The sequence below is a fragment of the Pseudoalteromonas sp. NZS100_1 genome, from assembly GCF_015864285.1.
Classification (GTDB): domain Bacteria; phylum Pseudomonadota; class Gammaproteobacteria; order Enterobacterales; family Alteromonadaceae; genus Pseudoalteromonas; species Pseudoalteromonas arctica.
The window spans coordinates 57,672-115,342 of the sequence record NZ_JADYXN010000012.1; the positions used below are offsets into that span (position 1 = coordinate 57,672).

The following is a 57,671-nucleotide window of genomic DNA, read 5'->3' on the forward strand; positions in this document are numbered from 1 at the left end:
TATGGGGGGCGCGTATAGCTGTAAGGTTAATAGCAGTAATAGTGTGTTTAATGTTGCCATTTTATGTAGGTACATTGCTTAGTCATTCGGCCCTTGCTGATGTGGGGTTTGTTACTTTTATATGTGTAATTTACATTGCGTTTTGGACTTTGCTCAGTGTGTGGTGGGGCAAAAATGCCAACAGTGCGCCGCGTGTTGCTTCAACATTAATCGGTTTTTGGGTGTTAGTTGCCTTTATTATTCCTATTTTAGGCGATTTAGTTATAAACAAAACGGTTCACTCACCAAAAGGCGGGGACATTGTGCTTACTCAGCGTGAGGCGGTTAACGATGCATGGGATTTACCAAAGAAAACCACAATGGATGCTTTTGTAGCATCAAATCCACAGTGGAAAGATCATGTTGATATGCAAAGCGAGTTTGAGTGGAAATGGTATTACGCATTTCAGCAAGTTGGAGACGAAAAAGCAGGTGAACTTTCACATGCTTATCGTGATGCAGCGCACACAAAGTATCAACTAGCGGGGATTGTATCGTGGTTTTCACCACCACTTTTGCTACAACGCAGTTTTACCCGATTGGCGAGCACTGATGCTTTAGCTGCATTTAGATATGAATACCGTATGCGAGGATTTCATAAAAGTTTGAGGGAGTTTTACTACCCTTGGCTGTTTATAAAAGGCAACCCACCTAAAGCTGCGCTTAAGAGTATGCCTAGCTTTAAAAAAACAATGCTTAATGAAACGAATGAGCCTGACGTTACAGGCGTTAAGCTAAAAGAAAATTTATGAGTCAACTAATTAACAAGGTTTATAATGAATACCAATAAAAATGGGCTAAAGCTCAGCTATTTAAGCGCATGCTTAGTCAGTTTGTTTAGCAGCCACGCTATGTCTGCTGAACAAACCCCAAAGGATGACAGCGTAAATAATAGCCCTATAGAAAGATTGGCAGTGATTGGCTCGCGCCAAGCTTATCAAGGCAATTTTAGCCCTTTAGAAACTCCGCAATCAGAATTAAAAATAGATTTAGAAGCGCTTGAAAACGCAGGTGCTATAAATTTAAATCAAGCGCTTGATTTATCGGCATCGGTAGCGCGTCAAAATAACTTTGGCGGACTTTGGCGGACTTTGGAATAGCTTTGCGCTACGCGGCTTTGTAGGCGATGAAAACTTGCCAAGTAATTACCTTGTTAATGGGTTTAATGCCGGGCGTGGTTTTGGTGGCTCACGTGATTTGTCGGGTATTGAATCGGTTGAGGTGTTAAAAGGTCCACGTGCTGCTTTATTTGGCCGTGGTGAACCTGGCGGTACAGTAAATCTCGTTACTAAGCGCCCAACGTTTGATACAAGCGGCGAGCTAAAGCTAAGCGTTGGCAGCTTTGACACCTACCGCGCTGATGTAGATTACACCACGCCCCTTAGCGACGAAGTAGCAATTAGACTGGTTGGTTTTTATGAAGACGCAAAAAGCTTTCGCGATACGATAGAAACAACTAAACAAGGCTTTAGCCCATCAATAACATGGAATATTAATGATAATAGCCAGCTAATATATGAGCTTGAATACAGCGACCAAGAGGTCCCTTTTGATAGAGGCGTATTAGCCATAGATGGCGAACTTGGTTTAATACCACAGAGCCGCTTTTTAGGTGAGCCAGGTGATGGCCCAATAGAGGCTGACGTACTTGGCCATCAATTAGAGTTTATTCATGACTTTAATGATAATTGGAGCGTATTGCTGGGCGCTAACTACCGTGATACCTCGCTGGAAGGGTTTGCTACCGAAACCGGTTTTGATGGCGTGATTGATGGCGAAGTAAATCGCTTTAGGCGCTACCGTGATTACAATGCAAAATATCAGGTATTTAGAGCAGAGGTGACAGGTAATTTAGAGGCTGCAGGGTTGGATCACCGTTTAATAATTGGGGTTGATTCTGATAAGTTCGAAAATGATCAATTTGTTCTTCGTGTACGTGGCGATCAGTATATAAATGTTTTTAATCCTGTATATGGAGCATATGAGTTACCTACGCCAACGGCCAATACCGATAAGTTAGAAGTGCAAGAGTCGTTAGGTGTATTTATTCAAGACCAAATAAGCCTAACCGATAAGCTTGATGTACGTATTGGTATACGTTTTGATGACTACGAACAAACACTTAATAACCGCTTAGCTAATACTCAATCAAAACAAAATGAGTCACGTGTTAGCCCCCAACTAGGTGTTGTGTATGAGGCGAGCGAGTTTGTATCTGTTTATGCCGCTTATGGCGAAAACTTTAGGCCTTTATCTGGCACTGATACAAATGGCGATGGGTTTGAACCAAATCAATCTACTTCAACAGAGTTGGGAGTTAAATTTACTTTAAACGATTGCGCTTTATTTGGCACTATCGCGATGTTTAAAGTAGAGCAAGACAACATGCTGGTGGTTGACGATCCCACTGCATTTACTTTTGCTGCAATAGGCGAAGCACAAAGCAAAGGCATAGAGATTGATATAAACGGTGAGCTAACGCATGATGTGAGCCTATGGTTATCGTATGCGTATGTTGATGCAACTATTGAAAACTCATTTTTTGATGCTAACTTTGGCTATACCGTTGAAGCGGGTAGTTCTTTATTAAATATTCCTAAACATCAACTTAGTTTACAGCTTGTTAAATCAGCCGAGTTATATGGCAAAGCAATTAAGTTTGGCGCAGGTTTAGTTTATGTAGATTCTCGAAACGGCTTTTTTGGTACCGATTTTGAGCTACCAAGCTATACAACAGCGCGTACTTTTATAGATGTTGATGTAACTAAGGCAATTGGCTTGCGTGCAGAAGTAGATAACCTGTTTGATGAAACCTATTACACTAACTCATTTGCTGATGCCTGGGTTCAACCTGGCACACCCAGAAGTGTAAGGCTATCTGCAACGTATAAATTTTAAACGTAAACTAAAACGATACTAACGAAAAGGCTGCTTAAATTAAGCAGCCTTTTGTTTAGTTAAAAGCTTAGTTAAAAACTTAGTTAAAAACTCGATTAAAACGGTGCATAGCCGTCGTTCGTCTTTTTAGGGTTAATCCAGCGCTGTTTAGCATCAATAGGAATGCGTGGGGCACCTTGTGCTGGCAATCGCCCGCGTTCTCCATACAACCACAAAACAAAGTTAGTTCGCTCACCACTGGTAATAGGCTTTGCTGCGTGTGCAATATTGCCACGATGTAACATGGCAGTGCCGGGCTTAAACGTAAGTGATTTAATGTCGCCTGTGTACGGGTGATAAAAGTCAACTTCTGACCCTGTAAACTCTTCGCCTGGTAAGTTTAAGTTAATATTAAGCGTTACGGCCGATGCATCGGTATGTGGGCGAATTGACGAATCTGTGTTTGGCTCATAATAAATTGAAAAACCAAACGTTTGTGTATCAAACCCCGTAACCTCCGGGAACAGCATACGCGAAATAGGGCGCATGTAAGTGTTTAGTATTTCGTTATAAAACGCTTGAAAGCTTGGCGCTGCTAAATAACCTTCTGATCGTCTATCAAGCATTGCACCACGGCGATTTAACACTATGCCATATGGTGGGCGCATAGGAATTTGCGAATTCCATACTTGTTCTAAATACCCGCGTAATACGGCAAGGCGCTCTGGATCAAAAAATTGAAATTGAAATACATCAGGCGCTACTTTGTGTAATAACGCTTTTACGGCCAGCTCTTTTGATGGATCTTCCCATGCTTGCTTTACTGCTTCGCGTAGGTTTTTATCAAGTAGTGTATCGTCAAGCGTAAACGTTGAGCCATCTATTGATGTTGTTTCCCATTCGCTCCACGCGTTTGTAATTAGGTCGGTGTTACTATTCCAAAAGTGTTGTACTGCTGGTTCACGGTAAAGCATGGCTTGGCGTGTTGGTAACTCTAGAGCACGCGCTAGCTGTAATTGATTGGCAAACATTTTGTGTAACTCCAGTTGTTGAATTTGGTTTATATCAATCTAGGAGTGCAATTTATTGCATTTGATTTAGTAGATAAACAGCCTGCTTTAGGAAACAGAATATACTATTTATTGATAATGAAGGTTTGTATACTTTTTGAAGCAGAGAAAGCTAGCTTTGTAGATAAGCAAAAGGCTGCACAATACGCAGCCTTTTGTTGGTGTAATTTAAGTTGCTTAATAAATACTAGTGGGTTGCTCTGTCGCCCCAAATATCTTCTAGGCGGCTATCGCGACCACAACGCCAACGATAAGTGTTGTATCGGATTGGGTTGTTTTTGTAATAATCTTGGTGAAAGCTTTCCCTCCCTTTTATAGGGTAAAAGGTGCTTGCGTTTAGTATAGGTGTAACCACAGTTTGATTAGGAAACTCGGCTACCACAGCTGCTTTTGTTTTTTCGGCTAATTTACGTTGTTCGTCGTTTTCTACAAAAATAGCGCTTAAGTAACTCGGGCCTTTATCGCAAAACTGGCCTCTGGCATCAAAGGGATCAATATTTACCCAGTAATGATCAAGTATACCTTGATAGCTTACTATGGCTGGGTCGTAAGTAATTTCTACAGCCTCGTAATGGCCTTTATGATTACCATTGTATGTCGGGTTTTTAAGTTTGCCGCCAGTAAAGCCCGATATTACATCGGTTACGCCTTCTAGCTTTTCAAAGTCACTTTCCATACACCAAAAACAACCTCCAGCTAAAACGGCTTTTTCGGTTTTAGCTGCATGAGTAAATGTGCTAAACAATATTGCGGCAGATGTTAATGCGAGTGCGAGTGATTTTTTCATAAAATTATCCACCTGAAGTGTGAGTTTAAATACTTATAAAGTTAGACCCGCCAAGTGCTAATACTATTTCATTGTAGTGGCATAGTTTTAGCCGGTTAACTATATATGGTGCAAACTAATGTGCTTATGATGTTTTATAAACGTAAACCTGGTATTTAGATCACTTTTTAGTTAGCAGTATTGTTTAATTAGTTTAGCCAAATAAGCGTTATTTAATGGGGTGTTGAATTATGCTGGCTTGTTCATTAAAGTGACAACATTCGAGATATAAATTAGCAGGTGATAAATGAACCAGTTAACTGAAAAATCAATAAGCTGCCCTTATTGTGGAGAAAGTATAGAAGTATTACTTGATGCAGCAGATATTGATGAGCAATACATAGAAGACTGCCAAGTATGCTGTAAGCCTATTTCGTTTGTAGTATTTGAAGATGAGGACGAGTTAAACGTTAATGTTTACAGTGAAGACGAAGCATTTTAACTAGTTAATTAGATATTAGGCTGCAAAATTGCAGCCTTTTTATTGTGTATGTGTTTGGTTAGCTATTTTGCTCACGCGCTAATTGGTTAGGAAGAAGTTCTTCTACTATTTCGCGTGCTGGAAGTGTGTAGCGTGTGCCGTCAAACATTACTGAGGTAAACTCGTTAATATTAGTAATGCCTGTTAAGGTCCAGCCTTCGCCGCGCTTTGGGCAATATACTGTGGTAGTGGGTTGTATTACTTGAAAATCGTCACTCATTACGTTCTCTTACTCTTTTTGCTTTAAAGATAATGCTTGTTAATGGGGTATGGTAAGTTAATAATGCCTGCCCATAAAGAGCTAATTTAACTAACCACTTAAATAAAATGTTTAATACCACAAAGCTTGAACGCGTTACGCTGCGTTTAATTACCCACAAACACGCTGCGTGTTTATTTGATATTTTAAACCAACCTCAGGTTAGTAAATTTAACGACTACGAAACACCACTTAGCAAAACACAAATCAAACAATTAATTCAAGATGATATAAGCGCCTATTACGAAGGCGAAGTGGTTAGAGTTGCAATTGAACATAATATAACAGGGAAGTTAATGGGCACCTGTGGGCTCTATAAATTAACACCTTGTAAAAGTAGTGCCTTTATAGGTTTTGAGCTGCACCCCGACTTTTGGAATAAAGGCGTAATGTTTGAAGTAGTCACTGGTTTTATTGAAACGCTACTTGAGCATATTCCGCTTAAACATTTATCGGCTGAGGTGAGTGCACATAATGCACGTTCTCATAATTTACTTATTAAGTTAGGGTTTAGCTTGCAAGAGCATTCTATTTGGCATAAATCACTTTAACTAAAGACGGCAATTATAAGTGCTTATCTTTTTTCAATCCTGAAAGGTCAACACACTCCAAGTGTAAATAAAATACAAAAAATAACAGCTTTCTATTATAGTTAAGCGTAAGCAAATGAATTTGTTACCCGTGTTTAATTAAACATTAACGCTTAACAAGGATTTTATATGCTAGAAAAACTATCTCAAGATGCGCTTGTTATTTGGGCTACCATTGACCCAATAGGCACTATGGCGCTGTTTGCTGCGCTTACTACTCACTTAACTGATCAACAACGTCGTAAAACAGCCTTTAAAACCGTGCTATATGCGGGTGGCGTTCTATTGGGTTCTATTTTAATAGGGCAGCTAATACTTAATGCGATGGGGATTAGGCTGGTTTCGTTTCAGTTAGGAGGCGGAATTATATTGTTTTTGTTTGGCCTGCAAATGATATTTGGAAACGACTCTAATAAAGCTAAACAAGACCCCGAACACGATATTGCTGTGTTTCCGCTAGCTATACCAGCCACAGCTACTCCAGGCGCTATTTTGGCTGTAATACTCCTTACCGATAACCATATACACCCCATTACTACACAAATAGGCACAGCGCTTGTTACTATTGGAGTACTGGGTATTACATTAATACTGTTGCTGCTTTCGGGCAAAATAATTAAGTTGATTGGAACGGGCGGCGCGTCTATTTTAACGCGTGTGATGGGGATGATTTTAGCTGCGTTTTCAGTTGAGCTTATTATGACTGCGCTTGAAATAAAACAATGGGTTAAGCTCGATTAAGTAATTCTTAAAGTAAATATTTAAGGGGATGCCAAATGGCTATAAAAATAACAAAACTCTATCTTACAAATTTAGCTTTAGCGATAGTTATACTTGTTTTGGGAATATTGGCGATAAATTATTACAATCATTATGTATCGGCTTATACGGATGTAACTATTAACTCTAAAGTACTTAACGAATCACGTAAGGTTTTTATAAGATTACCGACTGATTACAATGCTAAAAAAGCGTACCCGTTAATTATTAAAACCGATGGTAATTTTAATTTAGATACATGGGATAAAGCACTTACAAAACAAGCTAAGAGCGAAAAAGGGGATAAGGCTATATTGGTGTCTATCCCTAATTTATTTTTTAAAGATACTCGTAATCGCGATTTAGTGCCTCCTTATGTCCGCCAAGATGTAAATACACAAGCGCGTTTAGAGCACGAAACACTACCTGAGCCAAACGGTGAAGCTGATAAGTTTTTAGCATTTATTGAAACTGAGTTACTTCCATATTTATCAACAAATTATAAGCTTAGTAATAATCGTGTATTAAGTGGTTTTTCGGCAGGTGGTAGCTTCGTACTTTATACACTGCATACAAAGCCTGAGTTATTTAATGGTTATTTTGCGTTTAGCCCAGCAGCTTGGTATGACGACATGACTGTAGTTAATAACGTAGATGCGTTTTTAACGGCTCAAGCAAATAAAGTGAAGTCACCTACTTATTTATATCTTTCGGTGGGTGGAGCAGAGCATCCGTTAATGTTAAAAGCGTTTAATAATTTAGAGTCTGCTTTAAAAGCAAACCCTAATAATAACCTTGCGTGGCAAAGCGCTATAAACGAAGGTGCTGAGCATTCAGATAATCCACCACTTAGTGTATCAAAGGCATTAGCTGGTTATAGTGCGTTTATTAAAAAGTAGGTTAGATAGGTTTAAATGGTAGCTGTATGTATATACAGCTACCGCTGTTTTATCTATTTATGATAACGAATCAGTTTTATAGCACTTTATTTAGTTTAATATTATTAACGACTTACAAAGGGAAGTTGGTTTAAGTTATTTTTGACAGGAAATATATTCACTGTGTTTATATACAGTGTGCAGCTATTGAGATAGAATCCAGTCAGTACCTATGAGCATATACACATCTATTTGTTACTGCTTTTAATCAGCCTTACGCCTTTGTGATCAGCAATAATCAGTGTAAGTACTTTGCAATTTCAATATAATTTCACCATCTTTTTACACTCTTAATGCAGTTAATATAAATTAGCTGGTGGCTTTACAGCAAAAGAACACATCATACTAAATGTTGTTATAATGCTAAACTTAGCAATAGAGTCAAATTAAAAAAAAGTAATCAGTAAAGTAGTGCAAATAATAAAGCGAGAGGTTTAGATAAAAAAAGAGCATTTATAAAAATGCTCTTTTGTAAGTTACGACTACTTTGCTTTGATCGGTTTAAAAAACAATACCAGTGCAATTATAAATGCTGAAACGCTACAAATTATAAATACGTTTTTTTCACCACCAGGTATGTACTGCATAAATGAGGTAAAAAACTGACCCGAAAATACAGTCATCGTAAAGTACGATAAATTACGGCCGCGTACTTTCACATCGCTGAGCTCTACCGTCATATGGTTTAAAAGCGGGATACTAAAACCAAATCCTATACCTATTAATATTGCGCCTAAAATTAAAAGTAGGGTGCTTACTTGTGTAAAACTAATATACGATAAACTAAACGCTAAAAAGGCAAATGCCAAAACCTTGGGCTCACCAAGCTTCTTTGTTATTTTAGGCATAAAGCCTGCGGTAACTACAGCCACTAAAGATATAAATGCGAGTAGTTGGCCTATTTGTGATTCGTTAAAGTTTTCCTCGTTCATTGTAATGGGCAGTAAAACAGTAGACGTAAAAAATATGGTCATCGCGAGTGTTGAAATTACATAAACGCTTTTTAACGAGAGGCCATTATTAGCTTTGTGGTGTAGATGTTCTGACACTTCATCGCTATTACTAGCCAGTGAGTTTTTACTTGGCACAAACAATAAAAGCATGGCCAAAAATACCCACGCTATTAAATAAAGTGAAAATGGCAGCGCCCAAAATTGCGACGCTAATAATCCGCCTAAAAATAAAAATATAACACCGCCTAACTCTATCGCCATGCCTTGTTTTGCAATCATGCCAAGGCGTGCTTCGCCTGTGTACCAAGCAGAAATTAAAACCGTACAACTTGCCATTACCACAGCAGTTATACCGCCGAGTAAAAATCGATTAGCAAATACAAGCGTTGGGCCTTTTAAAAAGTAAGCGCTGGCACCTGCAACCCCATATAAAAATAATCCAATTACTAAAAGTTTATAAGCTCCGTATTTATCTATTAATTTTCCTGCTAGCGGCGCAAAAACCACAGCGCCTAACGATGGCAACGTAATTAAAAGTACGGTGTTATCGGTTATACCTAATCCTTGTGAAATACTTACTAAACCTGGCGCAAGTAGGGTTCCCACCATAATAGTTAAGCTGGCGATACACAGTAATGTAAAGCTACCCGCTGTTTTTAACATACCCATTTTTACTCCTTAAGTTTTAAGCGATTACTTTTTAGCAAATGAATTAAAAATGCCACTTAGCAAAATAAATATAATGCTTACAGCAACAACGCCAGGCCATTGATAAAGTGCAAATGCTTTAACACCAACCATTGAGCCAACAGCGCCTCCAATGTAATAACCCAGCATGTAAATTCCATTTATGCGACTTTGCGCAGTGGGGTCAATACTAAAGACACGCACTTGGTTAGCCACTTGCGCACTAAATATGGCAAAGTCGATTAGAATAATGCCAATAACTAACGACGCTAAACTGCCATTAAACAAGCCTGTAATAGCAAAGCCGATTGCCGCAAGCGTAAGTGCAATCATAATTAGAGCTTTAGATCCCAGTTTGCTGACCCATTTACCCGATGACTTAGCCCCAATTACGCCAGCCAATGCTATTAAACCAAATAAACCAGCTTGTTGAGCGTTGTAGTTAAATGGCTCGTTACTTACATAAATTGCAAGTGTTGCCCAAAGCACATTAAATGATGCAAACCAAAATGCGCCCGAAAGTGTAAAATGCTGCAGTGATTTATGTTTAATAAACAACGCCAACATACTTTTAATGAGAGGCCAGTAACGCAAATTAGTGTGTGGCTTATTGCTAGGTAAAAACACGCGCAGTAATATACCAAATAATGCTGCGAGTACTGCCGACATTAAAAATACACTTCGCCAACCAAATTGCTCACCTACAAACCCACTTAACGTTCTTGAAAGTAAAATACCGATAGTTAAGCCCATCATTAATGTGCCTAACGTGGCACCTTTTTGCTCGCTCGATACAAGCGATGCTGCAAAGGGTATTAATTGCTGGGTTATATTGGCGCTTACACCAATTAAAAATACGGATATAAGTAATAAAGGTAAGTTGGGTGCAAGCATTGCTGCACTACAAGCAACTACTAATAAGCACGACAAAATAGTAATTAAATGCCTGCGAGCAATCGAGTCACCCAAAGGAGAAATAAATAATAACGCAAACGCGTAACCAATTTGTGTAAGCGCGGGAATACTCCCAAGCTGCGAATCAGTTAAATTAAATTCGTTCGCTATAAGCGGTAAAATAGGCTGGTTGTAGTACAAGTTTGCTGCTGTTGCTGCAATTGCAGTGGTCATTAGTAATAAAATAAATCGACTTAATGACTGATTTTGTTTGGGTTTGGTCATAGCTGTCTTGTGTTGTTAACATATAGCTATGGTATGAGTTCTTTACCTATAACAAAAATGATATTATTTTATAGAATCTATACAGATAATGTATTTAAGGTGCATGATGGATATTAAAACATTAAAAAGTTTTGTCAGCGTGGCTAAGCATCAGAGTTTTTCAGAAGCGGCCAAAGAGCTACACACCGTGCAACCTGCAATAAGTAGGCATATTGCACAGCTCGAAAGCGAGCTTGATGTTGTGCTGTTTATAAGAAACTCACGCGATGTTGCAATAACTCAAGCGGGTGAGCAGCTATTAAAAGATGCACGCGCTATTTTGGCTCTAGCTGACAAAGCTAAAACTCAGGTTAAACGTGCCCACAACGGGCAGGTAGGTACACTTAATATTGCGCACTTAAGCTCGGCATGTTTAACCTTTATGGCAGCACTGGTTCGAGAATATAAACAGCAATACCCAAGCGTGCACGTTACATTGTTTGAAATGACTGCAACTGAGCAGATACATGCGTTTAAAAATGATTTAATTGATGTGGGTTTTTCACGGCCTTTACCTGATTCAATTAATGATGAATTTGTAAGTCATACTATTTATGTAGATTCATTGGTGGCCATCGTTAATCAAAACCATGCGCTGGCAAATTATAAAAATATTGATTTAGCTAAGCTAAAAAATGAACCCTTTATTATTTTTAATAGAGAGGAAGCACTTGGTCTTTTTGATGAAACCATTTTGCAATGCAAACAAGCTCATTTTTCACCTAACATTATTAGCCAACCTAGGCATATGCAAACATTAGTTACTGAAGTGGCTGCTGGCCTTGGTGTGGCCATTGCGCCTTATTGCGTACGTAAATTATATAGTGAAGGGTGCCATTTTATAAAACTGAGCGACGTACTCACGCAAATTCCGGTGCTATTACAATTTAAAAAAGCCGATACCAACGCCGCTGTTAAGGCACTTGTTAAAATAGCTTTAAACGCAAAATCGAGTATTGAAAAAAGTATGGCAGAAAAAAAGCCCAGTTAAAAAAGTTAAAAGGGCTAAAAGGGTTGTGCTTAGGGAAGTTGTAGTCGTTTTTAACTTATATTTAGAGCTTATATTTAGAACTTATATCTAAAACCAAATGCTATACCGTCATCTTCCGACTGCTCCATTTGTGCTTGTTGATCGTCGTTATCACTTTCAAAGTCGCTAAAGTCTTTACGCGCTTCTACGTAGGCAATAGTGTCTTCGTCAATTAAGTAGTGAAGGCCAATAACAGCAAACTGACGCTTAAATATATCGTCTGGATCGGCGTTAAAGTTTGGCTGAATTACGTAGTCATCACCTGCATCAAACACGTTGTAGGCAATAAAAGGGCGAAAATCGTTATCAAAGCGGTAAGATGCAAATGTTTCTACACCTATTGCGTCATCAATTAAGCGACCAATATTATCGGTGTCGTGGTTTTTGTTTTTATTTATGTTGGCAGCAACGTAAAGGCCGGGCTTATCAATATTGCCCCACATAATGCCTGCACCGTAAATTAAATCTTCAACATTGTGAGTAGAACCATCGCCAAACGTTAAATCAAACTCGCCACGGTTAATACCCGCTGTAAGCGTGAGCATATCGGTAGGGGTATATGTTACAGATGCACCAAATGTGTAGTTAAATTCAACTTCTTGGGCTGCACTATCGCCAGAGTTCCATAGCGTTTCGCATTCTTCTTCTGAAATATCGCTTACGTCACAGGTATAAAATTCGCTGTTTTTAAGCTGCGCTTGTACTGCAAAACTAAAATCGTTATAGCTATTGCGGTACTGCACTAACTTATCGCCACGGCCAGTGCCATTTACAGCGCCATCGTCTTTGTTATAGGTGTAAACGCCAGCTGCATTACCATCCCATACAAAGCTATTATTTGTGCCATAAACTACGTCGTACCATGCACCCCATTGTTTACCAATGGTAAGTTGACCATACTTTTCGTGTGAAAGGCCTGCGTAACCTAAACGGTTATACAAAAACTCGTCCTGAATTGATTCAAAACGATTGTTATAAATTATATCGCTACTGCCTACAGGGTTTACACCCCATTCTACGAGTGCAAGGGCAGTCCAGTCTTTCTTGAGCTTTCGGGTAAAGCCAAAGTTAATGCGCGAAGTACCGTTAACAACTTCGGTTTCGTTTTGTGTGTTAATTACACGCACATCAAGATATCCACCTACTTTTAGAGTGTTTTTATCATCTTTGTATAACTCTACCGCCGAAACAGCGGGTGCTAATACAATACTTGCGCTAATCAGTGTCGCTAATTTTTTGCTCATCTTGTGTGTTGCCCTGTGTAAATTTCAGTGTTTTTACGTAGGTAAAAATTCAGGTTCGAAGATTAACAAAGCAATAAACGGCTCAAAAGTGAAAAAAAATCAACAAAATTGGACGGCAAACTTAATTGACATTCACTCGAGGTTAATTTTGTTTTTCAGGTGTTGCTGAGGTTTGTTTTTTTAGTTGTTTTGTAGGTAAAAAGGATTGGTAATAAGTGGTGTGTTAAAATTCTAATTTGAATTAATTTCATCTTGGTTAAAAAATAGCGACTAGTGCAAAAGCTCTAAAAGTGCTTTATTTTCATAAATATAACTTTTTATTGTTATAGGTTGTACAAAAATGAGTTAAGTAAACACACAAACACGTTAAAAGTGTTTTTACTCTAGGGTCTGTTGATCTTTGCGGATTGAAATTTGTTCAAACTAGGGGCTATTTAATTGCGGCGCGAAGTTTGTAACCTAGTGGGCTAAGTAAAAACCGAGCAAAGCTTCCGCGTCCTGCTCACGCCCCTTACCTACATCCATGTAGGCAACAAAGAGTAAATAGCCCCTAGGAAGAACCCTTTGGGCAGCGCCTGTTTGGCATTAATGCTACGTTATCGCCCATTTATGGGGAATAACCACACTGTATAGGCTCTGCCTTGCCTAAATACCAAACAGACTGCTGGAAATTCAACCTTAAAAGATCAACAGACCCTATTTATATACCAAATTCTAAACGCTCATATTGGTTTATTATGAATTTTAATTTATCTAAGTTGAATAACAATTTGCAAAAACACTAAATCTAATTTGTTATTTTAATTACGAGTAGCTCAGTGATAATAATTGCCTTAAACGACGAGGTTTGCCTTTAAACTTTCATAGAAAAACAGGCCATTTTGGTTTAAACTGCGCGCAATTTAAATACATCATTACTCCTTTGGAGGGTAGCGCTATTATTAGTACAGCTAATGTCACCATGCAATTTGGTGCTAAACCATTATTTGAAAATATCTCAGCAAAATTTGGCGACGGAAACCGTTACGGTTTAATCGGTGCAAATGGTTGTGGTAAATCAACATTTATGAAGATTCTAAGTGGTGAGCTCGAAGCGTCTTCAGGTAATGTAAGTACTGATCCAAATGAACGTGTTGCTAAACTAAACCAAGACCAGTTTGCCTACGAAGAATACTCAGTAATTGATACTGTGATCATGGGTCACAAAGAGCTGTGGAAAATAAAACAAGAACGCGACCGCATTTACTCTTTACCAGAAATGAGTGAAGACGACGGTATGAAAGTAGCCGATCTTGAAACTGAGTTTGCTGAAATGGATGGTTACTCTGCTGAATCTAAAGCAGGCGAGCTTCTATTAGGCGTAGGTATTGGCACAGACCAACACTTTGGCCCAATGTCAGAAATTGCACCTGGTTTTAAACTACGTGTGCTACTTGCACAGGTGTTGTTTTCAGACCCAGATATAATGCTACTTGATGAGCCTACCAATAACTTGGATATTTACACCATCAAGTGGTTAGAAGACGTGTTAAACCAACGCGACTGTACCATGATAATCATCTCGCATGACCGTCACTTTTTAAACTCTGTGTGTACTCACATGGCCGACATTGACTACGGTGAGCTACGTATTTACTCAGGTAACTACGACGAATACATGTTTGCAGCAACGCAAGCACGTGAGCAACTACTTAGCGAAAACGCGAAGAAGAAAAACCAAATTGCTGAACTTCAACAGTTTGTATCACGTTTCTCTGCTAACGCATCTAAAGCTAAGCAGGCAACATCGCGCGCTAAACGTATCGACAAAATTCAGTTAGACGAAGTTAAAGCGTCTTCACGCCAAACGCCGTTTATTCGCTTCGACCAAGAAAAGCAGTTATTCAGAAACGCGCTTGAAATGAATAACTTAACGCAAGGTTTTGAGGACAATACGTTGTTTTCTGGACTTGAAGGTTTAGTAGAAGTTGGCGAACGTATTGCTATTATTGGTGAAAATGGTGTTGGTAAAACAACATTACTTAATACATTAGCAGGGCGCTTAGCTCCTAAAGCCGGTGAGTTTAAGTTCTCAGAAAATGCAAATATTGGTTACTACGCGCAAGATCACGCAGATGAGTTTGCAACCGACATGAACTTGTTTCAGTGGATGGAGCAATGGCAACAAGAAGGCGACGACGAGCAAGTGGTTCGTAGCTTCTTAGGTCGTATGTTGTTCTCTCAAAACGATATTAAAAAGTCAGTTAAAGTAATTTCAGGTGGTGAGCAAGGCCGCATGCTGTTTGGTAAAATTATGATGCATAAACCAAACATATTGCTAATGGATGAGCCAACCAACCACATGGATATGGAATCTATTGAAGCGCTTAACTTAGCACTTGAAGCCTACGAAGGTACATTAATGTTTGTATCGCACGATCGTCAATTTGTATCATCGGTAGCTACCCGAATTTGGGAAGTTAAAGATGGTAAAATCATTGACTTTAGAGGCAACTACGCAGAATACCTAGCGAGTAAAGAAGCTTAATTAGCTATTTACACGTTAACTCTAAAAAGCCATGTTTAAACATGGCTTTTTTTGTTTTTGTGGCTTTGTATTAGTCGCAATTAATATGGCTTTGGGTATAATACCCGGCTTAAACAGGACATAAGTCCGCTATTTTAAAAATACATTACTGAGGAGTATTTATGACTGTTGGCATTATTATGGGTTCTAAATCAGATTGGCCAACCATGGAACATGCAGCACTTATGCTTGAGCATTTTGGCATTAAGTACGAAACTAAAGTCGTGTCTGCACACCGCACTCCTCAATTACTTGCTGATTACGCAAGTTCAGCCGCAGAACGCGGTATTAAAGTTATTATTGCTGGCGCTGGCGGCGCGGCTCATTTACCAGGTATGGCTGCTGCTTTTACGTCGCTTCCTGTACTGGGCGTGCCTGTAAAATCAAAAGCATTAAATGGTGTTGATTCACTTTTATCTATTTGCCAAATGCCTAAAGGCGTTGCAGTGGGCACACTTGCAATTGGTGAGCCGGGCGCAGCAAATGCAGGTTTACTAGCCGCACAAATTTTAGGGTGTCAAAATCCAGAAATTTTTGCAAAAATTGAAGCGTTTCGTAAAGCTCAAACCGATACTATATTAGCTAATCCAAACCCTGCAGAGTAATAATGAATATTTTAATATTAGGTGCAGGGCAACTTGCACGTATGATGAGCCTTGCAGGCGCGCCACTTAATTTAAACGTAGTGGCGTACGATGTAGGCAGCAAGCAAATTAAGCATCCGCTAACTGGTGAGGTTTATAGCACGCCACTTGAGCAAGCAATATTAAACGCTGATGCAATTACTGCTGAGTTTGAGCACATTCCTGATGACGTACTAACACTTTGCTGCAACAGCAATAAGTTTTACCCAGGAAAAGCCGCGATTAAAACCGGTGGCGATCGCTCGCTTGAAAAGGCATTGCTAGATAAAACAAACGTAACTTGTGCGCCGTACCAATTAATTACTGAAAAAGCGCATTTAGAACTTGCCGTTAAAACCCTAGGTAAGCCACTTGTTATTAAAACATGCCAAGCGGGTTACGATGGGAAAGGTCAATGGCGATTAAAGTCAGATGATCAAATAGATGAAATTTGGTCACAAATGGCTGATTTTATTGCATCGGGCACAGAGCTTGCGCCACATACAATTATTGCTGAAAAAATGATCCCGTTTGATCGTGAAGTCTCTATTATTGGTGCGCGCGATAAACATGGTAATGTTGCTATTTATCCGCTAACAGAAAACGAGCACACAAATGGTGTATTAACGCTTTCTATTGCTGGTAAAAACAATCAAAGCGTTGAAGCTCAAGCAAACGATGCATTTACTAAAATAGCAAACGAGCTTAACTACGTTGGCGTATTAGCAATTGAGTTTTTTGATGTACAAGGCACGTTACTCGTTAACGAAATTGCACCGCGTGTACATAACTCAGGCCACTGGACGCAACAAGGCTGCCATTGCTCACAGTTTGAAAACCACATGCGTGCTGTTGCAGGTTTGCCGCTTGGCAATACAGAGCTTAAACACATTACCGCGATGATAAACGTACTAGGGCAACCTAATATTCCAGCTGACGTACTTAAATATGCAGATGTGACTAGCCATTGGTACGGTAAAACTGCAAAACCAGGTCGTAAAATGGGCCATATAAACGTATCGGCCACTAGCATGAACGACCTAGCAGATAAATTAGGTGAGCTTACTGAATATCTACCTGAGCATGATTATCCAGGTATTTTAAAAGCGGCGGCTAACATAATTCTTCATTAAATGGCTAACCGTTTTATTAAATGCCGAGCTTGCTCGGCATTTTTTTTGTACTTAAAAAAAGCGCAAGGTTACCTAGATTGTGAAATAATGATTGAGTCTAAAATTTTACAGTGAAATTATTTAATGAAACTTAAAGCAATTTATAGCGCACTACTTGTTGCCGCTTCTTTTAGTCCTTTTTTTAGTAACAGTGCATTTGCATCAGACTCTCTTCGTGTTGCTACTTTTAATGTAAGTATGGATGCAACTAATCACACCCCTAAAGGTGAGCAAGTTAAAAGTGATGCTTTAGTTAATGCACTTAAAGCAAACCACCAGCAAATTAAGAACATAGCAGAAATTATTCAACGTGTTCGCCCTGATATTATTTTACTTAACGAATTTGATTACATCCCAAAAGAGCAGGGAATTGAATACTTTAATCAACATTATTTAAATGTAGGTCAGCAAAAACAAGCTGCTATTAACTACCCTTACTCTTATATTGCCCCTGTAAATACAGGCCTAGCCACTGAGTTTGATTTAGATAACGACGGCAAGAAAAATGGCGTGATGGGCGATGCACAAGGTTTTGGCTTTTTTGAAGGCCATTACGGTATGGCTATTTTGTCAAAATACCCAATCGATTTTGATAAAGTAAGAACCCTTCAAACCTTTAAATATAAAGACATGCCAAATGCACAAATGCCCGTAATGCCTAAAACAGGCGAAAACTGGTATAACGCGCAAGAATGGCAAGCACTTAGACTTAGCTCTAAATCGTTTTGGGATTTACCTATTAACGTAAATGATAAAACCATTCATGTTATTGCATCTCACCCAACCCCTCCTGTATTTGACGGTGAAGAGGATAGAAACGGCAAACGTAACCACGATGAAGTAAGGTTAATTGCCGACTATGTATCAAACGCTAAGTATATTTACGATGATAAAGGCGAAAAGGGCGGTTTAAAAACTTACTCCCGGTTTGTTATTTTAGGCGATTTAAATGCCGCACCAGAGGGCAATAAAGCCCGCACAAATACCACCGATCAACTGCTTAAAAACCCATTGATAAACGCTCAGTTTGTTCCAAAAAGTGAAGGCGCTAAAGAGCAGTATGACGTGCCTTATGCACAAAATTACAGTGCTAATTGGCAAGCACGTGTTGATTACGTACTACCGTCAAACTACGGCTTAAAAATTAAAGACGGTGGTGTATTTTGGCCAACTAAAACTAGCAATGAATATCGTTTAATTAAAGACAGAAACGCATCGAGCGATCATCGACTGGTGTGGCTTGATTTAATCGTTGAATAACGCCTATTAACAGGGGATGCGCTAGTAAACTGAGCTTTACCCTGTTTAATGGCTATTTATCTTAAAAAATTGCAATAACTTGAGTGCTTCTGCTTAAATACGGCTTAATTATAATAACCGTATAGAAGCACTATGATTTTTAATTTTTCTTCATCTAAAACGTTAGTGGCATTAGCTGTTGCCTCAAGTGTCATGCTTGCAGGTTGTAGCGCGACCGCTAACACCTCATCAACACAACAAAGTGCTTTACCAGCAACATCGGTTGCTGCGGTTGTAAACACGCCAGCAGATATCGGCTCACAAAAAATAACGCTAGAACAAGCAATGGCTGATCCGGATTGGATGGGTAATCAGCCAGAGAGCGCTTACTGGGCTAGCGATTCGGCTACTATTATTTATGCTCAAAAAGAGCAAGGTAATACACTACGCGATTTATTTAGCCAATCTGTTACTAGCCAAACAGCAGAGCAAATTACACTTAATAAACTTCATACTGTGGGCTCAAATAAAGCTGTTTATTCAAAAAATAAAACAATGGCGGCCTACACGTTTAAAGGCAATGTGTTTGTTAAAAACCTAAAAACGGGTGAACTTAAACAAATTACAGCGACATCAGCAAGCGAGTCTAAACCACAATTTTTAAACAATGGCGATTTAGTTTATCGCCAAGGCAATGTGTTTTTCAGAGTTGATTTAAAAACAGGTTTAACGACTGAGCTTGCTAACTTAAAGCTTGCCGATGAGCCTAAAGGCATTGAAGAGCCAAGCACTTATATTGCGAAAGAGCAGCATAAACTGATTAAATTTGTGGCGCTTCAGCAAAAAAACAAAAAAGATAAGCAAGCGCGCAGTGAGCAAATTAATGAACAAAACGATTCAATTGCTAACACGGCTTATTACTTAGGTGACGGTAATAAAGTATCTGAGGCACAACTTTCACCAAATGGTGATGCGCTGTTAGTTGTTGTACAAAAGCAAACAGATTGGCGTGGTGAGGGCGATATTATGCCTAACTACATTACAAATGACGCCACTATAGAGCCTAAAAAAGCACGCCGCCGTGTAGCCGATGCTAAAGAAGAAACCTCAAAGCTTGTGTACATCAATTTAACTAATAAAGAACAAACATCACTTAGCTTTAATACCTTACCGGGTTTTGATGAAGATGTTTTAGCCGCAGTTAAAAAAGAAAATTATGCACGTGATGGTAAAACCTATAAGTCTAAAAAGGCGCCTCGTGGCATTAACCTTATTATGGACTGGGGTTTTGAGCAAAGCCCAATAGTATGGAACGATGACGGGTCACAAGTTGCTATCATGCTTGAAGCCTGGGACAACAAAGATCGTTGGCTTGCTACCGTTGATTTTAAAAGCAACAAACTCGTTTCGCAGCACCGCCTACATGACGATGCATGGATTGCTTATGCGTTTAACGACTTTGGCTGGTTACATAACTCGAACACGCTTTATTACCTATCGGAAGAGTCGGGTTACAGCCAGCTTTATAAAAAACCAATTAACGGCAAAGCAACCGCACTAACACAAGGCCAATTTGAGGTTTCTAACTTAACGCTTGCCAGCGATGACAGCGCAATTTATTACAAAGCGAATGTTGAGCACCCAGGCCTGTACGAAATTTACCGTGTTAACCCGCAAACAGGTAATAGCGAGCAAGTTACTGACTTAAATGGCATGACTGATTACACGTTAAGCCCAGATGAAACTAAGTTACTCCTTAAGCACTCTACAATTACTATGCCTAATGAGCTTTACGTAGCTGACGCTAAAGCAAATACAAAAGCCACGCGCTTAACGCATACTGTGTCGGATGAGTTTTTAGCTAAAAAACTAACTGCACCCAAAATTGTTGCCGTGCCATCGAGCCATACAGATCAACCAATATACGCAAAAGTGTATTACCCAGCTGACTACGTAGAAGGTGAAGTTGGTAAAAATCGCAAAGCGGTTATTTTTAACCACGGCGCGGGTTACTTACAGAATTCACATATGGGGTTTTCGGTTTATTTTCGTGAATTTATGTTCCATTCATTGCTCGCTGATGAAGGTTACATAGTAATGGATATGGATTACCGCGCATCTAAAGGTTACGGCCGTGATTGGCGCACCGCGATTTATCGTCAAATGGGCACACCTGAAACACAAGATTTAGCCGATGGCGTTAAATGGATGGCGCAAAATGCCAATGTTGATACCAAAGCAGTCGGCACTTATGGCGGCTCTTACGGCGGCTTTATGACCTTTATGGCATTGTTTACCGCGCCTGAGTTATTTCAATCGGGTGCAGCACTACGACCTGTTACCGACTGGGCACATTACAACACAGGTTATACGGCTAATATATTAAACCATCCTGATGTTGACCCGATTGCGTATGAGCGCAGCTCGCCAATTTATTACGCTGAGGGTTTAAACAAACGTTTACTCATTAATGCCCCCATGGTTGACGATAATGTGTTTTTTCAAGACTCAGTGCGTTTAGTACAGCGCTTAATAGAGCTTGAAAAGCAAAACTTTGAAACAGCTATATTTCCTGTTGAACCACATGGCTTTGTACAGCCTTCAAGCTGGTTAGACGAATACCGACGTATTCATAAGTTATTTAAAGAAACGCTTTAATTCTTAAAATAAAGTATAAAAACAAAAACGCTGCGTTAGTTTAATAAACTAACGCAGCGTTTTTATTGTATGAGCAATAGCTTATGCGCTATTTTTGCTTTTTTAAGAGCTCTATAGCCAGTGGTATGGCAAGTAAAGTTCCACCAATAACGCCAATTAAATGTGCATCAATGGCCACAGTGGAGTTAATAAGTTTTCCTATATCGGCATTTGGGCCGCTAAATTGCTCAAACGCTATTTTAATCCATACGCCTATAAATAATAAATAACCCGATTTAAGCCCTACAGTTATATCTTTAACTGCCCCCCAAATAATTACGCCATGAAGTAAAGCACTTAACCCAGTGTAAATATGTATGCTTGGGCAAAACCAATACACACCGAGTCCACACCATAATGCCAGCAAGCATATATTAAACGCATAACGAGTAGGGGATGTATATTCACCATGCAAAAGCCATATTAATAAAACACCACTGGCATTTAATCCCAAATGAGCCCAATTAGCATGAACAAATTGGCTGGTGAAAATTCGCCACAGCTCACCTTCATCAATTAAGCTTCGGTTAAATTCAAGTAAATTATTTAAATCAAATGCAGCAAAAATGGTACTAAAAAGCAGCAAAATTATAGGCGGTAATATATAACGAGGTTGAATAGGTAAATTAAGCATTTTATTGTAATTTTTTAGTCAAAATTTTTGCATATTGTGCCCGTTTAACTTTAAGATGCCAAATACAACTACGTAATTAAGTGTTTTTAGTATTTTTATGCATTTTAAACTTAACTCATTATTTGCCATTGGACTGTGCGCAGTATCACTGCCTTCATTTGCACAGCAAGCAACTCAAATTGAAACTCGTGAACCTGAAGCCGCTACTGGATTAATCCATAAAAAAGTGGTGCAAGGTGATAAATACATGGTTGCTGCGGCAAATCCATATGCCTCAAGAGCCGGTCAACAAATTTTAGCCCAAGGCGGCAGTGCCGTAGATGCTGCCATTGCTACTCAACTAGTGCTTACTTTAGTTGAGCCGCAATCGTCAGGTATTGGCGGTGGTACATTTATGATGTACTACAACAAAGCAAACAATAAGCTGACTAGTTTTGATGGCCGTGAAACAGCACCTGCAAATGCAGACGAAACGCTGTTTTTAGATAAGCACGGTAAAGCAGTTAAATGGATTGAAGCTGTAGTAGGCGGACGCTCTGTTGGTGTGCCTGGTATTTTACATGCCTTTGCAAGCGCGCATAAGCAATACGGTACCTTGCCGTGGGAAGAACTTTTTAAACCAGCTATTGAACTTGCAGAGCAAGGCTTTGTAATTTCGCCGCGTTTACATGGTTTATTAGCACGCCAGTTAAACCCAGGCGTGTTGAGTATGCCTATTATTAACGAATATTTTTACCCAAATGGTAAATTAATCGAAGCGGGTAGCGTTAAAAAGAATCAACCACTTGCTGATTTATACAAAGACATTGCAAAGCAGGGCATTGATGCATTTTACAAAGGCGAAAACGCTAAACAAATGGTTAATGCTGTACAGCACTCTAAAGTTGCCCCTGGTAAATTAAGTGTGCAAGATTTAGCAGATTACAAAAGTAAAGAACGCGATGCGGTATGTATACAATACCGTGCTTATAACGTGTGTTCTATGGCGCCACCAAGTAGTGGCGGTGTAGCAGTACTACAAATGCTTGGCCTACTTGAGCATAAAGATATGAGTGCACTTAAACCAAATGGCGAAAAAGCGATTCATTACTTTAGCCAAGCTTCGCGTATTGCATTTGCCGATCGCGATATGTACATGGGCGATCCCGATTTCACTCAAGTACCTACCAAAGAGCTTTTAAACAAAGATTACATTGCCTCACGCGCTAAATTAATTACCGAAACAGACCAAAAAGCCGTAGCAGGTAATCCTGTAGGGTACTTAAGTTATGCAATGGATGATTCATACGAGTTACCTTCTACTTCGCATGTCTCTATTGTAGATAGTAAAGGTAATGCAGTTTCGATGACCAGTTCAATTGAAATGGCGTTTGGCTCTACGGTTATGGTTAATGGCTTTATTTTAAATAACCAACTAACTGACTTTTCGTTATCGCCACGTAAAAACGGTAAGCTAGTAGCAAACCGTGTAGAGGCTGGTAAACGCCCGCGTAGCTCTATGTCACCGGTAATGGTATTTAATAAAGACGGCAGCTTACGTTTAATTGTAGGCTCACCTGGTGGTAGTCGTATCATAGATTACGTTGCACAAGTTGTTGTGGGTGTTATTGACTGGAATTTATCAGCACAAGACGCTATTAACTTACCGCGTACAACAAATCGTAACGATTACACCAGCCTTGAAAAAGGCACAACCATTGAAGCCATTGCGCCTGCGCTTACTAAACGTGGCCACAATGTACGTATTATTGATTTAAACTCAGGCTTACACGCAGTTGAAGTTAAAAATAATACCTTATATGGTGGTGCGGACCCTCGCCGTGAAGGTGTTGCGTTATCTGATTTAACTGATAATAACGCCACTATACAATTTTAAATTATGTATAATATGCATGTGGGCAGTGAAGCCCGCATGTATTTTCTCTCAATGGTCTGACTAGCTTAATTGTCGTTGCAATTAAACCTTTAACACTGATAATGACAGATCATAACTTAAGACTCCGTTAAAGCCTGGAAATATGACAACTAATACTGATCCTAACTACTTATATATTCATCATTCTGGCCCTGGCCTAATTGAAACACCGCTATTAAATAAAGGCAGTGCCTTTAGTAAAAAAGAACGCGAAAATTTCAATCTTGCTGGTTTACTTCCTCCTCGCTTTGAAACAATAGAAGAGCAAGTTGAGCGTTGTTATCAGCAGTATTCTAGCTTTACCGACAACCTTAATAAGCATATTTACTTACGTGCGATTCAAGATAACAACGAAACACTTTACTACCGTTTAGTGCGTGATCATCTTGAAGAAATGATGCCAATCATTTACACGCCGACAGTTGGCGACGCTTGTGAAAAATTCTCAGACATTTATCGCAGCGCACGCGGCTTATTTATTTCGTATGAAGATCGTTACCAAATTGACGACATTTTACGCAACGCTACCAAAGGTAAAGTAAAAGTGATTGTTGTAACTGATGGCGAGCGTATTTTAGGCCTAGGCGATCAGGGTATTGGTGGCATGGGTATCCCAATTGGTAAATTGTCACTTTACACTGCGTGTGGTGGTATAAGCCCAGCATACACATTGCCTGTAATGCTTGATGTGGGTACTAATAACGAAAAGCTTTTAAACGATCCTATGTACATGGGTGCACGCCATAAGCGTATTGCTCAAGACGAATACGATGAGTTTTTAGATTTATTCATTAAAGCGGTTAAACGTCGCTGGCCAAATGTATTACTTCAGTTTGAAGATTTTGCACAACCAAATGCAATGCCGTTACTTAAGCGCTACCGCAATGAAATTTGTAGCTTTAACGATGACATTCAAGGTACTGCGGCTGTAACGGTCGGTTCTTTACTTGCTGCGTGTCGTGTTAAAAATTCAACCCTAAGCCAACAAAAAGTAGTTTTTGTGGGTGCAGGTTCTGCTGGTTGTGGTATTGCTGAGCAAATTATTAGCCAAATGGTTTTTGAAGGTATTACAGAAGCTCAAGCGCGTAGCCAAGTATTTATGGTTGACCGTTTTGGCCTACTTTCAGAGGGTATGGAAGGCTTACGCGATTTCCAACAAGCACTTGCACAACCGCAAAGCTCGTTAAGTGATTGGACTTACAGCGGTGAATACGCATCACTTCTTGATGTTATGCACTGTGCACAACCAGACATTTTAATTGGTGTTTCAGGCCAACCTGGTTTGTTTACTGAGCAGGCTATTCGTGCAATGCACGCCGGTTGTGAACAGCCAATTATTTTCCCATTGAGTAATCCATCTAAGCAGGTAGAAGCGCATCCTGCTGATGTGATTAAGTGGACTGACGGTAAGGCGCTTGTTGCAACAGGTAGCCCGTTTGATCCGGTTGAACACAACGGTGAAATTTTCCCAATCCCACAATGTAACAATAGCTATATTTTTCCTGGTATTGGTTTAGGGGTTATTGCCGCTAAAGCGACACGCATTACAGATGCTATGTTAAGTGTGTCTAGCGAAATGCTTGCAGAGTCGTCGCCGCGTGCAAACACAGGTAAAGGCAGTTTATTACCAGCCTTAACTGAAATTGAAACGCTAAGTAAGCGTATTGCATTTGCCATTGCTAAAAAAGCAATCGAAGAGGGCGTTGCTCTTGAGATTACTGATGATGCGTTATGGGCAGCAATCGACAAAAATTACTGGTTACCAAAATACCGTAACTATAAACGTTGTAGTGTTTAATTAGGTTTATATGTAATTAAAAATAAATAACGTTGTAGGCACAGTTACAACGCTTAACAAAAAACAGGCAATTGCCTGTTTTTTTGTGCTTGTTCATATTTAATTAACCACGTAAGGTCTTTAATAGCATTTACAAAATTAAAGGATCGACTAATGAAAACACTGGCTCTTGTTTTAGGTAGTGCACTGGCTTTAAACGTACTTAGTTTTGATGCACTCGCGGCAGCGACACCCGATGCTCCTCATATTTATGTTAAGGGCGAAGCGACTCTTACTACAATGCCAGATTACGTACAGCTTAGTGTAGGTATTACTGAAGTTGATAAAGACTTAATTGCTGCTAAAAATAAAACCGACTTAACCATCGCTAAAGCAATTAAGCTCGTTAAAGAAATTGGTGTTAAAGAGGGAGATATAAACGCCGGGCAAATCTCAATAAACCGTGATAGCCAATACAACCGCACTACCGGTAATCAAGAATTTAAAGGCTTTAAGGTTTCTCGTACATTAACTGTAAAGCTTAGCGATATAAATAAATACCCTGAGTTACTACAAAGCTTAGTTAACAACGGTATTAACGAAATTAATCAAACGCAATTTTTAGCAAGTAACTACAACGAGCTGCATAAAAAAGCGCAAAAGTTAGCAATTAAAGACGCACGGGATGCAGCAAAAGAGTTTAGTGAAGATTATGGCGTTGACTTAAAAGGTTTGTACAGCGCATCACTAAGTCCACTCAATGTGCAGTCGCAGCCGTACATGCGTGCAGAAAAAGTAATGATGGCTGATAGCGCACCAAGTAACTATGTACCTGATGCCTACCATGCTGGAGAGATTAAAGTTACGGCCTCAAGCTATGCTGTGTACTACATAGATTAAAATATAGGTTCTTCCTAGGGACGATTAACTCTATGTTGCTCGGTTTTTACTTATTCTTACATGGATGTAAGTCATTAGAGTAACGCAGGAGCAGTTACCGAGCCCACTAGGTTACAAACCTCGCGCCGCGATTTAATCGCCCCTAGATTGAACAAATTTCAATCCAAATAATTCAACACGCCCTAGTGGTGCTCAAAACGTGCCACCAACTTCTCACCTTGCTCTTGGCTAATACGCGCTATAGAGTTGAGCATATTAGTTACTTCGCGCCTGTCGTATTCATTAGTTACATGCTCATTTATGTCATCAACAATTGCATTTAAATAATTAAATAAACTGTTGCGTGCATCGGTATCTTTATGGGCAACAAACAAAATATTTTTAAATGCCTCAAGCACGTTTGTCATTACGTATGCATCGCCTTTGGCGTAATTACGCAGCGGTGTAAAGTTGTCGTGTAATAACTCATCAAAGCTTGTTTCGTGAAGGTACAACAATGGGGCATTATCACTGTGCTTAAACGAGTAGTTAATATCGTTAATTGAAAGCCTTTGAATAAGTAAAATACTCAGCATATCAATTGATTTAACCGCAGTACCAGGATCGTTGATACCCGGGCTCATTGCCTTAACTGCAATCTCTGATATTTGCGTTAACCCATAACGGTAATGATCGCTGATGTACTCTTCTATATAAAAAATAAAGCAGTCGAGAATTTTATTTATCAGCTCTTCATCGTTTGCTATATCTTTATTACATTTTAAAAACGGGTAACCTTTAACTGTAAAATAGCCTTGGTTAACAGAGATATACACCTTTATATCTTGCTCTGCCAAAATGGCACACAGCTTATCGGTATGTACGCCCTTATAATATCCCTCTGTTTTACTGCTTACCGAATGCCACTTGCTAAAGTCTGGAAAGTCTTCAACTGGGTTCTCTTGCTGTCTTAGTATTATTGTTTTAATTTCGTTTTTAGTTTGGCTAAACAAGCCATTTAATACGTTATCAACCTGAATGGCACGAGAGATTGAATGTATAAAAAACACAAATAAACCTAATGAAATCAAGCCAAAAACAAGTGCAAACAACACACCAATTGAAGGAATAGCCGTACTGCCACCTTCAAGTTTATTAATGTTTATAAGCATAATAATTGAGTAAATTATGCTGCCTAAATAAAAGCCCAAAACCATTTGGTGTGATTTACGCGTAATAAGCCCAGGCACTACGCGGGGCGATAAACTCGCACTGGCCGAATTTAAAACCACCATTACCATCGAAAAACTAAACACGGTAAGCGAAATAATACTCCCCGCTAAAGTGCTTAAAATAGTACGCGCGTTTTCGGCGCTATCAACAAGTACAACCGATATAAACGATTTTAGCTGCTCAATAGGGGCTAAATATTCAACCGACATAGTTATAATGGCAAATACTAAAAAGCCCACTGAAAGCATAGAAGGGTAAAAGCCAATACTGTTAATCATTTCACGGTAACTGTCGGCTACTTTGCGAGGTACAAACATAAAATCCTTATGTAATTTTCTACTTACTTAATACCCTTAGCTTAGCATAGGCATTTATTAAACTTCTGATAATGCTGCTCAAATTTATATGTTATTATCACGCCCACAATAATAAAGCGCATGCTTATGCGATAAAAATAACAGGAAAACGCCGTGATCATTTCAACTTATGCTGCATTACTTGCATTCTTTTACATTTATTTGAGCTTTAACGTAATAAAAGTGCGCCGCGCGGAGCAGATATCACTTGGTGATAATGGTAACGCAACGCTACAACGTGCTGTGCGTGCCCACGCTAACTTTATGGAGTACGTGCCAATTGCTTTAATTTTGCTTTTTTTAGCAGAATACCAAGGGCTTGCTAGCCATTACTGTCATATATTAGGTGGTGCGTTATTAATAGGGCGTGTGTTTCAAAATTTAGGCATAGTAGAAAAAAGCCTGAAATATCGCCAAATTGGTACCATTACTACATTTTTGGTGATTATTGTTAGCGCCTTTGTATTGCTAGTGACACGTGGCTAATTAAAGAAAAGTTAATGAGCAAAATATTTATAATAGGTTTACCGCGTACCGGCACTACTAGTGTGTGCCACGCATTTTTAGAGCTTGGTATTACAACGGCGCATACCGCGTATACTAATGCTTGTTTTGAAAATGCTAACGCGATTGCCGACACTCCCATATTTAATGACTTTAAAGCGCTTGATATTCATTACCCAGACTCTAAGTTTATTTATTTAGAGCGCGAACTTGGTGCATGGCTTGTATCAATAAAACAGCTTTTAACGCGTATGCACACTAATTTAACCCGTGCAGACGGGGGCTTTAATATTCATATAAAACGCTGTTATTTAAATACGTTTAGTGAGCTTTCGCTTAATAATATTAGCGACGATAGTTACTTAGCTCACTGCTATAAAACACATTTTAATGATGCTCAAACGTACTTTAATAACCGTGACAACGATTTTTTATCCATTGATATAGCAAAGCCTGATAGCTATAAAAAGCTATGCAATTTTTTAGCGTTAAAAAGTGATAAAACTGATTTTGAAAAAATGAATATGGGTGGCAAAGTTACCGCGTGGAACGATATTAAACACCCGTTAAAAGTTGAATCTACCTCTAAAGGGCGCATAGATAAATTACTGCCTTACAAGATTTTTTAAATCAAATACGTTAAAATCCCCGCATTATTATTTAAGTTGTACAGAACATGTTTGAATTAAAATACCACACCCCATTTGAATGGACCGAAGTTGTCCTTGCTGACTTTAATACTTTTTTACAAGATCACGCCGCTGCAGAAAAAAAAGCATCGGGTATGGCTATGTCTATGCTTTCGCATTATCCAGACAAACGTAAATTAGTAAAAGCTATGACCGACTTAGCGCTAGAAGAATTAATACACTTTAAACAAGTACTTAAATTGCTTTTAGAGCGAGATGTAAACTTAGGTGACGACAAAAAAGACCCGTACATAAAACAAATACGTGCACTGTTTAGACACGGTCGTGATGGTTTTTTAATGGACCGATTACTGGTTGGCGGTGTAATTGAAGCACGTGGCCACGAGCGTTTTTCTTTAGTTGCACAAGCGCTTCCTGAGGGTAAAGAAAAAGACTTTTATGTTGCTATTGCTAAGTCAGAAGAAAAACATAAAAACCTATTTGTAGAACTAGCTTACGAATACTTTGAAAAAGAAGAAGTTGATGTTCGTCTAGAAGAGCTGCTTATAGCTGAAGCTAAAATCTGTGAAAGCATCCCGTTTACAGCCGCTTTGCATTAATTAAAACTAGCGTAAAGCGTATTTTCACTCGCTTTGCGCCACACACCTCTGCTCTTATTTCTTTGTTAACCTCTTCATGAATTGTTGATTTGCAATTTGCGAATCAAAATAATAAAAAAACACGTTTATACATCTTAATCCACTGATTATAAATACAAAAACCCTTGGTCTCATACTTGCTACCTATACAGTAAGCAAATTGAGGGAAAGGCTTATGTTAAAATTTATTTTTATACTATTACTAATATCTTTTACCGCTATGGGCAGTGAAAGTCATTTAGATTATATAGAAAATGCAAATGGTGAGCGGGTACAAAAAGTATCGCACTTAGTTAAATGGACGCATACTCGCTTTGTGTTTACCCGTGATATTTCTCGTATTGCACTTGGCCACGAAACAACACTTGATGTGAACGTGGTAAATGGCCGTGAGCTACTAATTTTAGCTAAAAAGTTGGGCCGTACATCTATGATGGTGTGGTACGACGATAAAAGCTCTGAAACATTTTTACTTGGCGTAACCGAAGACTACAGCGTACTAGAAAATGCCTTAAACGACATCCATCCTGACGTACAGCTAACCATAGCGCCTGATCGCCATGCTGTTGTATTACGTGGTGAAGTACCTACTATAAATTATCGTCATGCCGCTTATGAAGCTGCAAAAAACTACCTTTATGCCAGTAGCTCACAAGCATCACAACCCGTTATCACCTCAAATCCTAACCAAGGTATGTTTAATTCACTTGCTCAACGCTTGCAAGGCTTGGGTAACGCAAACGGCGGCAGCTCTCAAAACTCGAGTAAAGTCGCTATTATTAATTTAATAAAAGTAACTCAAGCACCCAAGCCTAAAGAAGAACGTATTAGCGAAGTAATAAAATCAATGGGCGCAGATAAAGTGACCATTAAACGCATCTCGGTTGATGAGTTATCAAATGACGACAACGATGTGTTTTTACTTTCCGGCTCTGTAAAAAACCAGATAGAGCTAGTGCGCTTATTAAATACAATTAATAAATTATTCGAACCAGAGCAAGCATTACAAACTCAGGGTTCTCCTCTTGATCCTAATAATTTAATGGGCGGCGCAACGCAGGATAAAAGTTCAGGTATTGAAGTACTTGCCAACGAGTCAGGCGGTTTAATAAATGATGCTACCTCAGGATTAAATTTAAGTAATGTGAGTTCTAATATTGCAAGAGCAACGTTGCTGTCAGTGGCTGGCGGTAAAGTTTTGTCGAGTATTGAAGTTGAAGATTTACCGCAAGTGCGTGTATCGGTGCAGCTATACGAAGTAAATCAACGTAGGTTAAAGCAATGGCGCCCAGATATTAGCGTGCTCTCTAATGGATATGAAAAAGAAGCGGGTTTATTTGGCCGTGACGGTATGACTAATCGTGAATCTGGCTCTGCAACAATAGAAAATGCGCTGCAATTAATTGGCGGTCAATTAACTAATAACTTACAGCTTTCTACCTCACAGTTTGCCATTGATATGTTATTTTCATTACTTGAACAAGAAGGTATTTCTCGAACGCTTTCTCGCCCTACAATCACGGTTTTAGCCGGTGAAAGTGCCGTGTTTAAAGTCGGTGGTGAAGTACCTGTACCTACAAGTTATAGCCCTTCAGGAATTACAAGCGGGCAGCAAGGTAGTAGTGGGTCGGTGTTTAGCGGTACAGAATTTAAATCATTTGGAGTTGAATTAAATGTACGCGCCATGGTTGACGACAAAGACAGAATAACACTTGATCTAAACCCTGTAATTTCATTACCCGATACCACGTTAACCGCCGAAATTGCACAAAGTACAGGCAGCAGTTTAAACAGTAGTGCATTTAATACACGCAGCATGCAAACATCAACACGTTTAAAAGACGGACAACCTCTTATTATTGGTGGCTTAATTAGCACCGATAACAACGCAAGCCACGACTTTGTACCTGATGGCAACGGCAATAGCATGCTAGGAAAGTTAAGCGAAACAACCAGTAAAAGTGAAAACAACCGCGAGCTAATTATTGTTGTTACTCCAAACCTGGTGCGTGAGCCAATTAATACCTTACGTTCGTGGGAACAGGCAAATATAGACACCCAGTTACTTAGCTATATACAGGAGCAAGGGCTATGAAAATATTTTATATTATTTTACTGCTTACTTTATCGGGTTGCGCTCATATTGATTACAAGCCAACAGTAAATCCTTACAACGCGTTGAGTGACATCGTTAAAAAATACCAATTAAATTCCCAACCATTAAAGTGTGAAGGTATAAATGCAAGTAACTGTTTAAACCTAGTGCATGAGGTGAATCAGTTAATGCTTGAACACCCCGATAACACGGCAATACTTTCAATATCGGCCTACGTACTTTATAAAAGTGGCCGTGCTAATCAATCTCAACAAGTTATAAACACATTACTGAATAAAGCTAATCCACCATTAAATGCAATTACTTTAGGGGTTACGTTAGCAATAGAGCAAGGTAATTTAGCTAAAGCAAAAAGTATTGCTCAATACGGCGTTGATGTTTTTGGTACACATGCTTCACCATACCTGCAAATGGCCTCTATACATTATGCTCAGGGCAGTTACGTTATAGCTTCAAACTACTTAGAGCTTTCGGTTAAGTTTGGTTTAAATAGCACTGCCTATTTTTACCATAAAGGGTTAATTGAAGAAGCTAATACCAATAATTTATTGGCTTGTGGCTACTATGAGCAAGTTTTACGTGCAGAACCCACGCATAAAAAAGCACTTGCTAGGCGCGGTAAACTCTCCGTTTTAGGTAATTGTTATTCTTAAGGCCTTCGGGCCTTTTTTTATACCTAAAATTTGGCATTATTTAGGGCCAAAACCACTTTATTATTTATCAAAAATAGGAGTAAAGCTTACGCTCATCCTACGTTTTATACGTAACCTCACAAGACTGCTTTTAATATTTACCCCTTACACTATCCATCAGTTTTAATAATACTTTCAATAACGTAAACCTAGCATTATTTATCTAAAATATTTTTAATATTGATTTGCACTTTGCAAATCAAAAATGAAAACATCTAATAAACAATAACCATTAAAAACATAACCAACTGTATTTAATGGTTATTTATAGGTGGCATGGTCCTCGCAATATGTAAAGTGAGCATAAGCTCTTCTAATTTAAAGGCTACGATTATGAAAACTATTAAACATAACTTAAATAGCAAAAAGCAAAAAGGTTTTGTACTAACGTCAGAGCTAATCATTCTTTCTACTTCAATGGTAGCAGCACTTGTAATTGGTTTATCTACATTACGTGACTCGGTAACAAGCGAACTTGAAGATGTAGCTGAAGCAATTGGCTCACTTGACCAAAGCTATGTATTTGACGGCATGATTAACGCCGAAGGCACTGCTGAAGTGTCTGGCTCTGGGTTTGTAGATTCAGTTGATGTGTACGCAGGCGATGGCAGTTCATTCACTTTTGTTGCATCAGACTTTAGTGAAAGTGCCGCACTTGTTAATGCAACACCAAGCGGCGATGCTTCAACACGTACAGCAGCTGGCGGTTCGCAAGGTAACTAACGCAAGGTACCCAATATAAGGCAACCAGGTTTGAATACCAAGCTTAAGGCTCACTGCCACAAAAGTGTGGCAGTGAAAGTTACTCTGGAGGAATATTATGAAAAGTAAAAGTAACAAAGGCGCAACCACTGCGGCTCTCACATTACTCATCACCTCTGGCATGTTAGCTTCGGCTTTGGGCATTAGACAGGTAAACGATGAAAATAGCGTAACAGCTTGGGTAGTAAACAAAAACATGTCGGCCGGTCAAACAGTAACCGTTCACGATGTAGAGCAAAAAAGTATAGATCCAAGTAACTATTCAAATATTGCACTGAGCGTTCAAAATCCGCGTGCATTAATTGGTCAAAAATTAGCAACTAACAAAATGGTTGAACAACCCTTGTTCGACACCGATTTTATTAGAGCGAAAAGCCAAAACTTATCAGAAGCCATACCGGCAGGGCGTGTTTTATATACTTTAAAACTAAACACCTTAGATATTCCACTTTCGCGCATACACAAAGGTGACCGACTCGACATAGTCGCTAAAACTAATCGCTTAGTAAGAACAGTTGCCCGTGATGTACAGCTTATTGGTGTTTCAAAAGGTCCTAAATCGCAAGCCGCAAAAAGTGGCGTAATGGATAATTTAACTAAAGAGTCTAATTCTGCTACGGGCGGTGTTTCATTAGTCCTTGCGGTACTTCCAAAAGATGTTTATTCGTTGGCGGGTATAGATAACGCCGACAAAGTTTCAATTATTGTGCATAGCGCTTATGACATTGAACAAGGTCGTTTGCAAAACTTTTCACGCTTACAAACCAGTCGCACAATCGAAGTGGTTAAAGGCGTTAAAAATGAAGCTGTATATGTAGCTAAGTGAGTTTTTATGTTTAATTTATCAAGCAAACATGAAGAAGTTCAAACCAGTTTAAGTACCTTTGAAGAGCTTAAAAAGCTATTGCATGATGCCGTTATCGAAGAGTACGAACAAGAACCAACCGCGCTTTTATCAAGTAATGTTCTCGAAAAAATCTCTGCTTTGTGCAGTGAAATTCCACAATTTAATCAATCTTCATTTAATCAACACCAACAAGAGCAGGTTGTTCAGGCTGTATTTGATGAAATTCAGGGTCTGGGTCCTATTGCACAGTTTATGCTGGACGATCAGGTGAGTGATATTTTAATAAACGACACGCAAGATATTTGGATTGATAAACAAGGCAAACTACTTTGCACAGCCAGTAAGTTTGATGACGAACGCCATTTACGCCGATTTGTTGATCGCTTACTTGATGGTTGTGGCCGACAAGTGAATGCGCTTATGCCAATTGTTGATGGCAAACTAAAAGATGGTAGCCGTGTTCATATTATTGTACCGCCTGCGTGTACCAGCGCAGCTATTGTGTCTATTCGTAAATTTAACCATAAAAAAATAAACGATGACTTTTTAGTTAATAACCATTTTTTAGATAAAAACATCCTATCATTTTTAAAAAGTGCAGTTAAAACAGGCGTTAATATTTTAGTATGTGGCAATGCCGGGGCTGGTAAAACGTCATTATTAAACGTACTTGCCAACTCAATTAATCCGAATGAACGTGTTGTAACCATTGAAGAAAGCGCAGAACTTAATTTGCATCACAACCACGTTGTGCAATTAGAAGCCCACGACACAAACAGCGATGGTAAAGGTGCAGTTAGCCTAAGAGATTTAGTAAAAGCAGCCCTTAGAATGCGCGCAGATAGAATAATTGTTGGAGAGGTACGCTCAGGCGAGGTAATCGATATGCTCCAAGTAATGAACTGTGGTCACCAAGGTTCTATGACGACCATACATGCTAACAGCGCAAATGATGCCGTTATTCGTTTATCTACCTTAGTGCAGTTACACAATGCACAACTGAGCGATACCCATACAAGTTCGCTAATCGCGTCAAGTATTCAACTTATTGTGCATGTTTCTCGCTCAACTAATGGCACCCGAACTCTAAAAAGTATTGGTGAAATTAAGCGTGTTAATGGCGGCGCACATTTTAGCCCGCTTTATAGTATTAACGAAGCAGAGCCAGTACAAAGTGAGTTAATAGATAACTCAAGTGTTATTGAGTTTATGAAAGGCCAAGGCGCAAATGCAAAAGAATTAAAAGCATTACTGCACAATAACCCGGAAGCTAACAATGACTAAACTTGATTATTTATTAGCTATAGCGGCGGTTATAACCTTTGTACTTGCAACTAGTGTGTTGGTTTCTTTGTATGCTAAAAATAAAAGCAGCCAAGGCACTAAAAAAGTAGATATTTTAGAAGAAAAAGACGTACTTACTCTGTCACTACGAGTGCTAGGCTTAAACATAAGTAACGCCTGGTTTATAAGCATGGCGTGCTCGCTCTCTAGTAGCTCATGGTTTTTAGCTAAATTATATTATCCAGAGGCATCAACCAGCGCGTTTATTATTTCAATCGTGGTTTTTGTAACCTGTTTTATAACTGTGATTGACTTGGCTCATTATAAATTAGCAAAATTTGAGCATCATTTTTTAGAGTTTATAGAAACCGTGCAATCGTGTTTAAGCACCGGTTTATCGCTGCAGCAATCAATGCAGTTTGCTGATGAACATGCAGACCCATACATAAAAAAGCAAAGTACTTTGCTATTACAACGCATGAGTATGGGTAGTGAAGCCGAAACATCATTTGCTCCTTTAATCCAAAGATACAACTGCGAAACAGTTAGATTGTTTGCTCATAGCATCATCACGCATACACAAAGCCAGTGTGACTTAACTGACATGCTAAAAAGCGTATGCAACATGATGTCACTCAGAACTCTCGATCGCCAACAGTTAAAAGCAAAGCTATCGGGTACTAAATATGCTGCTGTATTTAGTGGTTTTTTACCTTACGCACTAATTCCTTTATTTAGCTATACCGATCCAACCTGGTTTGAACCATTATTAAACGACCCTAATGGTATTGCATTTATAACGGTTGCGCTTCTTTGTCAGCTATTTGGTTTTTTATGGCTACGCCTTAGCTTAAGGGTAACATTATGATTGATATACTTTTACTTATCGGACTTTTAGTAAGTATGGGGTCATTTATCCATATTCATAGGCAATCTCTTAAAGTTGAATTAGATAAACCCGATACTAAAAACATTAATTGGTATCCGCTAATCATCATCTCTAAACGTCAACTAAGACAAGCAGGGATTCAAATTAATAAAATATTAATAAGCCTGTACTGCTTCAAAGTGGCTGCTACTTTTAGTGCATTTACGGTTATAGAGCTAACAGGTTATGAGCTGAGCCAATCGATTAAATTATTACTGTGTTTTATGTGTTTTTTTGCACCCGAATGCTGGTTTTTATTACGTAAAAATCAACGCAAAACCACTATTAATAATAGTTTAGAGTTTTTTTTACGGGTGCTACTAGTTTACATGCGCGCTGGATTTTCATTAGAGCGCTCATTTGCACTGACGGTTGATCATGGATTAAGTCAAAAACATCCATTATACAAAGAGCTAAAGTTATTTTTATTTGAATTAAGCGCAGGTAAAGATAGAGAAATTGCATTTAACTCACTTTTTGAAAGAACGGGTGTAATGGGCATTAAAAAACTCGCCAATTTAATGTTGATAGGTTCAAAACTTGGTACGCCACTTATCCAAGCAGTAGAGGCTCAACTTGAAGGCCTAGCTCTAAAAAAGAACATTTTACTCGCTAAAAAGGTAAACAAAAAAGCGATGCACACAACCTTTCCCATTATCTTAATTTGTTTTCCGATGTTTTTGGTATTGGTGTTTTTTCCCGCAGCATTACAAGTAATGAACGTACTTAAAATGCTTGTAGAAGTGTTATAGGAGCCTGATATGAAAAAGCATTATCAACAAGGGTACATACTTACTATTGAGCTTATATTGATTATAACAATTTTAATTATTGGCTCAATTGGCGGGGTTATTTTAGTCAGAGATGCCCTTATTAAGCGCCATCAAACTAAGGTAGATAATCAAATTACTGTCGTTGATGCTAACAATAGACCACTCGGTATTGCAGTAAGTTTTGATGAGCATCAAGCACCACTCATATTTTATACAGACCGTGGAGCAAACAACACGTACAGGGCATTAATAGGCATACGAGACGATAGGTTTACCTCGCGAGAAGCTGTTTATTACGATGCTCCAAATTGCCAAGGTAACCCGTGTTTAAAGGGCTTAAGTGACGAAGCAACAGACAGCCAAGGTGTTAGCAAGTTAAATAATACCGGTAATGTAAGTTATATAAATGCGCTGCAGCGAGGTCCAAATTATGCAATAGGGCAGTTAGGTAATACCGTTATTGGTCAGTTATTAAGAAGTACGCCACAACAATGCCCAGCTAATAGTGAACAAATTCTATCTCGTTATGTATCGCAAAAAGTAGTAACAGGCTCACCTTGTGAAAGCTTTGAAATAGATAAGCAACCGGCCGACAGCAGTTGTTTAGTTGGCTTGACCGCTTTGGGTCATCCACTTGTAGGAACCGACGGTCGAGAGTTGGCGCTATCATGTGACACATGCCAAGCAGGGTACGAATCGCAAGGCGACATACTTGATTTATATTTACCCGAAGTAGAATCCCTCTTAAAAGAAGCACTTAAAGCGCTTAAGTTCGTTCTTATAGGAACAAACTTTGATATAGAGCTTGGCACTATATGCTGCCCAGAAGGGACACGCTTAGAAGAAGATGAAAACATTGTAGAGACACTCGTCTTCACTATTTTACAAACTACATTTGAGCTCGCCGGTATTGATTTAGTAAATAACCTTATTATTAGTGAAACACTGAGCTTAATAGGGATTGAGCCAGGCATTACATATTGCAAAACATCACTTAATTTAGTTAATGCAGAACAAGTAATTAATATCACCACAGGCGAACCAGCACTTAGTAGCTTAACACCACCATTTAAAGTTTTACTGCCAGTACATAGCGGCCAAAACAGTACAACGTGGATACATACTCCCCCTAAAGGGGAAGGAGAACGTCAATGAACGCCTCAAATATATTTACCTCACATGCTAATGTAGCAGATACACAAACTGATGAAATATCAACAGAAATTAAAGAAACGCTAACACTACTAAAACAGTTTTATGATGTTCCAATTGTTAAATTTATCGATTTTAGAGAAGTTTATTCAGAGCAGTTAATAACCTGCAACGATAAAGAAAGCGTCGAAAATGAGTTATTAAGCTATCAAAAACGCTGTAGACAAGAAAAACTATATTTATTTGAAGATACCTTTTTTGATGATGTATCAAACAACACGCACAAATTAATTCGTTTTTATGCACAATATCCAATTTATAGTGTCACTAATAAATTAATTGGCGTAGTGCTGATGGCCGATTTAGCACCTAAAACATTAATAGGTTCACAAAAAGATCAGTTTATTTCATTTGCTCAATTATTACAGACACAGTTAAATAAAAATTCAGATTCAGTAAGTAATCAAAGTACTAAGCCTGAGAAAAAAAATTATGGTGAAAAGTATATTCATGTATTTAGTTTAGCGCCCGTCGCATTTTTAATTGCATTAGTATTATGCTCATTCACTGCATTACTTCTTTATACTATTGAAAAAAAAGAGCTGCAAAGTAATTACAATCAACAAACCCAGCAATTACGTAAAACGTTATTTAATGCATTAGAGCGATTTGATAATCAAGGATTGTACATATCTCAAAAAGATTTAGTTATTGCAGGCTTTTTACAAAGCCAAAATAATTATACAAAAGAGCAGCTTAGTAATTTAGTGCAGAGTCAGGTTTCAAAAAATTTAACTTACAAAGGGTATGTTGTGTTTGATTATGAGTATAACCAGCTTGCACTTTGGTCAAAAAATAATTTTGATTTAGCCGCGTATGGGTTTACAAACTGGTTAGAAAAATTTAATAAAAGAGCGAATAAACAAGCAGTAGAAGTATTTACGGTTGCTGATACGGCCTTCTTAATTTCTGAAATAAAAATAAAACAAGGCTCTATTTATACACTTACAGCATTTGATTTAAGTAAGTTTTTAAAAGCCATTATTGGCAAATTAAACACTGAAAATTATAACGTTTTTATAGCAACACCACAGTTTACTTTAGGAAAACAAGGAGAAGTAAACCCGAGTATAATTAAAAATAGTATTAGCGCTTTAAGCAGTCGTTTTCCACCTACTTGGCGTTTGCATGTGCAACCAATGAATAAAACAGTACGACCACAAATAACTAAATACAGTTTAATTAGATTAGGGTTAATCTCTTTTTGTGTATTCGCGTTTGTGTATTATTTTTTACGTTTACCAAGGCGTTTACACAGTGAAATAAAACAAAAAAATCAGTTAATACTCAATAGAGAGGAGCTTTTTTCAAGTTCTCTGGATGCACTGCCGCATGGGTTTGCTATTTTTAATAGCCATGAATTTCCTGTGATTACCAACAATGCTTTTAATCTTTTATTTGCACAGGTGAATAAACAAAACAGTCAGCTATCGTATAGCCAGCTGATAAGTATTGCGCAGCAGCATAATATTATAAATCACTACCATGAACATCATAAGCTTGATGATGACCGTAACCAATTAATAGATATAGGTTTTACAGACGGGAAGTGGATAACTGTATTACAAAGACATACAGATTTTAATGGTTTCGTTTGCTACTTTAGAGATGATACAGAGGCACATCAAAAAGAATGTTTACTCGCTGATGTTCTCGAAAAATCAAAACAGACAAATCAATTAAAAGAAAAATTTGTTACAAGGCTTAGCCGTCAGTTAAAAACGCCTTTATCATCTTTAAAGTCATTAGTTGAAATATCTAAAGATCCAATAAGCTTTAACGAATTTAAAAACAATGTGGGGAATATTTCTGATGCATGCGACCAGCTCGAAAGTGTAATTCAGCAACTCGTAAATATAAATAAATCGGAAATAGGTAAGTTAAAGCTTCAGGCCAAAAACGTAAACCTAAATCAAATGATCAATAATAATATGTCGATTTTAGCTAAAGAGGCTGAAAATAAAAGAATCGTTCTTAAAAATAATATTACGCCTGAATTAACGGTCGCAAGCGATGAAAAGTTAATTTCTCAATTGGTTATTCAATTAGTGACTGAGGTTTTGGATTCATCAAATAATACAACGCTTTCAATTAACGCTCAGATTAAAAATGAAAGTAAACGTAATTACTTATACCTCGATTTTTCATTAAGTAATTTGATCGACAGTAGTAACTTTATAACTGAGCTTAAAAGTATATCGGGTGATGATATAACGCGCTTTATAGATGATAAAGACGTGTCATTAGAGTTAAAGTTTTTTATTTCAATATTTAAAATGTTAGGTGGTAAAGCGATAATTGTAAGTAGTAACGCGAATAAATCAACGATATCACTTTCTATGTTGGTAAACATAGCAACCAAACAAGGTAAAGACAATGAGCAAGAAGTACCAAGTAGCTCGTTAACAAATAATGATTTAGTAAAAGCTAGTTTAGTAACTAACAAACACCAAAACACGCTATTACTGGTTGATGACGATCCTCTTGTTGAGATTGTAATTAGAGCGATGCTAAAAAATGAGAATATTAAAATAGATTACGCGCGCAGTGCAATAGAAGCGATGTTGATGGTATCTCAAAACAGTTACGACATTATTTTAATGGACATAGTAATGCCAGAATTGTCGGGAACTGACGCTATGTTAAAAATTAAAAAACACAGTGACAATTTGAAAACTAAAATAATTGCGCATACATCGACACCCGATACAGATTCAAAATACGTTAACCAGGGCTTTGATGACATGCTATTAAAACCAGTAAAACAAGGTGTATTAATAAACCAAATAACACGCATTTTAAAAGATAAGTCGTTATAAATTAGCGTATATTACTGGAACAGTAATGAGGTAAAACATGAAAAACACTATTGAAAATATGGCTGAAGTTATCGAGTTTAAAGTAACGCCAATAAATAAAACTAAACGACTGCTTTTAGTAGATGATGACTTGCTAATAGAAATAGTAATTAGAAAAATGCTTAACGAAGAAAATATTTTAATAGATTTCGCATCAAGTGCTATAGAGGCGCTACTTATGGTTTCTCAAAATATTTACGATATTATTTTAATGGATATAGTAATGCCGCAATTTACAGGCACCGACGCAATGCTAAAAATAAGAAAGCATGCTGACGCATCAGCAACAAAAATTATCGCTCATACATTTAGTGAAAACGAAAATAGTGATAACAAGTATGTAAAGCTTGGGTTTAACGGCCTGTTATTGAAGCCAGTTAAGCAAAGTGTATTAATAGAAAATATTAGATATTTTTTGGAATGATAAATAGAAACAGTAGGGCGGTTAACTATTTTTTATTTATAGCTTACTAAAAAGTTAAATTATAATTTTTGAAAGCACTAATATTTATTAGTGCTTTTGCGTATATGAACCTTTAATTTATTTAAATTTTTAAAAGTCCTTTAATAAGAATAATTACTTCAAATTATTCCTTCAAAGTATTACAAACTACGCTTTTGTAATTGTTGCATGTATACGAGTCATCGTTTCACACTTCTTAAAACGGTTTGATAAACACAATTGTTAAACGCTGTAATATTATAAAATCAGTAAATTTATTTAGCCTAGAGCCCACGAATCACAAGGGTTTAACTTTTAAAACATTAAGATTTTTTAAAAACTAATAAATACTCATATTGGGACGGAATTTGCTTTATAAGGCTATATTCTAATTTTATAGTTTACTAAATATTATAATTTTTAAAGTTAAAGAGGCAAAATTATGAACAAGACACAGTACGTTACAGTAGAAGGTCATCAAATTGCTTATCAAGAAATGGGACAAGGAACACCTTTATTATTGATACACGGTATTCCGACCAATAAATTTTTATGGCGAAATGTGATGCCAAAACTTGCATCAAAATATCGAGTAATAGCGCCTGATTTACTAAACTTTGGTGAATCTGATATGCCAATTAACACCGATGTTTCTATAAATGCGCAATGTAGAATAATGTGTAAGTTTATGGATGAACTCGGTATTTCTAAAGTTAATATTGCTGCACATGATATTGGTGGTGGTGTTGCTCAATTAATGGCTGTAAATCATCCGGATAAAGTAAACGGGTTGGTTTTAATTGATAGTGTATGTTTTGATTCTTGGCCAATACCAGAATTTGAACCTTTGCTAGAACCAGGTGTAGAAGAAAAAACAACTGTAGCTGAATTTGTAGATACATTAAGAGATTTCATGCCCAAAGGTGTTTACGACTCGAGCGTAATGACTGAAGAGTTGATGAAAATATACTTAGCACCATGGAGTAATGAAAAAGGAAAAGCCGCTTTATTTAGTAACATGCGCAGGCTCAATAAAGAATATACCGAAGCTATTACAGGCGATCTTAAAAGCTTACCTCATGAAACACTCATAATATGGGGTAAAGAAGACAAGTTTCAAAAGCCAAAGTATGCGCCAATATTAGAAGAAGCAATTCCAAATTCATCATTGATTTGGATAGATAGAGCCGCTCATTGGGTTATTGATGAACATCCAGATAAAGTGTCTGAGCTCATTAGTGAATTTATGAATGATAAAAGATTCTAGTAAATTAGCAGGATAATTTAAAAGCCTTTATTTTCAATGGCTTAGATCTAATTAGGTAAAGTAGCTATTAGGTAATCATTGTTTATACCGCTTGATAATATTAATAACCAAGCGGTATTTTTATATGTTCAAGAAGCTAATACCGTAAATGAGTAAGGGACTAACTATTAAGATAAGTAGGTTAATGCTTATTAAATAGTCAAAATATCGCGTTTATACATTAATTAATGAAGGTGAGTAACGTGGTTATGTATTTATTTATCCTATTTAACATAATATAAATTATAGGTAGTTAATGCATATATAGTAAGAGCGCTTAAATGCGCCCTTACTATGTCCAATACTAGGCGGTATCGGACATTAGGTGGTTTTATTACAATAACAGGTATTACTAATACAGATACTTTATTTATCAATTTGTTTAATCAATACTTAATAAACGCTCAGCTGTATATTCGTTAGTAATTAATCCGCTGATCATGTTTGACCTTACTGCGCCCAAAATGGCTAACACTTTTTCTTCGCCAGCAGCTATCGCATAAATCTGTTTGTTAGCATTTGTTTTTAATGGCGTACTTGCTACACGCTGATTAACTGTGCAATCTAAAAGCTTACCCTTTTTATCAAACACCCAACTAATCATTTCACCAACGGCACCAAGATCTTGTAACTCTTTAAGTTCTTGCGCATCAATAAAACCATCTATATGTAATGGCGACTTTTCACCTAAGCTACCAATACCCACAAATGTTACATCGGCATCTTTAGCGAGTTTTAAATTACCGGTAATATTTTGTTGTGCATGTAACTGTTCTTTTTCTTCAATACTTCTTGGTAAAACTGGCAATGGCATTGGGTAATGTTTTGCATTGGTGTGTTCGGCCATTCTTACTACAACATCATAAGGTGAAGCCGATCCATCCAAAGCCATATTACCTAGCATTGCTACAATTTTATGTTGCGGACAATCAACAGTTCTTAGCTCATCTACACATGAACGTAAAACTCGACCGGTTCCCATAGCAAGTACTTTGGGTTGTTCTGATTTTAAATGACGTTCTATTTCAGCCGCGCCAGCTTGAGCCAAACCAAGCGTAGACGATGGTTCAGACGGATCGCTCGGTACAACTTCACACGAATCTAACCCAAAACGGCTTTTTAATTTTTCGGCCAAGTCCATACATTTAGCAATCGGGTGGTCAAGTCTAACTTTAATTAGACCTTGGCTCACAGATAATGCGACCATTCTTTGTGCAGATTGACGAGATATATTTAGCTTTTTAGCAATTTCATCTTGTGTGTTACCGCCAACATAATATAACCACCCTGCTCTGGCTGCATCATCTAGCTTTCTAATTTCTGTATTTGATAGCTTTACCACGTAAACCTCTTAAAATAGAAGGAAAACTAAATCCTTATTTTCATTACATAATTTTAATTATATGTGCTGCTATATAAATTATTTTATTAATTTTGGAATATCTATTTATCAATAACGTTTTTGTTATTTATAATTGTAAATATACCATTCCTTAATAAAAAATACCTAGGTTTCATAGGATTATGTAATTAGAATTTAGTTAATAGCACCCTTATAAAGGTGCTATTTAAGGTAATTAAAAATTGGCTTTAGCGAATAGTTAAACCGTTATTATCAAACTTTAATACTTTATCTGCTGGTGCGCTTAGGTAAATACTGTCGCCATATTTTAATGGGCAATCACCATCTGCTTTTACTGTTACGGTCCCTTTGCCTTCAATATTTATATGTAAAAAGCTCTCCGATCCTAAATGCTCAATTACACCTACAGTTCCAGCCCAAGTACCTTGCTCAGTAGAGAGTGTTATATGCTCTGGTCGTATACCAATACAGCTAACATTCGCATCTTCATTTTGTGGAGCATCTATAAAATTCATTTTTGGCGAACCAATAAAACCAGCTACAAATTTGTTTACAGGGTTTTTATAAAGCTCTAAAGGTGTGCCTACTTGTTCAATAATACCGGCATTAAATACCGCGATTCTATCTGCCATTGTCATGGCTTCAACCTGATCGTGTGTAACATAAATCATTGTTGTAGCTAAACTTTTATGTAATTCAGATATTTCTAAACGCATATTTACACGTAGTGACGCATCAAGATTTGAAAGTGGTTCGTCAAATAAAAATGCCGAAGGCTGACGTACAATTGCGCGCCCTATCGCTACACGCTGGCGCTGACCGCCCGACAATTGCCCAGGCTTTCGGTCTAAATAATCGGTCAAATTAAGTATTTTAGCGGCATTAGCAATTTTACTTTCGATTTCTGCAGGGCTAACCTTGGCTCTTTTTAAAGGAAAAGCAATATTGTTACGCACTGTCATATGCGGATATAACGCATAGGATTGAAACACCATTGCTAAGCCTCTTTTTGCAGGCGGTGTTTTTGTAGCGTCAATGCCGTCAATTTCTATATTACCACTGGTGGTATCTTCAAGACCTGCGATCATACGTAATAATGTTGATTTACCACAGCCCGACGGACCAACAAAAACAATGAACTCACCGTCTTTTATTTCTAGATCGAGTGGTTTAATTACGTTTACTTCATCAAAGTTTTTAGTGACTTGTTTTAGTGTGATGCTGCCCATGTATATTCTCCTATTTTACTGCGCCGAAACTTAATCCACGCACTAATTGTTTTTGACTAAACCAACCAAGTATTAAAATTGGCACAATGGCCATGGCAGATGCTGCCGATAACTTAGCGTAAAATAACCCCTCAGGGCTTGAGTAACTGGCAATAAATGCCGTTAAAGGTGCAGCATTTGCAGCGGTTAAAATAAGTGTCCAAAATGCTTCATTCCACGACAAAATAACATTTAACAATAACGTTGAGGCAATACCCGGTAAGGCTATTGGTAATAAAACATGAAATATTTCTTCACCAATTGTTGCGCCATCCATACGTGAAGCTTCAAGTATTTCGTTTGGTATTTCTCTAAAGTAGGTGTAAAGCATCCATACCATTATTGGTAAGTTAATGAGTGTCATTACAATAACCAAACCTAATTTTGTATCGAGTAATGCGAAGTCACGAAACAATAAATAAATCGGAATAAGTACCCCTACTGGCGGTAACATTTTGGTTGAAAGCATCCACATCAATAAATGCTTTGTTTTTTTAGTTTGCACAAAAGCCATAGACCACGCAGCAGGTACCGCAATTAATAACCCTAGTAAACTTGAACCTAGCGATATAACCACAGAATTCCAAAAATGGGTAAAGTATGGCGAACGCGACAGTACATCTCGGTAATTTTCGAGCGTCCAATCAAACACATATAAGCTTGGGCTTGCTGAAATTGCTTCGGCTTCCGTTTTAAAACTGGTGATGAGCGTCCATAAAATTGGAAAGAAAATCATGCCGCTTATTGTCCATGCAGTAATGGTATAAATTAGTTTGGAACGACGGCTATCTTTTATAGTCATAATTAACCCTCCAAGTTTTTGCCAATTAAGCGCATTAAAAATATAGCGACTATATTTGCAATAATAACTGCAACTATGCCCCCTGCCGAACCGCCGCCTACATCAAACTGAAGTAGCGATTGCGTATAAATTAAGTACGTTATATTGGTTGACGAATAACCAGGACCGCCACTAGTTGTGACTAATATTTCAGCAAAAATTGACAGTAAAAATATAGTTTCGATTAATATAACCGCAGTTACAGCGCGCGATAAGTGCGGTAAAACGATGTAAAAGAACTTACTAAATGGGCCAGCTCCGTCCAAATCAGCCGCTTCTAATTGTTCACGGTCTAATGATTGTATTGCTGTTAGCAGTATTAAAGCTGCAAACGGTAACCACTGCCAAGACACAATTATGATGATTGAAAATAACGGCATTTGAGCAAAAAAGTCGATAGGTTCAAAGCCAAGCCAAATCGAAAAGTGTGCAAATAAGCCATTAACTGGGTTCATTAGCATGTTTTTCCATACCAATGCCGACACAGTTGGCATTACAAAAAATGGAGCTAATACCATAATGCGAACGTAGTTTCGTCCCCATATTGCTTGGTCTAGTAAAATAGCTAAGCCAATACCACCACAAATAGTGATAAGTAAAACCCCAGTTACTAGGTAAAGCGTGTTAAAAAATGATTCAAAAAAAGCCGGATCAGTTAGGAAAAATTCATAGTTTAAAAAGCCTACAAACTCTTTATCCCCAGGAACGAGTAAGTTGTAATCAATAAATGAAAAATACAGTGTCATACACAGCGGAACTATCATCCAAGCAAGTAATAAAATTACACTAGGAAGAAGCATAAACCGAGCAAGCGTGCGCGAGTTAGTTGTTGCCATAAAGGTGACCTTAAAAAAGCCAATTCTATTTACTTGTTAACTATCAAGTGAAAATCAGAAACCCTTGATAGCGTTATAACTAACAAGTAAATAGAATTGACATAAAATATTGGGTAAGTTTGAGTACTTACCCGCCCATTACATGCTATTTAGGATAGCGAGCTTTACGCATTGTTCGCTCAACAAGGTGCTGAGACGTTCTAAGCGCTTGCTTAACGCTCATTTGGCCAGTTAATGCTGCTGAGAATTGTTGCCCAACAGCTGTACCAATTCCTTGAAACTCAGGAATAGCAACAAACTGAATACCTACATAAGGCACCGGTTTAACGGTTGGATTTTTAGGATCTGCAGATTGAATAGAATCTAAGGTAATTTGCGCAAACGGTGCTGCGTCCATGTACTTTTGATTACTGTAAAGTGATTTACGTGTACCTGGCGGTACTTTTGCCCAACCTTTTTTGTCGGCTACAAGTTGAGTGTATTCTTTAGATGTTGCCCAGCTAATAAATTTCATTGCGGCATCTGGTTTTTTACTGCTTGCCGGTACGGCTAAAGTCCAAGACCATAACCAGTTACCGCGTTTACCCAGACCGTTATCTGGCGCAAGTGCAAACCCTACTTTATCGGCAACTTCAGAGTCTTTTTTGTTAGTAACAAATGCGCCTGCAACGGTTGCATCAATCCAAATACCACATTTTCCGGTTTGAAATAGTGCAAGGTTTTCATTAAAACCGTTTGCAGATGAACCAGCAGGACCAGATTCTTTCATCACATCGACATAATACTGAAGGGTATTTTCCCACTCTGGGGTATTAAACTGTGGCTTCCAGTTTTCATCAAACCAACGCGCGCCAAACGAGTTAGCCATGGATGTAATAAGCGCAACGTTTTCGCCCCAACCTGCTTTACCACGTAGACAAAGGCCATAAACACCTTCTTTTTTATCGGTCATCGCTTTAGCAGCTTTGCGTATAAAGTCCCATGTTGGGGCTTTAGGCATAGTTAGCCCTGCTTTTTCCATTAAGTCAGTGCGGTACATAACCATTGAACTTTCACCATAAAATGGTGCAGCATAAAGCTTATCGTTAATCGTTAATCGTTAAACCGCTTCGGATTGCAGGTATTAAATCGTCTAAATCGTAGTTTTCACCTAAATTATCCAGCTCTTTTAGCCAATTTTGCTTGCCCCAAATAGGTACTTCATAAGTACCTATGGTCATTACATCGTATTGGCCGCCTTTTGTTGCTACATCGGTAGTGACACGTTGGCGAAGAATGTTTTCCTCTAAAGTAACCCATTTTAGGTCTATGTCAGGGTTTTGGCTGGTAAAGTTACTACTTAATTCTTTCATGGTGATCATATCACCATTATTTACAGTGGCTATTGTAATCGTTTCTTTTGCAACAGCGCCCATGCTTATAAAGCCACACGCGAGCATAATTAATTTATTTTTCATCGGGTATTCCCCATACACATTATGTTTTAACAAGTGCTATTAAATTTCAATCAATTACCAATTCTATTTATGGCAGTTTTAACGCATAAAACTGCCCGCAAAGTGCCTTTTTAGGTCCTTTGTATAAATAGTTAGACTAGTTGGATAATGACTTAAAATTTAACAGATATTTCAGAAGTGAAGCCGTCAAATCCTTTACCGATTTGGCCGCCCGAATTAACACCTTCTTCTTGGTTAACATACTCAACTTTTAAAAGCGTTTTATCGTTAAACCAGTAACCTGCGGCTACTTGAATACGCTCTACTGTGTTGTCTGTCTGTTCAATTAAGTCGGAAGTGTTTTCGGCTTCTGCATAACGAGCCGCTACATATAGCTTTTTAGGGATTAGATATTGTTGTGCTTCAAACACGAAGTACTCAACCGATGAGTCGCCTTCTATTACACTGTTTGAATCAAAAGTCGTGCCATTTTCATCAGCTATGCCGTTTGTACCAAAGTAGGTAATACCGGCAACTGCATTACCAGCGGCATCTGCGAACGTGTAGTCATCAGATGATTTACCAACCATAAAAATTAAGCTAGTTTCGTCAGATGGTTGATAAGCTAAGTTAAGCTGGATGATTGATTGCTCAAGCCCTGGCATTGCGCCAACATGAGTGTCACGCTCGTTCGAAGGTGACGCTGAGAAGTTATAGTTTTCACCATCGCCAAAGCGATAGTTTGTTGTGGTTACACCATCAAGACTGGCTACACCGTTTTCAAAACGTAACTGGTCGCCTTGATTGGCTTTTAATAAGTTTAAACCTGCTTTAAAGCCACCTTCAAATTCTAGAGTACCTTGAAGTCGGTAGTTATAACCTCTGTCTTCTTGAAACGCTTCACCGAAACTTGAAGTCGTAATGTGACCTGTAACATTATAAGCACGTACTACACCACTATCGAAAGTTTCGCTGTAACTTAGCTGTGCGCCGTTTTCTGCGGTTGCGTAATCGGTAATACCATTACCAATAAGTGCATTACTTTGGTTATCTGCGCCGTCTTGAAAACCTTTAAATTGAAATGGTGAGCCACCAATATTACCCAAACGCAGTGTTAAATTTGCGTTTTCTTTTGGTGTGCCATAAAGACCTAGTAGGTCAAATTCAACACCTGCAAAATCGTTGTGAAATGAAAAGTCACGATCTTCGCCACCAAAGTCATTAGGCTCTTCTGCAATATCTATATCGGCAGTGATGAACTCGTTAATATGAAATTTAAGCATTAGATTAGCTCTAATACGGCCAAATCCTGATTCTTGTTCTTCATCTTCTGGACGAAATGCGCCGTCTTTAGCTTGAATTGACTGAAAGTTTTGCATTAGTAAAAAGTCTACGTCAACGCGATCTAAATATTCAGAAATATCAGCCTGTGCTGGAGCCGATGTAGCCATAGCTGCCGCTATGAGAGAAATTGCAAATTTAGTCTTTTTATTATTCAACATAATAAGCTCTTTATTTAGTGTGGTGTGTGATGCCAACTTTATTAAATTGCATATTCATTTAATGAAATTGGTATTAATTCAGTGTGTATAGATGAGGCTGACTGAGCAAAACATTAAATAGTTAATGAAATTGCACTTGTGAGCATAAGCCCATCCACTGAGCATAATCACAGAATGAATTTAGAAGGTCAACGATTTTTTATTACAAAACGTTTACAAAAAATCGAATTTTTATGTAAATATTTTTGAATCAATAAGTTAAGTAGCAAATTTGTTACATCAGATTTTGAGGAAATAAAGTGTAGGATTAAGGGATTTATTGTAGATACGTCATTATTGTTCAATACAATTAATAAAAATATAAGTTAGTAGAAGCTATGAAAGCAGGTAATCCTTTAAAAATAGGTTGTTGGGCAAACCTATAAACAGTTTATTTATTAGTGTTTTTTAAGTAACGTTCTTGAGCTTATGATGGGGTTAGCTTAGTATTAAAGCACTTAGATGTATTCAAAATAGAAGTAACCTACATATGGAATTTGTTCGCCCGCTAGAGCCCATCCTCATTATTGATGACGTTAAGGAAATTCGTGATTATCTAAACCAAATTTTAACTGACTTAGGGTTTGAAGATATATTAGAGAGTGCTGATTTTAGCTCTGCCAAACCTATTATGGACAATAAACCGCCAGGCGTTATATTTGTAGATGTAGATTTACCTGACTCTAACGGTGCAGATATATTGGAATACATTAATAGTACTTACCCGCACACTCATGTTGTTATGTGCTCTGGCCACAATAGTCTCGAAAACGTACAAAACACGTGGGAAATGGGCGCTAAAGGCTTTATTGCAAAACCTTTCAACACAAAAAAAGTAGACACTGTAATGAAGCGTCTTGAAATAATAGAATAATAATAAGGTTAGCATGCATAGTACTGTTACTGCGATTATAGACGATCTTTCGAGTGTTATATTTGGTAAACAACAACAAATAAAACTGGCACTTACATGCTTATTTAGCGAAGGGCATTTACTCATTGAAGATTTGCCTGGTATGGGAAAAACCACTCTTTCTCATGCATTGTCAGCTGTGCTAGGTTTATCGTATCAGCGTATTCAATTTACCAGTGATCTTCTGCCTGCTGATATTCTGGGTACTAATGTGTTTAACTCTACCGAGCACAGTTTTACGTTTCATAAAGGCCCTATTTTTAGCCAAGTTGTTTTAGCTGATGAAATAAACCGCGCAGGGCCTAAAACACAAAGTGCATTGCTTGAAGCAATGGAAGAGCACCAAGTAACAGTCGATGGAAAAAAATATACGCTGCCAAATCCATTTTTTGTGATAGCAACACAAAACCCGATTTACCAATCAGGTACTTATCCGTTACCTGAGTCGCAATTAGACCGTTTTTTAATGCGTATTAGCTTAGGTTTTCCACCTAAAGAAGCCGAAAAACGCTTAATTTTGAATATGCAAAAACGAGATTACAGTCAGTTACCTAGGCGTATTAACCAACAAGAGTTAGCGGTAATTCAAACCCAGATTAGCCAAATTACTTTAAGTAGCCCAGTTATTGACTACATTATAGAGCTTGTTAATTATACACGCACAAGCAACGCTTTTGCAGCATCGTTATCACCGCGTGCCAGTATGGCTCTGGCTAAAGCGGCTAGGTCGTGGGCCTTTATTGAGGGTCGTGATTTTGTAATGCCAGAAGATGTTCAAGCCGTATTTGCAAGTGTGTGTCAGCATCGATTAGGTTTGCATAATGAGTCCGGTGAAGCGCAAGTAAACGATATTTTAAAAAACGTTTTAGTTCCGGTATAAACTTTCATGCCAAAAAAAACAGCTAAGCGCCCTTCTTTATTTAAGTCATTTAAGCGAGGTGTATTTAATAAATTATTAAAAAATAAGCATTTAAAAAACTCAATTACACTTGAACACAGAACAATTTATGTATTGCCATCATCCCTTGGTTGGTACTTTGTAATTGTGGCTATTTTAAACTTTGTGATGGGCATTAATTATCAAAATAATTTAATTTTAATAATGTCTTATCTTATGTTTGTGGTGATGATTATTGCTGTATTAATGGGCTACAGTAACGCTAAAGGCTTAACGGTTAAATTTAAAGATGCATTTAACAGCTACGCTCCTCAAAAACCGAGTATTGTATTTGAATTACAAAGCGCTAGAGTTACCCAATCTATTAATTTAACATATCAAGGTAGTGAGCAAACTCACAAACATACCGACGAAGTTGATAGTAAGACTCAGTTACTTGCACTCAACTTACCCTACAGCTCACGCGGTAAGTACTCAGTGCAACGTATTAAAATAGCGAGTAACTACCCCTTTGGCTTAATAACTGTTTGGAGCTACATTCAATTACAAACAGATGTTTTTGTATACCCGTCGCTTGAACAAGTACACAGTGATGCGCATGTTTCTATGCTTGATGAGCAAGCCGATAAAGGTGTTTCTACACAATCTGGTAGCGAAGAGTTTGAGTCGTTAATCCCACATTTACCAGAGATGGGCTTGCAAAGAGTGTCGTGGAAGCATTACGCAAAAACACAGCAGTTGTTAGTAAAAGAGTTTGTAGACTTTAAAACAGCGAATGCGCTCTTCGATTTTATGTTAATGAATGGAGATACAGAACAACGTTTAAGCCAGTTATGCTTTTTAGTGTGTGAAGCAACCGAAAAAAACACCCCTTTTATGTTAAAGCTACCGAATAAAACAATAAATACAAATACCGGACAGCAACATAAGCAGCAATGCTTAGAATTATTATGCTCATTTAATGGTGATGTGTAATGGACATACTTAAAAACGAAAAAGTAATAAATTATTCGCTGTCTTTTATATATGCATGTTTAATTGTATTTTTTGTATCACATTTACCGCTTGCTTTTGTAGGTGTACTTTCACTTATTTGTGCATGGAACTTTTACATAACGCTGAGTAATAAACCAAAGCCAAATGCTTGGCTGGCAAATATACTCGCAGGTGTGTCACTAGGTTTAATGCTCTACACAGTAGGCATGTCGGATACGGTTATTTTATTTGTGGCCATGCTGCTACTTGCTAGTTTATTTAAGCTGCTGCAGGCTAAAACCAAAAAACACTATCATGTAATTACAACGCTTACGTTTTTTTCACTCTCATCGGTGTATTTATTTAACCAAAGCATTTTAACGACTTTAACTGTAAGTAGTTTATACATATTAAACTTTGCAGTACTTGGCTTACTCGAATCCAAACATAATTTAAAAATAGCCTCTAAGCAAAGTGGTAAATTACTACTTTTAGCGCTTCCTTTAGCTGTATTTTTACTGCTTTTTTTACCAAAAATGCCCGCCTTTTGGCAGCTCCCTGGGCCTAAGCTTGCAAAAACAGGGCTTTCTGAACAAGTCGATCCTTTCGATATTGCAAAGCTTTCAAACTCAGATGAACTTGTGTTTAGAGCTAAATTTAACGAAGAAAAACCTGTAGCGCCTTATTATTGGCGAGCAATAGTTCATGATGAGTTTAATGGTAATGCGTGGCTTACGTCTGACTTTTTAAAATATAATAATGTAAAAACAAATACGCAGAGCGAAAATGATGAGCAACTTATTGCAAGCTACTCAGTTATTACAGAGCCTGCTACACAAAAATGGCTCTATGGTTTAGCGTATTCCAGTAGTAACTCACCAAATGTTGAAGGTAATTCGCTAGGCTTATTGCGTAAAAAAAGTCGTCAAGCTAAAAACTTACAATACGATGTAAATAGCTTTAACTTCACAGCTTTATCGCTTGGCGAATTTGAAGAAAAACGCTACAAATACCTCGCTTATAAAAAGAATGTAAAAACATCATCACTTGCTAAAAACTTAAAGCAAGATACACACTCTGACCGCGATTTTTACAATAGCTTATTACAATACTTTGCAGGTACAGGATTTACTTATACGTTAACACCCACTCCGATGAGCGGCGATAACACGATTGACCAATTTTTATTTGAAAACCAACGTGGATTTTGTGGTCATTATGCAAGCGCCGCTGCGTACATTTTTAGAACCGCAGGTATACCCGCTCGATTAGTAAGTGGTTATTTAGGCGGTGAATTAAACCAAGATAATAATACGCTAACAGTTCGCCAGTACGATGCGCATGCATGGGTAGAAGTATATTTAAAAAACGAAGGTTGGGTTATTTTTGATGCAACGGCTGTTGTCGCACCGGAGCGTTTAAATGGCTCGCTTTCGCAAAACGAAGAGCTGAATGACGAATTTAAAAGTAATCTTGATTTTGGTTTAGTGAGTTTAAGTAATTTCCCCGCTATTAATTGGTTAAGGTTGGAACTTGAAAATCTCGATTATCAATGGTCTAGCTGGGTACTTGGTTTTGACGAAGAAAAACAAAATGATTTTTTAAAATCAATTTTTGGTAGTAAAAACATTTGGCTTGTACCATTAATGGTTTTACTAACAGCTGGTTTTTGTTTTGTAGGTTATTTTGTGTATTTAAACTTACCAAAACGCCCGACTAAATTAGCGCCTATGGTTAAAGAATTTTATGAAGTAAAAGCATGGGCGAAAAAACAAAAAATAAATACACCCGATAATTTAACACCGAGTCAGCAGTTACATTTTTTTGCTGATCAACTTCCTCGTTCTGCACAATCTATAAACACATTTAGTCAGTTATTTAACCAAGTACGCTATAGTAAAAAACCTTTTACGAAAGAGCGTAAAACTCAGGCTAAAGATCTGATAAAATTAATTAAAATTTCCAAATAGAGAATACTATGAATGCTGTTGTTATAGGCGTTATTTTAATGCTCGGGCTATCTCTGGCTCGCGTTAACGTCATTGTTGCCATGATCATAAGTGCTTTAGTTGCTGGTTTAACAGCAGGCTTGGGTATAAAAGAAAGTGTTGATGCATTTAATTCTGGCCTTTCTGCCGGAGCTGAAATTGCACTAAGTTATGCCATGCTCGGTGCATTTGCCGTTGCTATTTCTAAGTCGGGTTTAACACGCATTCTCGCTGATAAGTTACTTGCTAAAGTAAATGCTAAAGGCAGCGGGAATGAAACATTTTTAAGTTACTTCATTTTATTAATTATTTTAGGTTGTGCGATTTCTTCGCAAAACTTAGTACCTGTACACATAGCGTTTATTCCTATTTTAATCCCGCCGTTACTCGTGGTTTTTAATCAGTTAAGGTTAGACAGGCGTGCTATAGCGTGTATTTTAACATTTGGATTAGCAACTTCTTACATGGTGCTGCCTTATGGTTTTGGGGGAATTTACTTATATTCTATTTTGCATAAAAACCTAGTTGATAACGGCCTAGACATTGTAAATACACAAGTCCCTATGGCGATGATAATTCCTGCATTAGGTATGTTTATTGGATTACTTATTGCGGTATTTATTACCTACAAAAAACGTCGCGAATACACAGAGCTCCCATTAACAACTCAGAGTAAATCGGCTGAGGTAGAAAACCCTAAAAAAGTAATGATTGTAGGGCTATGTGCGGTACTTGCCTCACTTGTTGCACAAAACCTAAGTGGCTCAATGATTTTAGGCGGTTTAGTAGGTGTAATGATATTTAGTGTATTTGGTGTAGTTAAGTGGGAAGAAAACGGCGACGTATTTAGTAAAGGCGTTGCGATGATGGCGATGATTGGTTTTATTATGATATCGGCACAAGGCTTTGCATCGGTTATGCAGGCCACTGGCGACGTAGCGAGCTTAGTACACAGCACAGCCGCACTTTTTGATGGTAATAAACCTTTGGCCGCCGGTGTTATTTTGTTAGTCGGGTTATTAATTACAATGGGAATTGGTAGCTCGTTTTCAACAGTGCCTATTATTGCAACTTTGTTTGTTCCTTTGTGTTTAGACCTCGGGTTTTCTGTTATGGCAACCGCTGCACTTGTTGGTACTGCGGGCGCTTTAGGTGATGCAGGCTCCCCTGCTTCAGACTCAACGCTTGGACCAACATCAGGTTTAAATGCCGATGGCCAGCACGACCATATTAGAGACTCTGTTATTCCAACGTTTATTCACTTTAACATTCCACTGCTGATATTTGGCTGGATTGCAGCAATGGTGCTTTAAGTAGTATGTATGCATATAAGTATTCGTAAATTTAATTAAAAGCTAAATGTAACTAAAAAGGTATGTTTAAAGCATACCTTTTTTGCTTCTAACAACTCTTATCCCTATCAATTTCTCTTTTATTTTGATTAGTTTATTAGTAAATATTAACTGAGGTGTTGAGATTACATTTAATAAATATTTAGTATGATGTGTTCTTTATGGTTTTTTATATAAGCACCAATTAAGGTGCTTATATAATGTTACTCTACCCCGTCTTTAAAGCTCTAAATTACTCAAAACCATAAATCATTTTATCGCATACTACCGGTGTTGGTCTGTGATTATCATCGACAGCAACAAACGTAAAGCTACCACTAATGGCAGAGTGCTTATCATCTCTGTGCATAGTTTCTAATAGTATATCTACATCAACTTTTAAGCTGGTGTTACCTACATGGACTACTTTAGCAATTAACTCTGCAAAAGTACCTGCTGGTATCGCTTCTTTAAAATCAACTCTATCGGAAGATATGGTAACCAAAGGCTTACGGCAAAAACGAGTCGCTGCTATAAATGCCACTTCATCCATCCACGCCAGTGCATCACCACCAAATAAAGTATTGTGATGATTAGTACGCCCAGGAAACACGGTCTTAGTTACCGATGTAGTTGAGTCTTCAATACGCTGAGCAATTATTGCATCGCGATTTACGTCAGTCATAATCTCTACTTTTTGTTTGCTAATGTATCTTGCATTAGTAATGCTGGATCGAGGCGTTCGCCTTTCCAGTTAAAACGCCAATCTAGGTGAGGACCCGTTACACGCCCTGTTGCACCAATTTCAGCCACTTTGTTACCTTGCTCAATTTTGTCACCCACTTTTACATCAAGCTTACTTAAGTGAATGTAAGTTGAGGTAATGCCATGGCCATGATCAATAATTAATGTACCGCCTGAGTAGTATAAATCAGGCTCAGCAAATACCACGGAACCACTAATCGGCGCATAAACAGGGGAGCCTGTTTTATTGGCAATGTCTAAGCCAAAGTGCGGACGACGAGGCTCACCATTAAAATAACGTTGGCTGCCATAAACACCCGATATACGCCCTTCTGCAGGCTTTAACACAGGGTCTAAAAAGTACAGTAAATCAGAGTCAACTTCACGTGCTTTACGCACAGCAACTGCTTCGCGGCTTATACGTGCGCTAACTTCTTTTGGCGGTGAAACATATTTTTTAGCT

48 protein-coding genes and 2 pseudogenes (2 of these 50 cut by a window edge) are annotated in these 57,671 nt (G+C 38.0%); 34 read left to right on the plus strand and 16 right to left on the minus strand.

Annotated elements, in window-relative coordinates:
• Both I6F66_RS10135 and I6F66_RS10140 read left to right on the plus strand, forming a co-directional pair.
• Positions 1-791 carry the 3' portion of a DUF3526 domain-containing protein gene (locus I6F66_RS10135; protein ID WP_197209220.1) on the plus strand. 523 nt of this gene lie to the left of the window's left edge, so the window shows 791 of its 1,314 coding nt (coding positions 524-1,314); its start codon lies off the left edge, out of view; the stop codon is at positions 789-791.
• Between the two features lie 24 nt (positions 792-815).
• Positions 816-2,937: pseudogene (locus I6F66_RS10140) on the plus strand (TonB-dependent siderophore receptor).
• A gap of 95 nt (positions 2,938-3,032) precedes the next feature.
• Here the strand turns inward: I6F66_RS10140 and I6F66_RS10145 are convergent.
• Together I6F66_RS10145 and msrA are read right to left on the minus strand one after the other, a co-directional pair.
• Positions 3,033-3,947, minus strand: a complete 915-nt coding sequence (locus I6F66_RS10145) for a 2OG-Fe(II) oxygenase family protein (RefSeq protein WP_197175173.1) — start codon at positions 3,945-3,947, stop codon at positions 3,033-3,035.
• A 226-nt stretch (positions 3,948-4,173) separates the two neighbouring features.
• Entirely contained in the window at positions 4,174-4,773 is a 600-nt protein-coding gene (gene msrA / locus I6F66_RS10150; RefSeq protein ID WP_007586731.1) for a peptide-methionine (S)-S-oxide reductase MsrA, read from the minus strand.
• A 286-nt stretch (positions 4,774-5,059) separates the two neighbouring features.
• Here msrA and I6F66_RS10155 point away from each other — a divergent pair, with 286 nt between their 5' ends.
• On the plus strand, positions 5,060-5,254 hold the full coding sequence (locus I6F66_RS10155; RefSeq protein ID WP_024593951.1) for a CPXCG motif-containing cysteine-rich protein: 195 nt from the start codon (positions 5,060-5,062) through the stop codon (positions 5,252-5,254).
• Between the two features lie 58 nt (positions 5,255-5,312).
• Here I6F66_RS10155 and I6F66_RS10160 read toward each other — a convergent pair whose 3' ends face one another.
• The gene (locus tag I6F66_RS10160) at positions 5,313-5,513 is read right to left on the minus strand and encodes a hypothetical protein (RefSeq protein ID WP_007586727.1); all 201 of its coding nucleotides are present in this window, start codon (positions 5,511-5,513) and stop codon (positions 5,313-5,315) included.
• A 107-nt stretch (positions 5,514-5,620) separates the two neighbouring features.
• On the opposite strand from I6F66_RS10160, the gene I6F66_RS10165 reads away from it, so the two are divergent.
• From I6F66_RS10165 to I6F66_RS10175, 3 genes are all read left to right on the plus strand, one after another.
• The gene (locus tag I6F66_RS10165) at positions 5,621-6,103 is read left to right on the plus strand and encodes a GNAT family N-acetyltransferase (RefSeq protein WP_197209221.1); all 483 of its coding nucleotides are present in this window, start codon (positions 5,621-5,623) and stop codon (positions 6,101-6,103) included.
• 168 nt (positions 6,104-6,271) lie between these two features.
• Entirely contained in the window at positions 6,272-6,883 is a 612-nt protein-coding gene (locus I6F66_RS10170; protein WP_197209222.1) for a MarC family protein, read from the plus strand.
• A gap of 35 nt (positions 6,884-6,918) precedes the next feature.
• On the plus strand, positions 6,919-7,800 hold the full coding sequence (locus tag I6F66_RS10175) for an alpha/beta hydrolase (RefSeq protein ID WP_197209223.1): 882 nt from the start codon (positions 6,919-6,921) through the stop codon (positions 7,798-7,800).
• A 521-nt stretch (positions 7,801-8,321) separates the two neighbouring features.
• Here I6F66_RS10175 and I6F66_RS10180 read toward each other — a convergent pair.
• Together I6F66_RS10180 and I6F66_RS10185 are read right to left on the minus strand one after the other, a co-directional pair.
• Positions 8,322-9,461 (minus strand): MFS transporter, encoded by a 1,140-nt coding sequence (locus I6F66_RS10180; protein ID WP_197209224.1) that lies wholly within the window; start codon positions 9,459-9,461, stop codon positions 8,322-8,324.
• A gap of 24 nt (positions 9,462-9,485) precedes the next feature.
• On the minus strand, positions 9,486-10,658 hold the full coding sequence (locus tag I6F66_RS10185) for an MFS transporter (protein WP_197175180.1): 1,173 nt from the start codon (positions 10,656-10,658) through the stop codon (positions 9,486-9,488).
• Positions 10,659-10,764: 106 nt separating this feature from the next.
• Between I6F66_RS10185 and I6F66_RS10190 the strand changes: the two genes are divergently transcribed.
• Entirely contained in the window at positions 10,765-11,688 is a 924-nt protein-coding gene (locus I6F66_RS10190) for a LysR family transcriptional regulator (protein ID WP_197175182.1), read from the plus strand.
• A 74-nt stretch (positions 11,689-11,762) separates the two neighbouring features.
• On the opposite strand, the gene I6F66_RS10195 is transcribed toward I6F66_RS10190, so the two are convergent.
• Entirely contained in the window at positions 11,763-12,971 is a 1,209-nt protein-coding gene (locus I6F66_RS10195; RefSeq protein WP_197209225.1) for a porin, read from the minus strand.
• A 937-nt stretch (positions 12,972-13,908) separates the two neighbouring features.
• Between I6F66_RS10195 and I6F66_RS10200 the strand changes: the two genes are divergently transcribed.
• The 5 genes from I6F66_RS10200 (at position 13,909) to I6F66_RS10220 (ending at position 21,229) form a co-directional block, all read left to right on the plus strand.
• Positions 13,909-15,498: an ABC-F family ATPase gene (locus I6F66_RS10200; RefSeq protein WP_076916407.1), complete on the plus strand. Its 1,590-nt coding sequence runs from the start codon at positions 13,909-13,911 to the stop codon at positions 15,496-15,498.
• A 161-nt stretch (positions 15,499-15,659) separates the two neighbouring features.
• A complete protein-coding gene (gene purE / locus I6F66_RS10205) occupies positions 15,660-16,142 on the plus strand; it encodes a 5-(carboxyamino)imidazole ribonucleotide mutase (RefSeq protein WP_002962540.1) in 483 nt (160 codons plus the stop codon).
• Between the two features lie 2 nt (positions 16,143-16,144).
• Complete coding sequence (locus I6F66_RS10210; protein WP_197209226.1) at positions 16,145-17,293, plus strand: 5-(carboxyamino)imidazole ribonucleotide synthase; 1,149 nt, start codon at positions 16,145-16,147, stop codon at positions 17,291-17,293.
• 123 nt (positions 17,294-17,416) lie between these two features.
• A complete protein-coding gene (locus tag I6F66_RS10215; RefSeq protein WP_197209227.1) occupies positions 17,417-18,592 on the plus strand; it encodes an endonuclease/exonuclease/phosphatase family protein in 1,176 nt (391 codons plus the stop codon).
• A gap of 132 nt (positions 18,593-18,724) precedes the next feature.
• Positions 18,725-21,229 carry a prolyl oligopeptidase family serine peptidase gene (locus tag I6F66_RS10220; RefSeq protein ID WP_197209228.1) on the plus strand — a complete coding sequence of 835 codons (2,505 nt, stop codon included), beginning with the start codon at positions 18,725-18,727 and terminating at the stop codon, positions 21,227-21,229.
• An 88-nt stretch (positions 21,230-21,317) separates the two neighbouring features.
• Here the strand turns inward: I6F66_RS10220 and rrtA are convergent, their stop codons facing one another.
• Positions 21,318-21,902 carry a rhombosortase gene (gene rrtA, locus I6F66_RS10225; protein ID WP_197209229.1) on the minus strand — a complete coding sequence of 195 codons (585 nt, stop codon included), beginning with the start codon at positions 21,900-21,902 and terminating at the stop codon, positions 21,318-21,320.
• A 97-nt stretch (positions 21,903-21,999) separates the two neighbouring features.
• On the opposite strand from rrtA, the gene ggt reads away from it, so the two are divergent.
• The 3 genes from ggt (at position 22,000) to I6F66_RS10240 (ending at position 26,494) form a co-directional block, all read left to right on the plus strand.
• Positions 22,000-23,778 carry a gamma-glutamyltransferase gene (gene ggt / locus I6F66_RS10230; protein ID WP_197209230.1) on the plus strand — a complete coding sequence of 593 codons (1,779 nt, stop codon included), beginning with the start codon at positions 22,000-22,002 and terminating at the stop codon, positions 23,776-23,778.
• A 142-nt stretch (positions 23,779-23,920) separates the two neighbouring features.
• Entirely contained in the window at positions 23,921-25,615 is a 1,695-nt protein-coding gene (locus tag I6F66_RS10235; protein ID WP_197209231.1) for an NAD-dependent malic enzyme, read from the plus strand.
• Between the two features lie 153 nt (positions 25,616-25,768).
• On the plus strand, positions 25,769-26,494 hold the full coding sequence (locus tag I6F66_RS10240; protein ID WP_197209232.1) for an SIMPL domain-containing protein: 726 nt from the start codon (positions 25,769-25,771) through the stop codon (positions 26,492-26,494).
• Positions 26,495-26,676: 182 nt separating this feature from the next.
• Here the strand turns inward: I6F66_RS10240 and I6F66_RS10245 are convergent, their stop codons facing one another.
• Complete coding sequence (locus I6F66_RS10245) at positions 26,677-28,023, minus strand: DUF2254 domain-containing protein (RefSeq protein WP_165728638.1); 1,347 nt, start codon at positions 28,021-28,023, stop codon at positions 26,677-26,679.
• Between the two features lie 153 nt (positions 28,024-28,176).
• Here I6F66_RS10245 and I6F66_RS10250 point away from each other — a divergent pair, with 153 nt between their 5' ends.
• The 14 genes from I6F66_RS10250 (at position 28,177) to I6F66_RS10315 (ending at position 43,035) form a co-directional block, all read left to right on the plus strand.
• Positions 28,177-28,548 carry an MAPEG family protein gene (locus I6F66_RS10250; protein WP_007586689.1) on the plus strand — a complete coding sequence of 124 codons (372 nt, stop codon included), beginning with the start codon at positions 28,177-28,179 and terminating at the stop codon, positions 28,546-28,548.
• 14 nt (positions 28,549-28,562) lie between these two features.
• A complete protein-coding gene (locus tag I6F66_RS10255) occupies positions 28,563-29,195 on the plus strand; it encodes a sulfotransferase (RefSeq protein ID WP_166378899.1) in 633 nt (210 codons plus the stop codon).
• Positions 29,196-29,242: 47 nt separating this feature from the next.
• Positions 29,243-29,815: a tRNA-(ms[2]io[6]A)-hydroxylase gene (locus I6F66_RS10260; protein WP_007586685.1), complete on the plus strand. Its 573-nt coding sequence runs from the start codon at positions 29,243-29,245 to the stop codon at positions 29,813-29,815.
• 214 nt (positions 29,816-30,029) lie between these two features.
• Positions 30,030-31,949 carry a pilus assembly protein N-terminal domain-containing protein gene (locus tag I6F66_RS10265; RefSeq protein ID WP_165728636.1) on the plus strand — a complete coding sequence of 640 codons (1,920 nt, stop codon included), beginning with the start codon at positions 30,030-30,032 and terminating at the stop codon, positions 31,947-31,949.
• Positions 31,946-32,623: a lipopolysaccharide assembly protein LapB gene (locus I6F66_RS10270; RefSeq protein WP_197209233.1), complete on the plus strand. Its 678-nt coding sequence runs from the start codon at positions 31,946-31,948 to the stop codon at positions 32,621-32,623. The genes I6F66_RS10265 and I6F66_RS10270 overlap by 4 nt, the downstream gene beginning before the upstream one ends.
• Before the next feature lie 372 nt (positions 32,624-32,995).
• The gene (locus I6F66_RS10275) at positions 32,996-33,385 is read left to right on the plus strand and encodes a hypothetical protein (RefSeq protein ID WP_197209234.1); all 390 of its coding nucleotides are present in this window, start codon (positions 32,996-32,998) and stop codon (positions 33,383-33,385) included.
• 97 nt (positions 33,386-33,482) lie between these two features.
• Positions 33,483-34,250, plus strand: a complete 768-nt coding sequence (locus I6F66_RS10280) for a hypothetical protein (protein ID WP_197209235.1) — start codon at positions 33,483-33,485, stop codon at positions 34,248-34,250.
• A 6-nt stretch (positions 34,251-34,256) separates the two neighbouring features.
• Complete coding sequence (locus I6F66_RS10285; RefSeq protein WP_197209236.1) at positions 34,257-35,555, plus strand: CpaF family protein; 1,299 nt, start codon at positions 34,257-34,259, stop codon at positions 35,553-35,555.
• Positions 35,548-36,423, plus strand: a complete 876-nt coding sequence (locus tag I6F66_RS10290; RefSeq protein ID WP_197209237.1) for a type II secretion system F family protein — start codon at positions 35,548-35,550, stop codon at positions 36,421-36,423. Before I6F66_RS10285 ends, I6F66_RS10290 begins: the two co-directional genes overlap by 8 nt.
• Positions 36,420-37,235, plus strand: a complete 816-nt coding sequence (locus tag I6F66_RS10295; RefSeq protein WP_197209238.1) for a type II secretion system F family protein — start codon at positions 36,420-36,422, stop codon at positions 37,233-37,235. Before I6F66_RS10290 ends, I6F66_RS10295 begins: the two co-directional genes overlap by 4 nt.
• A 9-nt stretch (positions 37,236-37,244) precedes the next feature.
• On the plus strand, positions 37,245-38,411 hold the full coding sequence (locus I6F66_RS10300; RefSeq protein ID WP_197209239.1) for a hypothetical protein: 1,167 nt from the start codon (positions 37,245-37,247) through the stop codon (positions 38,409-38,411).
• Positions 38,408-41,287 carry a hybrid sensor histidine kinase/response regulator gene (locus I6F66_RS10305; RefSeq protein WP_197209240.1) on the plus strand — a complete coding sequence of 960 codons (2,880 nt, stop codon included), beginning with the start codon at positions 38,408-38,410 and terminating at the stop codon, positions 41,285-41,287. Before I6F66_RS10300 ends, I6F66_RS10305 begins: the two co-directional genes overlap by 4 nt.
• A gap of 37 nt (positions 41,288-41,324) precedes the next feature.
• Positions 41,325-41,750 carry a response regulator gene (locus I6F66_RS10310; RefSeq protein WP_010552799.1) on the plus strand — a complete coding sequence of 142 codons (426 nt, stop codon included), beginning with the start codon at positions 41,325-41,327 and terminating at the stop codon, positions 41,748-41,750.
• Between the two features lie 460 nt (positions 41,751-42,210).
• Positions 42,211-43,035, plus strand: a complete 825-nt coding sequence (locus I6F66_RS10315) for an alpha/beta fold hydrolase (protein WP_197209241.1) — start codon at positions 42,211-42,213, stop codon at positions 43,033-43,035.
• Between the two features lie 421 nt (positions 43,036-43,456).
• Here I6F66_RS10315 and I6F66_RS10320 read toward each other — a convergent pair whose 3' ends face one another.
• The 6 genes and pseudogenes from I6F66_RS10320 to I6F66_RS10345 form a co-directional block, all read right to left on the minus strand.
• Positions 43,457-44,416 (minus strand): sugar-binding transcriptional regulator, encoded by a 960-nt coding sequence (locus I6F66_RS10320; RefSeq protein ID WP_197119856.1) that lies wholly within the window; start codon positions 44,414-44,416, stop codon positions 43,457-43,459.
• A gap of 248 nt (positions 44,417-44,664) precedes the next feature.
• A complete protein-coding gene (locus I6F66_RS10325; protein ID WP_007377154.1) occupies positions 44,665-45,666 on the minus strand; it encodes an ABC transporter ATP-binding protein in 1,002 nt (333 codons plus the stop codon).
• 10 nt (positions 45,667-45,676) lie between these two features.
• A complete protein-coding gene (locus I6F66_RS10330; RefSeq protein WP_197119857.1) occupies positions 45,677-46,507 on the minus strand; it encodes a carbohydrate ABC transporter permease in 831 nt (276 codons plus the stop codon).
• A 2-nt stretch (positions 46,508-46,509) separates the two neighbouring features.
• Positions 46,510-47,382 (minus strand): carbohydrate ABC transporter permease, encoded by an 873-nt coding sequence (locus I6F66_RS10335; RefSeq protein ID WP_024589366.1) that lies wholly within the window; start codon positions 47,380-47,382, stop codon positions 46,510-46,512.
• Positions 47,383-47,527: 145 nt separating this feature from the next.
• Positions 47,528-48,839: pseudogene (locus tag I6F66_RS10340) on the minus strand (sugar ABC transporter substrate-binding protein).
• Between the two features lie 152 nt (positions 48,840-48,991).
• Entirely contained in the window at positions 48,992-50,320 is a 1,329-nt protein-coding gene (locus tag I6F66_RS10345; protein WP_007377151.1) for a hypothetical protein, read from the minus strand.
• 529 nt (positions 50,321-50,849) lie between these two features.
• On the opposite strand from I6F66_RS10345, the gene I6F66_RS10350 reads away from it, so the two are divergent.
• Genes I6F66_RS10350 through I6F66_RS10370 form a run of 5 tightly spaced genes read left to right on the plus strand, consistent with a single transcriptional unit; the run spans position 50,850 to position 56,446 of the window.
• Positions 50,850-51,233 carry a response regulator gene (locus I6F66_RS10350; protein WP_165741180.1) on the plus strand — a complete coding sequence of 128 codons (384 nt, stop codon included), beginning with the start codon at positions 50,850-50,852 and terminating at the stop codon, positions 51,231-51,233.
• 13 nt (positions 51,234-51,246) lie between these two features.
• Positions 51,247-52,152 carry a MoxR family ATPase gene (locus I6F66_RS10355; RefSeq protein WP_197119859.1) on the plus strand — a complete coding sequence of 302 codons (906 nt, stop codon included), beginning with the start codon at positions 51,247-51,249 and terminating at the stop codon, positions 52,150-52,152.
• Between the two features lie 6 nt (positions 52,153-52,158).
• A complete protein-coding gene (locus I6F66_RS10360) occupies positions 52,159-53,145 on the plus strand; it encodes a DUF58 domain-containing protein (RefSeq protein WP_197209242.1) in 987 nt (328 codons plus the stop codon).
• Entirely contained in the window at positions 53,145-55,115 is a 1,971-nt protein-coding gene (locus tag I6F66_RS10365) for a DUF3488 and transglutaminase-like domain-containing protein (RefSeq protein ID WP_197209243.1), read from the plus strand. The genes I6F66_RS10360 and I6F66_RS10365 overlap by 1 nt, the downstream gene beginning before the upstream one ends.
• An 8-nt stretch (positions 55,116-55,123) precedes the next feature.
• Positions 55,124-56,446, plus strand: coding sequence for a Na+/H+ antiporter family protein (locus tag I6F66_RS10370; RefSeq protein WP_010552808.1), 1,323 nt, complete (start codon positions 55,124-55,126; stop codon positions 56,444-56,446).
• 271 nt (positions 56,447-56,717) lie between these two features.
• On the opposite strand, the gene I6F66_RS10375 is transcribed toward I6F66_RS10370, so the two are convergent.
• Complete coding sequence (locus tag I6F66_RS10375) at positions 56,718-57,149, minus strand: acyl-CoA thioesterase (protein ID WP_010552809.1); 432 nt, start codon at positions 57,147-57,149, stop codon at positions 56,718-56,720.
• A 5-nt stretch (positions 57,150-57,154) separates the two neighbouring features.
• Positions 57,155-57,671, minus strand: the 3' portion of a protein-coding gene (locus I6F66_RS10380; RefSeq protein ID WP_165739853.1) for a M23 family metallopeptidase. 302 nt of this gene lie beyond the right edge of the window; 517 of the gene's 819 nt are visible here — the last part of the coding sequence; its start codon lies beyond the right edge, outside the window; it ends in the stop codon at positions 57,155-57,157.

Bases quoted from the DNA above. Each gene is read 5' to 3' on its own strand.
- I6F66_RS10145 (WP_197175173.1), bottom strand. From the start codon at position 3,947: ATGTTTGCCAATCAATTACAGCTAGCGCGTGCTCTAGAGTTACCAACA.
- msrA (WP_007586731.1), bottom strand. From the start codon at position 4,773: ATGAAAAAATCACTCGCACTCGCATTAACATCTGCCGCAATATTGTTT.
- I6F66_RS10155 (WP_024593951.1), top strand. From the start codon at position 5,060: ATGAACCAGTTAACTGAAAAATCAATAAGCTGCCCTTATTGTGGAGAA.
- I6F66_RS10160 (WP_007586727.1), bottom strand. From the start codon at position 5,513: ATGAGTGACGATTTTCAAGTAATACAACCCACTACCACAGTATATTGC.
- I6F66_RS10165 (WP_197209221.1), top strand. From the start codon at position 5,621: ATGTTTAATACCACAAAGCTTGAACGCGTTACGCTGCGTTTAATTACC.
- I6F66_RS10170 (WP_197209222.1), top strand. From the start codon at position 6,272: ATGCTAGAAAAACTATCTCAAGATGCGCTTGTTATTTGGGCTACCATT.
- I6F66_RS10175 (WP_197209223.1), top strand. From the start codon at position 6,919: ATGGCTATAAAAATAACAAAACTCTATCTTACAAATTTAGCTTTAGCG.
- I6F66_RS10180 (WP_197209224.1), bottom strand. From the start codon at position 9,461: ATGGGTATGTTAAAAACAGCGGGTAGCTTTACATTACTGTGTATCGCC.
- I6F66_RS10185 (WP_197175180.1), bottom strand. From the start codon at position 10,658: ATGACCAAACCCAAACAAAATCAGTCATTAAGTCGATTTATTTTATTA.
- I6F66_RS10190 (WP_197175182.1), top strand. From the start codon at position 10,765: ATGGATATTAAAACATTAAAAAGTTTTGTCAGCGTGGCTAAGCATCAG.
- I6F66_RS10195 (WP_197209225.1), bottom strand. From the start codon at position 12,971: ATGAGCAAAAAATTAGCGACACTGATTAGCGCAAGTATTGTATTAGCA.
- purE (WP_002962540.1), top strand. From the start codon at position 15,660: ATGACTGTTGGCATTATTATGGGTTCTAAATCAGATTGGCCAACCATG.
- I6F66_RS10210 (WP_197209226.1), top strand. From the start codon at position 16,145: ATGAATATTTTAATATTAGGTGCAGGGCAACTTGCACGTATGATGAGC.
- I6F66_RS10215 (WP_197209227.1), top strand. From the start codon at position 17,417: ATGAAACTTAAAGCAATTTATAGCGCACTACTTGTTGCCGCTTCTTTT.
- I6F66_RS10220 (WP_197209228.1), top strand. From the start codon at position 18,725: ATGATTTTTAATTTTTCTTCATCTAAAACGTTAGTGGCATTAGCTGTT.
- rrtA (WP_197209229.1), bottom strand. From the start codon at position 21,902: ATGCTTAATTTACCTATTCAACCTCGTTATATATTACCGCCTATAATT.
- ggt (WP_197209230.1), top strand. From the start codon at position 22,000: ATGCATTTTAAACTTAACTCATTATTTGCCATTGGACTGTGCGCAGTA.
- I6F66_RS10235 (WP_197209231.1), top strand. From the start codon at position 23,921: ATGACAACTAATACTGATCCTAACTACTTATATATTCATCATTCTGGC.
- I6F66_RS10240 (WP_197209232.1), top strand. From the start codon at position 25,769: ATGAAAACACTGGCTCTTGTTTTAGGTAGTGCACTGGCTTTAAACGTA.
- I6F66_RS10245 (WP_165728638.1), bottom strand. From the start codon at position 28,023: ATGTTTGTACCTCGCAAAGTAGCCGACAGTTACCGTGAAATGATTAAC.
- I6F66_RS10255 (WP_166378899.1), top strand. From the start codon at position 28,563: ATGAGCAAAATATTTATAATAGGTTTACCGCGTACCGGCACTACTAGT.
- I6F66_RS10260 (WP_007586685.1), top strand. From the start codon at position 29,243: ATGTTTGAATTAAAATACCACACCCCATTTGAATGGACCGAAGTTGTC.
- I6F66_RS10265 (WP_165728636.1), top strand. From the start codon at position 30,030: ATGTTAAAATTTATTTTTATACTATTACTAATATCTTTTACCGCTATG.
- I6F66_RS10270 (WP_197209233.1), top strand. From the start codon at position 31,946: ATGAAAATATTTTATATTATTTTACTGCTTACTTTATCGGGTTGCGCT.
- I6F66_RS10275 (WP_197209234.1), top strand. From the start codon at position 32,996: ATGAAAACTATTAAACATAACTTAAATAGCAAAAAGCAAAAAGGTTTT.
- I6F66_RS10280 (WP_197209235.1), top strand. From the start codon at position 33,483: ATGAAAAGTAAAAGTAACAAAGGCGCAACCACTGCGGCTCTCACATTA.
- I6F66_RS10285 (WP_197209236.1), top strand. From the start codon at position 34,257: ATGTTTAATTTATCAAGCAAACATGAAGAAGTTCAAACCAGTTTAAGT.
- I6F66_RS10290 (WP_197209237.1), top strand. From the start codon at position 35,548: ATGACTAAACTTGATTATTTATTAGCTATAGCGGCGGTTATAACCTTT.
- I6F66_RS10295 (WP_197209238.1), top strand. From the start codon at position 36,420: ATGATTGATATACTTTTACTTATCGGACTTTTAGTAAGTATGGGGTCA.
- I6F66_RS10300 (WP_197209239.1), top strand. From the start codon at position 37,245: ATGAAAAAGCATTATCAACAAGGGTACATACTTACTATTGAGCTTATA.
- I6F66_RS10305 (WP_197209240.1), top strand. From the start codon at position 38,408: ATGAACGCCTCAAATATATTTACCTCACATGCTAATGTAGCAGATACA.
- I6F66_RS10310 (WP_010552799.1), top strand. From the start codon at position 41,325: ATGAAAAACACTATTGAAAATATGGCTGAAGTTATCGAGTTTAAAGTA.
- I6F66_RS10315 (WP_197209241.1), top strand. From the start codon at position 42,211: ATGAACAAGACACAGTACGTTACAGTAGAAGGTCATCAAATTGCTTAT.
- I6F66_RS10325 (WP_007377154.1), bottom strand. From the start codon at position 45,666: ATGGGCAGCATCACACTAAAACAAGTCACTAAAAACTTTGATGAAGTA.
- I6F66_RS10330 (WP_197119857.1), bottom strand. From the start codon at position 46,507: ATGACTATAAAAGATAGCCGTCGTTCCAAACTAATTTATACCATTACT.
- I6F66_RS10335 (WP_024589366.1), bottom strand. From the start codon at position 47,382: ATGGCAACAACTAACTCGCGCACGCTTGCTCGGTTTATGCTTCTTCCT.
- I6F66_RS10345 (WP_007377151.1), bottom strand. From the start codon at position 50,320: ATGTTGAATAATAAAAAGACTAAATTTGCAATTTCTCTCATAGCGGCA.
- I6F66_RS10350 (WP_165741180.1), top strand. From the start codon at position 50,850: ATGGAATTTGTTCGCCCGCTAGAGCCCATCCTCATTATTGATGACGTT.
- I6F66_RS10355 (WP_197119859.1), top strand. From the start codon at position 51,247: ATGCATAGTACTGTTACTGCGATTATAGACGATCTTTCGAGTGTTATA.
- I6F66_RS10360 (WP_197209242.1), top strand. From the start codon at position 52,159: ATGCCAAAAAAAACAGCTAAGCGCCCTTCTTTATTTAAGTCATTTAAG.
- I6F66_RS10365 (WP_197209243.1), top strand. From the start codon at position 53,145: ATGGACATACTTAAAAACGAAAAAGTAATAAATTATTCGCTGTCTTTT.
- I6F66_RS10370 (WP_010552808.1), top strand. From the start codon at position 55,124: ATGAATGCTGTTGTTATAGGCGTTATTTTAATGCTCGGGCTATCTCTG.
- I6F66_RS10375 (WP_010552809.1), bottom strand. From the start codon at position 57,149: ATGACTGACGTAAATCGCGATGCAATAATTGCTCAGCGTATTGAAGAC.